Annotated in this window: 55 protein-coding genes (1 of these 55 only partly in view); 20 read left to right on the plus strand and 35 right to left on the minus strand. The window is 73.7% G+C overall.

Going from position 1 to position 55581, the window contains the following annotated elements; translation table 11 throughout:
- A protein-coding gene (locus FHU28_RS00270) for a tetratricopeptide repeat protein (protein WP_184679744.1) crosses the window boundary here: on the minus strand, nt 1-124 show its 5' end (the start). Its footprint begins 1028 nt before the window's first position; only the first 124 of its 1152 coding nucleotides appear in the window; the start codon lies at nt 122-124; its stop codon lies beyond the left edge, outside the window.
- A gap of 50 nt (nt 125-174) precedes the next feature.
- Nucleotides 175-1527, minus strand: a complete 1353-nt coding sequence (locus tag FHU28_RS00275) for a BTAD domain-containing putative transcriptional regulator (RefSeq protein WP_184679752.1) — start codon at nt 1525-1527, stop codon at nt 175-177.
- A gap of 177 nt (nt 1528-1704) precedes the next feature.
- Between FHU28_RS00275 and FHU28_RS00280 the strand changes: the two genes are divergently transcribed.
- Nucleotides 1705-2235 carry a hypothetical protein gene (locus tag FHU28_RS00280; protein ID WP_043327926.1) on the plus strand — a complete coding sequence of 177 codons (531 nt, stop codon included), beginning with the start codon at nt 1705-1707 and terminating at the stop codon, nt 2233-2235.
- Nucleotides 2236-2272: 37 nt separating this feature from the next.
- Here the strand turns inward: FHU28_RS00280 and ispF are convergent, their stop codons facing one another.
- The 3 genes from ispF to FHU28_RS00295 are packed head-to-tail and all read right to left on the minus strand — an operon-like array spanning nt 2273 to nt 4018.
- On the minus strand, nt 2273-2755 hold the full coding sequence (gene ispF, locus FHU28_RS00285; RefSeq protein ID WP_073829195.1) for a 2-C-methyl-D-erythritol 2,4-cyclodiphosphate synthase: 483 nt from the start codon (nt 2753-2755) through the stop codon (nt 2273-2275).
- Between the two features lie 28 nt (nt 2756-2783).
- Nucleotides 2784-3479 (minus strand): 2-C-methyl-D-erythritol 4-phosphate cytidylyltransferase, encoded by a 696-nt coding sequence (gene ispD / locus FHU28_RS00290; RefSeq protein WP_184679754.1) that lies wholly within the window; start codon nt 3477-3479, stop codon nt 2784-2786.
- Between the two features lie 53 nt (nt 3480-3532).
- Nucleotides 3533-4018, minus strand: coding sequence for a CarD family transcriptional regulator (locus FHU28_RS00295; RefSeq protein ID WP_013288937.1), 486 nt, complete (start codon nt 4016-4018; stop codon nt 3533-3535).
- Between the two features lie 327 nt (nt 4019-4345).
- Between FHU28_RS00295 and FHU28_RS00300 the strand changes: the two genes are divergently transcribed.
- Nucleotides 4346-5038: a hypothetical protein gene (locus FHU28_RS00300; protein ID WP_184679756.1), complete on the plus strand. Its 693-nt coding sequence runs from the start codon at nt 4346-4348 to the stop codon at nt 5036-5038.
- 7 nt (nt 5039-5045) lie between these two features.
- On the opposite strand, the gene FHU28_RS00305 is transcribed toward FHU28_RS00300, so the two are convergent.
- Genes FHU28_RS00305 through FHU28_RS00320 form a run of 4 tightly spaced genes read right to left on the minus strand, consistent with a single transcriptional unit; the run spans nt 5046 to nt 8755 of the window.
- The gene (locus tag FHU28_RS00305; protein ID WP_184679758.1) at nt 5046-5651 is read right to left on the minus strand and encodes a hypothetical protein; all 606 of its coding nucleotides are present in this window, start codon (nt 5649-5651) and stop codon (nt 5046-5048) included.
- A 39-nt stretch (nt 5652-5690) separates the two neighbouring features.
- The gene (locus FHU28_RS00310) at nt 5691-6743 is read right to left on the minus strand and encodes a type III polyketide synthase (protein ID WP_184679759.1); all 1053 of its coding nucleotides are present in this window, start codon (nt 6741-6743) and stop codon (nt 5691-5693) included.
- Nucleotides 6744-6788: 45 nt separating this feature from the next.
- Nucleotides 6789-7955: an acyl-CoA dehydrogenase family protein gene (locus FHU28_RS00315; RefSeq protein WP_184679760.1), complete on the minus strand. Its 1167-nt coding sequence runs from the start codon at nt 7953-7955 to the stop codon at nt 6789-6791.
- Between the two features lie 41 nt (nt 7956-7996).
- Nucleotides 7997-8755: a methyltransferase domain-containing protein gene (locus tag FHU28_RS00320; protein WP_184679761.1), complete on the minus strand. Its 759-nt coding sequence runs from the start codon at nt 8753-8755 to the stop codon at nt 7997-7999.
- A 45-nt stretch (nt 8756-8800) separates the two neighbouring features.
- Between FHU28_RS00320 and FHU28_RS00325 the strand changes: the two genes are divergently transcribed.
- The 4 genes from FHU28_RS00325 (at nt 8801) to disA (ending at nt 13398) form a co-directional block, all read left to right on the plus strand.
- Complete coding sequence (locus tag FHU28_RS00325; protein WP_221453074.1) at nt 8801-9631, plus strand: UbiA family prenyltransferase; 831 nt, start codon at nt 8801-8803, stop codon at nt 9629-9631.
- A 142-nt stretch (nt 9632-9773) separates the two neighbouring features.
- Nucleotides 9774-10514, plus strand: coding sequence for a hypothetical protein (locus FHU28_RS00330; RefSeq protein ID WP_184679763.1), 741 nt, complete (start codon nt 9774-9776; stop codon nt 10512-10514).
- A gap of 104 nt (nt 10515-10618) precedes the next feature.
- Nucleotides 10619-12064 (plus strand): DNA repair protein RadA, encoded by a 1446-nt coding sequence (radA, locus tag FHU28_RS00335; protein ID WP_184679764.1) that lies wholly within the window; start codon nt 10619-10621, stop codon nt 12062-12064.
- 143 nt (nt 12065-12207) lie between these two features.
- Nucleotides 12208-13398: a DNA integrity scanning diadenylate cyclase DisA gene (gene disA, locus FHU28_RS00340; protein ID WP_030502855.1), complete on the plus strand. Its 1191-nt coding sequence runs from the start codon at nt 12208-12210 to the stop codon at nt 13396-13398.
- A gap of 9 nt (nt 13399-13407) precedes the next feature.
- On the opposite strand, the gene FHU28_RS00345 is transcribed toward disA, so the two are convergent.
- The 3 genes from FHU28_RS00345 to FHU28_RS00355 form a co-directional block, all read right to left on the minus strand.
- Nucleotides 13408-14175: a hypothetical protein gene (locus tag FHU28_RS00345; protein ID WP_184679765.1), complete on the minus strand. Its 768-nt coding sequence runs from the start codon at nt 14173-14175 to the stop codon at nt 13408-13410.
- Nucleotides 14176-14280: 105 nt separating this feature from the next.
- Nucleotides 14281-14844, minus strand: coding sequence for a peptide deformylase (locus FHU28_RS00350; RefSeq protein ID WP_184679766.1), 564 nt, complete (start codon nt 14842-14844; stop codon nt 14281-14283).
- Nucleotides 14841-15353 (minus strand): glycine cleavage system transcriptional repressor, encoded by a 513-nt coding sequence (locus FHU28_RS00355; protein ID WP_184679767.1) that lies wholly within the window; start codon nt 15351-15353, stop codon nt 14841-14843. The genes FHU28_RS00350 and FHU28_RS00355 overlap by 4 nt, the downstream gene beginning before the upstream one ends.
- Nucleotides 15354-15449: 96 nt before the next feature.
- On the opposite strand from FHU28_RS00355, the gene FHU28_RS00360 reads away from it, so the two are divergent.
- Nucleotides 15450-16349: an HhH-GPD family protein gene (locus FHU28_RS00360; protein WP_184679768.1), complete on the plus strand. Its 900-nt coding sequence runs from the start codon at nt 15450-15452 to the stop codon at nt 16347-16349.
- A 366-nt stretch (nt 16350-16715) separates the two neighbouring features.
- On the opposite strand, the gene FHU28_RS00365 is transcribed toward FHU28_RS00360, so the two are convergent.
- From FHU28_RS00365 to lysS, 3 genes are all read right to left on the minus strand, one after another.
- Complete coding sequence (locus FHU28_RS00365; protein ID WP_184679770.1) at nt 16716-19253, minus strand: ATP-dependent Clp protease ATP-binding subunit; 2538 nt, start codon at nt 19251-19253, stop codon at nt 16716-16718.
- 535 nt (nt 19254-19788) lie between these two features.
- Nucleotides 19789-20139: a histone-like nucleoid-structuring protein Lsr2 gene (locus FHU28_RS00370; protein WP_198937531.1), complete on the minus strand. Its 351-nt coding sequence runs from the start codon at nt 20137-20139 to the stop codon at nt 19789-19791.
- A gap of 121 nt (nt 20140-20260) precedes the next feature.
- Nucleotides 20261-21769 carry a lysine--tRNA ligase gene (gene lysS / locus FHU28_RS00375; RefSeq protein ID WP_116505300.1) on the minus strand — a complete coding sequence of 503 codons (1509 nt, stop codon included), beginning with the start codon at nt 21767-21769 and terminating at the stop codon, nt 20261-20263.
- 93 nt (nt 21770-21862) lie between these two features.
- On the opposite strand from lysS, the gene FHU28_RS00380 reads away from it, so the two are divergent.
- A complete protein-coding gene (locus FHU28_RS00380; RefSeq protein ID WP_184679772.1) occupies nt 21863-22615 on the plus strand; it encodes a class I SAM-dependent methyltransferase in 753 nt (250 codons plus the stop codon).
- A 66-nt stretch (nt 22616-22681) separates the two neighbouring features.
- On the opposite strand, the gene FHU28_RS00385 is transcribed toward FHU28_RS00380, so the two are convergent.
- The 7 genes from FHU28_RS00385 to FHU28_RS00415 all read right to left on the minus strand — a co-directional run bounded on the left by FHU28_RS00385 (nt 22682) and on the right by FHU28_RS00415 (nt 29461).
- Nucleotides 22682-23440 carry a type III pantothenate kinase gene (locus FHU28_RS00385; RefSeq protein WP_184679773.1) on the minus strand — a complete coding sequence of 253 codons (759 nt, stop codon included), beginning with the start codon at nt 23438-23440 and terminating at the stop codon, nt 22682-22684.
- A 9-nt stretch (nt 23441-23449) separates the two neighbouring features.
- Entirely contained in the window at nt 23450-24346 is an 897-nt protein-coding gene (gene nadC, locus FHU28_RS00390; RefSeq protein WP_184679774.1) for a carboxylating nicotinate-nucleotide diphosphorylase, read from the minus strand.
- Nucleotides 24347-24405: 59 nt separating this feature from the next.
- The gene (locus FHU28_RS00395) at nt 24406-26094 is read right to left on the minus strand and encodes an L-aspartate oxidase (RefSeq protein ID WP_184679775.1); all 1689 of its coding nucleotides are present in this window, start codon (nt 26092-26094) and stop codon (nt 24406-24408) included.
- Between the two features lie 61 nt (nt 26095-26155).
- Nucleotides 26156-27049 carry a septum formation family protein gene (locus tag FHU28_RS00400; RefSeq protein WP_184679776.1) on the minus strand — a complete coding sequence of 298 codons (894 nt, stop codon included), beginning with the start codon at nt 27047-27049 and terminating at the stop codon, nt 26156-26158.
- A gap of 186 nt (nt 27050-27235) precedes the next feature.
- Complete coding sequence (panD, locus tag FHU28_RS00405) at nt 27236-27661, minus strand: aspartate 1-decarboxylase (protein ID WP_184689041.1); 426 nt, start codon at nt 27659-27661, stop codon at nt 27236-27238.
- Between the two features lie 28 nt (nt 27662-27689).
- Nucleotides 27690-28532, minus strand: a complete 843-nt coding sequence (gene panC / locus FHU28_RS00410) for a pantoate--beta-alanine ligase (RefSeq protein WP_184679777.1) — start codon at nt 28530-28532, stop codon at nt 27690-27692.
- Complete coding sequence (locus FHU28_RS00415; protein WP_184679778.1) at nt 28532-29461, minus strand: Rossmann-like and DUF2520 domain-containing protein; 930 nt, start codon at nt 29459-29461, stop codon at nt 28532-28534. Before FHU28_RS00415 ends, panC begins: the two co-directional genes overlap by 1 nt.
- A 192-nt stretch (nt 29462-29653) precedes the next feature.
- Here FHU28_RS00415 and FHU28_RS00420 point away from each other — a divergent pair, with 192 nt between their 5' ends.
- Nucleotides 29654-30736 carry an SAM-dependent methyltransferase gene (locus FHU28_RS00420; RefSeq protein WP_184689050.1) on the plus strand — a complete coding sequence of 361 codons (1083 nt, stop codon included), beginning with the start codon at nt 29654-29656 and terminating at the stop codon, nt 30734-30736.
- Nucleotides 30733-31902 (plus strand): NADH-quinone oxidoreductase subunit D, encoded by a 1170-nt coding sequence (locus FHU28_RS00425; RefSeq protein WP_184679779.1) that lies wholly within the window; start codon nt 30733-30735, stop codon nt 31900-31902. The genes FHU28_RS00420 and FHU28_RS00425 overlap by 4 nt, the downstream gene beginning before the upstream one ends.
- A gap of 28 nt (nt 31903-31930) precedes the next feature.
- Here FHU28_RS00425 and FHU28_RS00430 read toward each other — a convergent pair whose 3' ends face one another.
- The 4 genes from FHU28_RS00430 to FHU28_RS00445 form a co-directional block, all read right to left on the minus strand.
- Complete coding sequence (locus FHU28_RS00430) at nt 31931-33676, minus strand: hypothetical protein (RefSeq protein WP_184679780.1); 1746 nt, start codon at nt 33674-33676, stop codon at nt 31931-31933.
- Nucleotides 33677-33809: 133 nt separating this feature from the next.
- Nucleotides 33810-34814 (minus strand): glycine betaine ABC transporter substrate-binding protein, encoded by a 1005-nt coding sequence (locus FHU28_RS00435; RefSeq protein ID WP_073829218.1) that lies wholly within the window; start codon nt 34812-34814, stop codon nt 33810-33812.
- A gap of 153 nt (nt 34815-34967) precedes the next feature.
- Nucleotides 34968-35690: an ABC transporter permease gene (locus FHU28_RS00440; protein WP_184679781.1), complete on the minus strand. Its 723-nt coding sequence runs from the start codon at nt 35688-35690 to the stop codon at nt 34968-34970.
- Nucleotides 35687-36376: an ABC transporter permease gene (locus FHU28_RS00445; RefSeq protein ID WP_073829219.1), complete on the minus strand. Its 690-nt coding sequence runs from the start codon at nt 36374-36376 to the stop codon at nt 35687-35689. Before FHU28_RS00445 ends, FHU28_RS00440 begins: the two co-directional genes overlap by 4 nt.
- Before the next feature lie 2 nt (nt 36377-36378).
- Between FHU28_RS00445 and FHU28_RS00450 the strand changes: the two genes are divergently transcribed.
- On the plus strand, nt 36379-37371 hold the full coding sequence (locus FHU28_RS00450) for an ABC transporter ATP-binding protein (RefSeq protein ID WP_184679788.1): 993 nt from the start codon (nt 36379-36381) through the stop codon (nt 37369-37371).
- Nucleotides 37372-37377: 6 nt separating this feature from the next.
- On the opposite strand, the gene FHU28_RS00455 is transcribed toward FHU28_RS00450, so the two are convergent.
- From FHU28_RS00455 to folP, 7 genes are all read right to left on the minus strand, one after another.
- Nucleotides 37378-37869, minus strand: a complete 492-nt coding sequence (locus tag FHU28_RS00455; RefSeq protein ID WP_184679790.1) for a hypothetical protein — start codon at nt 37867-37869, stop codon at nt 37378-37380.
- 83 nt (nt 37870-37952) lie between these two features.
- Nucleotides 37953-38255: a hypothetical protein gene (locus FHU28_RS00460; protein ID WP_116505324.1), complete on the minus strand. Its 303-nt coding sequence runs from the start codon at nt 38253-38255 to the stop codon at nt 37953-37955.
- 59 nt (nt 38256-38314) lie between these two features.
- Nucleotides 38315-39547, minus strand: a complete 1233-nt coding sequence (locus FHU28_RS00465; protein ID WP_184679793.1) for an ABC transporter permease — start codon at nt 39545-39547, stop codon at nt 38315-38317.
- Nucleotides 39548-39662: 115 nt separating this feature from the next.
- The gene (locus FHU28_RS00470; RefSeq protein WP_184689053.1) at nt 39663-40151 is read right to left on the minus strand and encodes a DUF3180 domain-containing protein; all 489 of its coding nucleotides are present in this window, start codon (nt 40149-40151) and stop codon (nt 39663-39665) included.
- Between the two features lie 85 nt (nt 40152-40236).
- Nucleotides 40237-40764, minus strand: a complete 528-nt coding sequence (folK, locus tag FHU28_RS00475; protein WP_184679795.1) for a 2-amino-4-hydroxy-6-hydroxymethyldihydropteridine diphosphokinase — start codon at nt 40762-40764, stop codon at nt 40237-40239.
- Nucleotides 40761-41120: a dihydroneopterin aldolase gene (folB, locus tag FHU28_RS00480; protein ID WP_184679797.1), complete on the minus strand. Its 360-nt coding sequence runs from the start codon at nt 41118-41120 to the stop codon at nt 40761-40763. The genes folK and folB overlap by 4 nt, the downstream gene beginning before the upstream one ends.
- Nucleotides 41117-42085, minus strand: a complete 969-nt coding sequence (gene folP / locus FHU28_RS00485) for a dihydropteroate synthase (protein WP_311773495.1) — start codon at nt 42083-42085, stop codon at nt 41117-41119. The genes folB and folP overlap by 4 nt, the downstream gene beginning before the upstream one ends.
- Nucleotides 42086-42444: 359 nt before the next feature.
- Here folP and FHU28_RS00490 point away from each other — a divergent pair, with 359 nt between their 5' ends.
- From FHU28_RS00490 to FHU28_RS00520, 7 genes are read left to right on the plus strand one after another with little or no spacing between them, the layout of a single operon-like run.
- Nucleotides 42445-42759 (plus strand): hypothetical protein, encoded by a 315-nt coding sequence (locus FHU28_RS00490; RefSeq protein ID WP_013288976.1) that lies wholly within the window; start codon nt 42445-42447, stop codon nt 42757-42759.
- Nucleotides 42760-42773: 14 nt separating this feature from the next.
- On the plus strand, nt 42774-43136 hold the full coding sequence (locus FHU28_RS00495; protein ID WP_013288977.1) for a hypothetical protein: 363 nt from the start codon (nt 42774-42776) through the stop codon (nt 43134-43136).
- Nucleotides 43137-43185: 49 nt separating this feature from the next.
- Complete coding sequence (locus FHU28_RS00500; RefSeq protein WP_184679799.1) at nt 43186-46563, plus strand: ATP-binding protein; 3378 nt, start codon at nt 43186-43188, stop codon at nt 46561-46563.
- A gap of 1 nt (nt 46564) precedes the next feature.
- Entirely contained in the window at nt 46565-48508 is a 1944-nt protein-coding gene (locus tag FHU28_RS00505) for an MFS transporter (RefSeq protein ID WP_184679801.1), read from the plus strand.
- A complete protein-coding gene (locus FHU28_RS00510) occupies nt 48505-49065 on the plus strand; it encodes a hypothetical protein (RefSeq protein ID WP_184679803.1) in 561 nt (186 codons plus the stop codon). The genes FHU28_RS00505 and FHU28_RS00510 overlap by 4 nt, the downstream gene beginning before the upstream one ends.
- Nucleotides 49062-50237 carry a M23 family metallopeptidase gene (locus FHU28_RS00515; protein ID WP_184679805.1) on the plus strand — a complete coding sequence of 392 codons (1176 nt, stop codon included), beginning with the start codon at nt 49062-49064 and terminating at the stop codon, nt 50235-50237. Before FHU28_RS00510 ends, FHU28_RS00515 begins: the two co-directional genes overlap by 4 nt.
- 10 nt (nt 50238-50247) lie before the next feature.
- A complete protein-coding gene (locus tag FHU28_RS00520) occupies nt 50248-50847 on the plus strand; it encodes a hypothetical protein (RefSeq protein WP_184679806.1) in 600 nt (199 codons plus the stop codon).
- A 7-nt stretch (nt 50848-50854) separates the two neighbouring features.
- Here the strand turns inward: FHU28_RS00520 and FHU28_RS00525 are convergent, their stop codons facing one another.
- Complete coding sequence (locus FHU28_RS00525) at nt 50855-51412, minus strand: hypothetical protein (protein ID WP_184689058.1); 558 nt, start codon at nt 51410-51412, stop codon at nt 50855-50857.
- Nucleotides 51413-51625: 213 nt separating this feature from the next.
- On the opposite strand from FHU28_RS00525, the gene FHU28_RS00530 reads away from it, so the two are divergent.
- On the plus strand, nt 51626-54154 hold the full coding sequence (locus tag FHU28_RS00530; RefSeq protein ID WP_184679807.1) for an FtsK/SpoIIIE domain-containing protein: 2529 nt from the start codon (nt 51626-51628) through the stop codon (nt 54152-54154).
- Nucleotides 54151-54852 carry a hypothetical protein gene (locus tag FHU28_RS00535; protein WP_184679808.1) on the plus strand — a complete coding sequence of 234 codons (702 nt, stop codon included), beginning with the start codon at nt 54151-54153 and terminating at the stop codon, nt 54850-54852. The genes FHU28_RS00530 and FHU28_RS00535 overlap by 4 nt, the downstream gene beginning before the upstream one ends.
- Before the next feature lie 52 nt (nt 54853-54904).
- Here the strand turns inward: FHU28_RS00535 and folE are convergent, their stop codons facing one another.
- The gene (folE, locus tag FHU28_RS00540) at nt 54905-55522 is read right to left on the minus strand and encodes a GTP cyclohydrolase I FolE (RefSeq protein WP_013288986.1); all 618 of its coding nucleotides are present in this window, start codon (nt 55520-55522) and stop codon (nt 54905-54907) included.
- Nucleotides 55523-55581 lie beyond the last annotated feature (59 nt).

Genomic DNA, 55581 nt, shown 5'->3' on the forward strand with positions numbered 1-55581 from the left:
CGTCCGCGAGCAGCGCGGTGAGTTCGCCGATGCCCTCGTCGTAGCGACCCAGCTCGGCGAGGAGGTGGGCGCGTTGCAGGTAGCCGTCGGCGGCGGACTGGTCGGGAACGGCGTCACTCGGCATCCCGGCGAGCGTATCCGCCCCGGCCCACCGGCTGCCGACAGCTCCCGTCGTCAGGCACTCCGGCAGGCGACGCCCGCCCGGCCGCCGCACGTCCCGAGGCTGCACCACCGGCGCAGCCCGCTCCCGTCCAGGAACAACCACCCGCAGCGCTGGTCCGGGCAGACCCGCACGGTGAACCGTGCCGGATCGGCGAGCAGTTGCGCGCCGCTGAACGCGGCGGCGTGCACCGGCACCCGAAGGCCGGCGGCGAGGTCCGGCCACCAGCGACCCCGTCCGTCCGCCGCGCGCCGGAACGCGAGCGTACGGGCGGCGGCCTCGGCGGCCCGGGCGACCGCTTCGAAGGCCGGGCCGTCGTCCGGGTCGACCAGGCTGGCGTAGAGCGCGGCGCGGAGCGTACGGGCCTCGTCGAGCACCGCCTCCGCCGTGCCGGGATCGCGCCGCGCGAGGTGCAGCAGACGGTTCATCGACACCTCGTCCACCAGCCCGACGTGGCCCGCCCAGACGGCAAGGGTGCGATAGCCGCGCAGCCACTCGGCGCCGGGCAACGGGGACTCGCGCCCCCAGCCGGCGAGGGTGTTGCAGAAGTCCAGGGCCGGGTGGCCGCCCACGCTCCACGGCAGGCTCTCGCCGTTCACCCGGATCTCGTGCATCGGCCGGCCGACCCGGTCCAGGCGATCGTCGCCCGCGAGCACCCGCCGCTGCACCTCGCGCAGCCGGGGCCCCGGCTCGACACCGAAGTCGGCCACGAGCAGGTCCCGCGTGGCGCGGTAGAGGCGCAGCGCGTCGGCCCGTCGGGCACCCCGGTACAGGGCGGTCATCAGGACTGCCACGAGGTGTTCCCGCGTCGGGTGCTCGGCGGCCAGCGGCATCAGTTCGGCGATCGCCCGCGTGTGCTGGCCCAGCGCGAGCTGCGCCTCGGCCCGTAGCTCCACGGCCACCAGGCGTAGCTCCTCGACAGTGCCGTGCAGCCGGTGCCGCAGCTCGTCGTCCGCCGCGTCGGCGAGCAACGGCCCGCGCCAGAGGGCCAGCGCCCGGTCGAGCGACCGCACCCGCTCGGCGGGATCGGCGGCTCTCCCGGCCCCCCGGACCAGTTCGGCGAACTCGTCGACGTCGACCCGGTGCCCGTCCTCCTCGACCACGTAGCCCTCGCCCCGGGTGCTGATCCGCACCCCGTACGCGTTGAGCGAGCCACGCAGCCGCCCGACGTACGTCTGCACCACGCCCCGGGCGGTGACCGGCGGCCGGCCGTTCCAGAGCAGGTCGATGAGGCGGTCGGTCGGCACCACGCGCCCCACGTCGAGCAGCAGCACCCCGAGCAGGCATCGCTCCTGGCGTCGGCTGCCGACCTCGACCGGACGGCCGTCGTGGCGGGCCTCGAACGGCCCGAGCAGGCGGAACTCCATACCGAACAGGACCGGTCGGGCCGGGCCGGAGGTTGCCGTGCGGCGGTGATCGCATGGTCAGCCGTCCGGCCCGTCCGGTCCGCCCGCTCGGAACGTCTCCGCACGGTGCGGTCAGCCCGTGGTGAGCCGGCCCGGCGATCCTGGCCGCCCTGACCACCGACGAGATGGAGAGCGGACATGCGTTTCAGGATGAGCGTCGCGGTGGCGGCGGTTGTGGCAGTGGTTGTCGCGGCGTTACCCGGCTCGGCGACCGCCGCGCCGGACCGGCACCACGGCGTCGGCGCCTGGGAGCCGGCCCCGCAGGCGCCGTTCGAGTTGCCCGCCGGCGCGCGATGCGAGTTCGCGGTACGCGTGGAGCCGATCGTGGACGAGGTGCGCAAGTTGACGCTCGCCACCTATCCGGACGGCGCACCGAAGCGGGAACTGTTCACCGGCGCCCTGATCAACCGGGTCACGAACCTGGAGACCGGTGCCACGTCCACCGCCGACGCGAGCGGCACCTCGCTCGTCGACTACCGCACCGACGGCTCGATGACCTGGTACGTGACCGGGCCGGTGCTGCTCGGCTTCCGGGAGAACGCCGGCACGCTGCCGAAGGGGCTGTGGATCGTCGACGGCCAGTTCCGGGTGGAGTTCTCCCCCACGTACGACAAGACCATCACGATGCTCCACGGCACGACCCACAACGTCTGCACCGACGTCGACTGACCGCCGGACGCGGTGACCGGCGTCCGGCGGTCGCGCGTCAGTCGGCCGGGGCGTCGTAGACCAGGGCCACCGCGATGCCGGCAAGTCCCTCGCCACGCCCGGTGAAGCCGAGGCCGTCGGTGGTGGCTGCGGAGACGGTCACCGGGGCGCCGACCGCCTCGGAGAGCACCCGCTGCGCCTCCTCCCGGCGCGGCCCGATCTTGGGGCGGTTGCCGACGACCTGCACCGACACGTTGCCGATCCGGAACCCCGCCGCCCGTACCCGGCGTGCGCTCTCGGTCAGCAGCGCCACCCCGGAGGCGCCCGCCCACTCCGGCTGGTCCACTCCGAAGTTCGCGCCCAGGTCACCCAGGCCGGCGGCGGAGAGCAGGGCGTTGCAGGCGGCATGCGCCGCCACGTCGGCGTCGGAGTGACCGGCCAGGCCGTCCTGGTCCGGCCAGTGCAGGCCCGCCACCCAGCAGGGCCGCCCGGCCGCGAACGCGTGCACGTCGGTGCCGACGGCCACCCGAGGAACGATCATGACCAGAGGGTACGCGGGCACTCCCGGGTCAGGCGCCGGTGGACAGGAGGTGTTCGGCCAGGGACAGGTCGAACGGCCGGGTGATCTTCAGGGCCAGCTCGGAGCCGGGTACGCAGGTCACCGCGATCCCCTGCTTCTCGACCAGGCCGGCGTCGTCGGTGAGCGCGTCACCCGCGCAGCGGTGGGCGGCGACCAGCACGGAGCGGCGGAAGCCCTGCGGTGTCTGCACCGCCCGCAGCGCGGACCGGTCGACGGTGCCGAGCACGCGCTCGGCCGCGTCGACCTCCTTGATCGTGTCGACCACCGGCAGCACCGGGATCACCGCGTCGTGCCCGTCGCGGATCGCCGCCGCCACCGACTCGACCAGGTCCGGCGGGGTGAGCGCGCGGGCCGCGTCGTGCACCAGGACGATCTCCGGGCCGGCGGGTACGGCCGCGAGGGCCGCCGCCACCGACTCCTGACGCTCGGCGCCGCCGGGCACCACTGTCACCGGCGCCACGGGCGCCAGCATCGCCCGTACCGCCTCGACGTCGGTGGCCGGCGCGGCCACCACGATCGTGTGCACCGAGGGCGCGGCGGCGACCCGGCGGACGGCGTGCACGAGCAGTGGTTCACCGGCCAGCGGCCGGAGCGCCTTGGGCGCGCCGGGTCCGAGGCGTACGCCGGCGCCGGCCGCAGGAACGAGGACCGCGACGTCACCGCGCGGATTGAGCTGCGCGGTCACGTCGCGGTCCTCGGATTCGTTCGCTGCGGGGCGGGTAGAGGCAGAGGTGTGGATCAGGCCTCGGTCAGCACCTTGTCGAGCAGCGTCTCGGCCTCGTCCTTGGTGCTCTTCTCGGCCAGCGCGACCTCGCCGACGAGAATGTCACGGGCCTTGGCGAGCATCCGCTTCTCGCCCGCCGACAGGCCCCGCTCCCGCTCCCGGCGCCACAGGTCGCGGACGACCTCGGCCACCTTCAGCGGGTTACCGGAGGCCAGTTTCTCCAGATTCGCCTTGTAACGCCGCGACCAGTTGGTCGGCTCCTCGGTGTGCGGTGCACGGAGCACGTCGAAGACCTTGCCCAGGCCCTCTTCGCCGACCACTTCGCGCACACCCACGATCTCGGCGTTCTCGGCGGGCACCCGGACCGTCAGGTCACCCTGCGCGACCCTCAGGACGAGGTATTCCCTGGGCTCGCCCTTGATGACCCGAGTCTCGATTGCCTCGATGAGTGCGGCCCCGTGGTGGGGGTAAACAACGGTCTCGCCGACACTGAAAACCATAGGTTCGAAACCCCTTTCGCTGTGTCTAGGGTAACACGCTCAGGCACCGATGTCTCACCGCTGTCCTGACCGTTGGCGCAGCTCAGGGGCCCTGTGAGAGGTCTTTCTTCAGCTTGACAGGCGGTCAAACCGATGCTTTCGACACGCTCCGTGAGGAACACGTGACAACCCGGTAACGGGTGACGGGAGCGTCCAGATCTAGGGCAATGCGCTCCTTCCATGGTAACTCCGCAAGTCCATCCGCGCCCAGGTGTGGCGTTACGGCGGCCGGTGCGGGACGCTGAGAACGGACGCGACGTCCGCTCACCGAGGCGTCCTGGGGGTCCGATGGGCGTGCCTGACGCTGACGGCCAGGGGCCGCCGGAAGGGCTGCCCGGCCTGCCCCCGGAGTGGGGCCGGGTGTTCGTCCCGGACGACGCCTCGGCGCTCGCCGAGGAGGCCCGGCAGGTCCGCCGGGAGCTGCGACGCGCACGAGCGGCGGCCCGCCGACGCCCCGGCTCGCTCCGCCTCGGACTCCCGGCGCTGATCCTGCTCGTCTCGGTGCTGATCACGCTCGCCGGCCTGGCCGCTGTCACCTGGCCACGCACCACCCGCTCCGGCGCGCCGACAGTGCTCCCCCACGCCGGCGCCGCGCCGCAGCCGGTCGGCCCACTGCCCGCGCTGGACCTGGTCGGCGCCGACGACACACCGGTACCCCTGCGCAGCCTGCTGCCCGCAATGATCATCCTGACCGACGCCTGCGCCTGCGCCGAGCAGGTCACCACGGCGGCCGGAGCCGCCCCGCCCGGCGTCACGGTGGTCACCGTGACCGCGGGCCGGCGCGCCGGGGCGGCGAGCGTCCCGGGGGTACGCCCACTCGGCGACCCGGCCGGCGGGCTGCGCTCCTACCTGCACCTGTCCGCCCAACCCGGCATCGCCCCGGCGCTGCTGGTCGACCGGCAGGGCGCGCTGGTGCGGTTGGTGCCGGAGCTGGGTCCGCTGTCGGACTACGGGGCCGACCTGGCCCGGCTGGCCGGCTGACCGACGCTCAGTAGAGCGCCTCGAGCCGGGCGTCCAGCTCGGCCCGGCCCCGTATCGCGACGAACCGCATCTGCACCAGCTCGCCCCTGCCGCCCACCACCGGGACGTCCAACTGCTCGCCGCACCGCAGCGCCCGCCGGAAGTCTTCGTCTCCGACGCCGGAGACGAGTACGGCGACCACGCCGTCACCGGCACAGCTCACCGAGAGCCGGTAGTGATCGCCCCGCGTGGGCCGCACCTGCCGGACGACAGGCGGCGCGCCCGGCGTCAGCCGGGACCTCTCCCGCCACACGACGTGCGACATCTGGAGCACACGCGTCGTGCCGTCGTCCTCCACCTGTATCACCACCGAGCGGTCCGGCTCGGCACGCGGCCCGCGGCGCGGGCCGAGCGACGCCCCCGCGTCGCGCCCGGCGCGTGGCACCGGCCGCGCTTCGCCCGTCGACGGGTCGACCCGCCAGTTGCGAGGGGTCAGATCCACGCTCGCGGACACGGCCGACGCGGCCGGACCAGGCTCCGGAGCCGCCGACCGCCACCAGGCCGAGCCGAGCAACAGCGCCAGGACGGTCAGGCCGGCCAGCAACGCCCGCCCGTCCCGCTCCTCGGAGGCCATGCCGGCAGCGTATCGGCGCGGCGCGGCCGGGGCGACCCGTCAGCCCACGCGTTCCAGCAGCGCCGCGTAGAGCGTCAGTCCCGGACCGAAGGCGAGCATCACCACCCAGCGCGGCGGTGACGGCTCCGTACGCCACAGCCGGTCCAGGATCAGCAGCACCGTCGGGGACGAGCAGTTGCCGTGCTCGGCGAGCGTCCCCCGGGAGGCGGCGAGCCCGTGCGGCGGCAGGGCCAGCTCGCGTTCCACCACGTTGAGGATCCGTGGCCCGCCCGGGTGCACCGCCCAGCCGTCCACGTCGGACCGGTCGCAACCGTGCCGTGCCAGCAACTCGTCGATCAGTTCCCGGACGTGCCGGGAGAGGACCTGCGGCACCTTCGGCGACAGCCCCATCCGGAAGCCGGTGTCGGTGACGTCCCACGTCATGTGGTCGGCGGTGGAGGTGTCGGTGACCGAGGTGACCTCGCGCAGCGCGTACCCCCGGCCACCGGGGACGACCACGGCGGCGACCGCGGCGTCCGAGAACAGCGCGTGGGAGACGATCTGCTGGGTGTCCACCCGCGCACCCGGCGGCTGGATGTGCAGGCTGGTCAGCTCCGCGCAGAGCAGCAGCGCGGGACGCCCGCGGGCGGTGACGAAGTCGCTCGCCGCGCCCAGCCCGGGCAGGGCCGCGTAGCAGCCCATGTGCCCGACGAACATGCGCTGGGTGCTCGGCGACATGCCGAGGTCCCGGGCGAGCAGGATGTCCAGGCCCGGGGTGGCGTACCCGGTGCAGGAGCAGACCACGAACATGCCGATGTCGGCGGCGTCGAGGCCGGCGGCGGTGAGCGCCCGGCTGACCGCCTCCTTGCCCAGCGGCAGCGCCTCGACCTGGTAGCGGCGCATCCGGCGCTCGGTCGGCCATTCCGAGACGTCCTCCAGCAGCGGGTTGACCGCCGCCTGCCGCCGGGTGACGCCCGAGTTCGCGAAGATCCGCTCGGCCAGCGCCCTGGTGTTCCCCTGGAAGTGCCGCGCGAAGAAGCCCGTCCACAGTTCGTCCTGCATCGCGGCCGGCGGTTGCGCCGTACCAAGACCCGCGATCACCGGTGTGCCCACGTCCCCCACCCCTCGCCCTCCCTCACCTCTCCCACCGACTCCTGCTCACCAACGAGGGAGCGCGCTGTCCCGGTCCGGGTCCCCGCCGAGCGCGGCGATGCCGAGCCAGTCGGCGCAGACGTCGGACGTGGCCGGGTGCAGCGAGCCGCAGCGGGCGTCCCGGTAGAGCCGCTCCAGCGGATGCCCGCGGCGGGTCGCCGAGGTGCCGGCCGCCTCCAGCATGGAGGCCGCCACCTCGGCGGCGGTGGTGCCGGCCAGCAGCTTGGCGCGCCACACCCAGCGGTTCGTCTCCGCGTCGCCGGGGGCCTCGTCGACCCGGCGGGCCGCCTCGGCGACCACCAGTTCGGCGGCGGCGGTGGCGGCGTCCGCCCGGCCCAGGCGGGCCCGTACCGCCGGCAGGCCGGCGAGGTTGCGGGCGTTGAGGTGCTCGGCGGCCGCGTCGATGGCGGCCCGGGCCACGCCCACGTAGACCGCGGCGTAGCTCGCCACCAGCCAGTGCGGCATGAGCTGGGCGACCACCAGGGCCAGCCCTTCGACGCCGCCGAGCAGCCGGTCGGCCGGAACCGTCACGTCCAGGTGCACGTCGTGCGACGAGGTGGCCCGCATGCCGAGCGAGTCCCAGGTGGGCTCGACGGTGATCCCCTCCCCGGCCGGGACCAGGAACTGCGACACCACCGACTGGTCGACGGCGCTGCGGGCGGCCACCAGGTAGCCGTCCGGGTGGCCGGCGCCGGAGCAGAACGTCTTGCTGCCCTTGATGTGCCAGCCGCCCTCGACCGGCTCGTAGACGGTGCTGAGCTGGGACAGGCGGGCACCGGCGCCGCGTTCGCTCATCGCCACCGCGTACCAGGCGCCGTCGGCCGCCGCGCGCAGCAGCCGGTCCCGCGCGGCAAGCGCCTCCTCCGGTACGCCGAGCGCCTCGGCCAGTTCCTCGGTGACCGCGCCCAGCGCGCCGGTGACCGAGGCGTGCATGTTGAACACCAGCGCGGTCGCGCCGTTGCCCCGGGCCAGTTCGGTGGCGACCGCTGCGTACTCGGCGAAGCTCGCGCCCGTGCCGCCCAGCTCGGGCGGCACCATCAGCCCGAACAGCCCGGCTGCCCGCAGGTCCGCGAAGTCGTCCACGGGGAACGAGCCGTCGCGGTCGTGCTCGGCCGCGCGGGCGGCCAGTCGCGGCGCCAACCGGCGGGCCGCCTCCAGCGCGTGCACACTCATGTCGCCCCCTTCTCGGCGTCCTTTACCCCGGGCGGCCCCGGCTACCCGCTCCGGCGCCCCCAGCCCTGGTACAGCACCGCTGCCGACCGGGTCGGCACCATGCGCGGCTCGGTCCTGCCCGGACGGTCGCCGCCGCCGCGCATGCGGCGCAGCAACCAGGCAAGCGTGCCGCCCACCTCCGGGCGGACCCCGCGTACCTCAAGCGACACGCCGTGCCGGGCGCACTCGGCGACGAGCGCGCTGGCGTCGACGAACAACCGTGGATCGTGGATGCCGCGCGGCACGGTGGGCAGTCTTTCGCCCAGCTCCACCGCGATCAGCCGGGCCAGCAGCGTGTCGTTGAGCGTGTCCAGCACCAGCAGGCCGCCGGGCCGCAGCAGCCGGCACGCCTCGGCGACCGCGCGCCGCCAGTCCGGCACGTGCTCCAGCACCTCTCCGGCGGAGACCACCGCCGCGCAGCCGTCGGTCAGCGGCACCGCCGTCGCGTCGCCCTGGACCACTGTCACCCCGTGGTCTGCGGCCTGGTCCAGCGCGGAGCGGGTCAGGTCCACCCCGACGTGGTGGTAGCCCTTGCCGGCCAGGTGCGGCGCCAGCAGCCCGGCGCCGCAGCCCAGGTCGACGAGCAGATCGTCCGGCGTGGACGCCGGTGGCACCATGGCCGCGCGCGCCCGCGCCAGCCAGTGCAGCATGGCGAACGCGCCGTCCGGCCGCCACCACTCGTCGGCCAGGTCGTCGTACTGCCGGGGGTCGTTCGGCGGCAGCACCCGGTGCGGAGTGGACACCCCGGACACGTCAGGCATGCGTCGAGCGTGGCACGACTGCCCGGTAACGACCAGACTTCCCTTATGTCGACACGGGTGTTAGGGCTGGTCAGGGCGAGCCATCCGGAGCCGGCGGCGGCGGTCACCGTGGTCGCCGCGCTGCTCGCCGCCGGCGCCGGGCACTCCGCGGCCGGCGTCGCGGCGGTGGCGCTGACGGTGCTGGCCAGCCAGCTCGCGGTCGGCTGGAGCAACGATCTGATCGACGCCGAGCGGGACGCCGCGGTGGGGCGTACCGACAAACCGGTGACCACCGGCGCGGTCAGCCGGCCGGCGCTGGCCCGGGCCGTCGCGGTGGCCGCCGTCGCCACCCCGCTGCTGGCGCTGGCCGGCGGCCCGGCCGCGGCGGCCTGCGCCACGCTGGGCCTGGTCTCCGCGCTGCTCTACAACCGGCCGTTGAAGTCGACGGCGGTGTCGGTGCTGCCCTACGCCGTCTCGTTCGGCGCGCTGCCCGCGTTCGTGGTGCTGGCGCTGCCCGGCTCGCCCGCGCCACCGGCCTGGCTGGTGGCCGCCGCCGCGCTGCTGGGCGCCGGCGCGCACTTCGCGAACGTGCTGCCCGACCTGGCCGACGACGCCCGGACCGGGGTGCGCGGCCTGCCGCACCGGCTGGGCCCCGCCGGCAGCCGGCTCGCCGCCGCCGGACTGCTCCTGGCGGCCACCGTCGCGCTGGTCTTCGGCCCGCCGGGGCCGCCGTCGTGGGCCGGGCTGTCGGCCGTCGCCGCCGCCGTCGCCCTGCCGGCCCTCGGCTGGTACGCGGGACGCGCCACCGCCGGACGCTCGGCGAGCGCCTTCCGGGCGGTGCTGGTGGTGGCGCTCATCGATGTGCTGCTGCTGGTGACGAGCGGCCGGGTGGTCTGAAGGTTCCCCTCCGAAGGTGGCATTGCCGGGTCCGCGTGCGGGCCTCGATCAGCTCCAACTACCCTGGAGCGCGGTCTGCGCGGGTATGGCCACCCCGTGCCCGGTGGTCGACCGGGCGGGGATCGTGACGAGGAGGACCGACGTGACGCGCTCGATCAGGGGTTCCCGGGGGCCGGCCCTGCTGCTGGCCGGCACGGCGGCGGCGAGCCTGCTGCTGTCCGGGTGCGGCACCGGGCAGATTTCCGAGACCGCCAACAAGATCCCGTCGGTACAGGGCGTCAACGTCCAGACCTCCGACAACCTCTACAAGGTGCGCGGGCTCTACGTGCAGACCCCCGGGCCGAAGGGCTACGAGGCGGGGTCGAACGCGCCGCTCAACGTGGTGATCTACAACGACAGCGAGAAGCCGGTGACCGTGACTGTCACCACGGACAGCGCCCGGGAGATCGTGCTCAGCGGCGGCAGCGGCAGCGACGTCGGGGCCACCCCGAGCGGCTCGCCGACCGAGCCGGCCACCGCCTCGCCGACCGCCACCGACCCGAGCGCGTCGCCGAGCCAGTCGCTGGAGGTGACCGGGTCGCCGTCGGCCAGCCCGTCGCCGAGCGAGTCGGCGCCCGCCGGGCAGCCGGCCCGGATCGAGATCCCGGCGCTCGGGTACGCCCAGCTCAACGCCGACAACCCGCGGTTCCTCCAGCTCGTCGGCCTGAACCAGAAGCTGCTCGTCGGCCAGCAGGTCAACCTGACCTTCGACTTCGGCGACGGCAAGGTCATCACGACCCCGGCGCCGATCGGCATCCCGCTGACCGCGGAGCCCACCCCGTCCAAGATCGTCAACCCGCGTGAGCACGGGGCCGAGGACGGTGGCGCCGAGGGCGGCCACTGACCTCCGTCCTCCTTCCGTCGGCACCGCCGCCGTGGCCAGCGCCACGCCGGCGGTGTCGTCGTTTCCGGTGGGCTTTCGTCGTACGGGCCGGTTAGCGTCCTGTGGTGACCACGCCCCGATCGACCCCCTCCCGTGCCGGCGCCAGTCGCGGTCGCGCCGCTCGCGAGCCCCGCCCGGCCTACGAGTGCGACGCCTGCGGTCACCAGCCCCCGAAGTGGGTGGGCCGGTGCCCCGAGTGCGGCGAGTGGGGCTCAGTGGTCGAGTCCACGATCACCGGCCCGCTGGTCTCCGGCCGGGTGGTCAGCTCCCGCCTTCCGGCCGAGCCGGCCCGTCCGATCGCCACCATCAGCGCCGCGCCCGCCCGCGCGCGCCCCACCGGCGTCAGCGAGCTCGACCGGGTGCTCGGCGGCGGCCTCGTTCCCGGCGCGGTGGTGCTGCTCGCCGGCGAGCCCGGCGTGGGCAAGTCGACGCTGCTGCTCGACGTCGCCCAGCAGTGGGCCGCCGGGGCCGGCAGCCCGTCGCTGGTGGTCAGCGGCGAGGAGTCGGTCAGCCAGGTGCGACTGCGCGCCGAGCGGATGGGCACCCTGCACGACCAGCTCTACCTGGCCGCCGAGAGCGACCTGTCGGCGGTGCTCGGCCACCTCGACGCGGTCAAGCCCGGCCTGCTGGTGCTCGACTCGGTGCAGACCATCTCCACCACCGGCACCGAGGGCGTGCCCGGCGGCGTCACCCAGGTACGCGCGGTCACCGCCGCCCTGGTCGCGGTCGCCAAGGAGCGCGGCGTCGCCACCGTGCTGGTCGGCCACGTCACCAAGGACGGCCAGGTCGCCGGCCCTCGGGTGCTGGAGCACCTGGTCGACGTGGTGCTGCACTTCGAGGGCGACAAGCACTCGTCGCTGCGCATGGTGCGCGGCGTGAAGAACCGGTTCGGCGCGGCCGACGAGGTGGGCTGCTTCGAGATGCACGAGGGCGGCATCAGCAGCCTGGCCGACCCGTCCGGCCTGTTCCTGACCCGCTACTCCGAGCCGGTGCCGGGCACGTGCGTGACTGTGGCGATGGAGGGACGCCGGGCGCTGGTGACCGAGGTGCAGGCGCTGATCGGGGCGACTGTCGCCGGTTCGCCCCGGCGTACCGTCTCCGGCCTCGACAGCGCCCGGCTCGCCATGGTTCTCGCGGTGCTCCAGCGCCGGACCGAACGGCTCACGCTGCACGACCGGGAGGTCTTCGCCGCCACTGTCGGCGGCATCCGGGTGGTCGAGCCGGCGGCCGACCTGGCGGTGGCGCTCGCGGTCGCCTCCGGCGGGCTCAACCTGGCACTCAACCCGCACCTGGTGGCCATCGGCGAGGTGGGGCTCACCGGCGAGGTACGCCGGGTCGGCGCGGTGCCCCGCAGGCTGTCCGAGGCGGCCCGGCTGGGCTTCCGGCTGGCTCTCGTGCCACCCGGGTGCGGACCGGAGAGCAGCGGCGCCGGGCCGGAGAACATGCGCGTGATCGAGGTCACTGACGTGCGTGCCGCCCTCCAGGCCGCCGCCCGCGCATCGGCGGAGTGACGCCGCGTGAGCGCGCGGCGGGAAACCGCCGGGCGATTCCGGACAGCACACGCATCCGGAAGACGACCGTCGGAGCCGGGCATCGTGACACATCACAGTAACCACGAGAGCACCCACCGCACGGCAGTCCGTAGACTGTGCCCGTGCCGATCGACCGCGATGCCACCAAGCCCGCAACGGCGACGCCGCACGCCCGTACCGGCGCCGTGAGCGGCAACCCCGCTCGTGCCATCAGCGTGAGCGTCAACGGAAGCGTCGGCGGCGGGGCCGGCGGCGATCCGCTGCGCGCCAACCTCGCCCTGATGGCTCCGGGCACCGCCCTGCGGGACGGCCTGGAGCGGATCCTGCGCGGCCGCACGGGCGCGCTGATCGTGCTCGGCTACGACAAGGTGGTCGAGCAGATCTGCACCGGCGGCTTCCCGATGGACGTGGAGTTCTCCGCCACCCGGGTCCGCGAGCTGTGCAAGATGGACGGCGCTGTCGTCCTGTCCAGCGACGGCACCCGGATCGTGCAGGCCGGCGTGCACCTGATGCCCGACCCGTCGATCCCCACCGAGGAGTCCGGCACCCGGCACCGCACCGCCGAGCGGGTGGCCCGGCAGACCGGCTACCCGGTCATCTCGGTCAGCCAGTCGATGCGGATCATCAGCCTCTACGTGAACGGCCAGCGACACGTGCTGGACGACTCGGCGGCGATCCTGTCCCGCGCCAACCAGGCGCTGGCCACGCTGGAGCGCTACAAGCTGCGGCTGGACGAGGTCTCCGGCACGCTCTCCGCGCTGGAGATCGAAGACCTGGTCACCGTCCGCGACGCGGTGGCTGTGGTGCAGCGGCTGGAGATGGTCCGCCGCATCGCCGACGAGATCGCCGGTTACGTGGTCGAGCTGGGCACCGACGGCCGCCTGCTGGCCCTTCAGCTCGACGAGTTGATGGCCGGCGTGGACGCCGACCGCACCCTGGTCATCCGCGACTACCTGCCGGTCGGCCGCAAGTCGCGCACCCTGGACGAGGCGCTTGTCGAACTCGACCTGCTCAGCGCCACCGAGCTGATCGACCTCGTGGCGGTCGCCAAGGCGATCGGCTACCCGTCCGCCTCGGACGCGCTCGACGCGGCGGTCAGCCCGCGCGGGTTCCGCCTGCTCGCCAAGGTGCCCCGGCTGCCGGTCGCCGTGGTCGACCGGCTGGTGGTGCACTTCGGCAGCCTCCAGCGGCTGCTCGGCGCGACGGTGGAGGACCTCCAGGCCGTCGAGGGCGTGGGCGACGCCCGCGCCCGCGGGGTCCGCGAGGGCCTGTCGCGGCTCGCCGAGGCGTCCATCCTCGAACGGTACGTCTGACCCCGCCGCTCAGCCGGTGATCGTCAGCTTCACCGGTTCGCTGATCTTGGTGCCGACGCGGGCGAACACCTGGTACGCGCCGATCGCGGCGAACTCACCGTTCGCGAGCCCGTTGGCGCACCGGTTGTCCACCCGGCCGTTCCAGCCCAGCTCGTAGGAGCGCTCGAAATTCGGCGTGAAGGACTGCACGTCCGAGCCCTTGCCGGTGCCGCACGTGTCCGAGGACCAGATCTTCTCCGCGCCCGCCTTGAGGTACAGCTCCTGAAGGTCGGCGCCGACGTCCCTGCTGCACGTACGGTTCGACACATTCTTGACCTTGAGACGCAGCGTGACCACAGTGCCCCGCTGGGCGGTGGCCGGCGCCGCGACCGGCGTCACCCGCAACTCCGAGTCGGTGCAGGTGCCGTCGTCCGAGACGGGCTGCCCGTTCGCGCCGCCGTTACCGGTGCCGCCATCGGTGTTCCCGCCACCGGTGTTGTTCCCGCCGGTGTTGTTCCCGCCGGTGTTGCCGCCACCGGTGTTCGCGCCGCCGCCGCCCACGTCGCCGGGTGTCGGCGACGGGCTCCCCGACTGCGGCGTCAACACCGAGCCGGACGGGCCCGGCTCGGCCCCGGCGGAACCGGTCGGCGACGGGTCCGTGCCCGGCGCGCCGGTGTTACGGTCCGTGCCGGTGCACGAGTAGAGCAGGACAATCAGGAAGAGCAACCCCGCGCCGAGCACGACGGCACGACGCCGCCAGTACACAGCAGGGGGCAGGGGGCCGACCGTCAGACGCATGATGCGCCTACCGTAGCCGCGCGGCGCACGGCTCGCCGGTCCGACGCGCCGGGAACCCGCCGCCGTACGGCCACCACCGTCCACACCGGATAACCGCCGCCACCGTCAGAGGTAGACCTTGCGCTGGTAGATCGCGTGCGCGCCGGCCACCCGGTCGAGGAAGAGCAGCCCCGCGCAGTGGTCGATCTCGTGCTGGAGCGCACGCGCCTCGAAACCGTCGGTCACCAACCGGACCGGTTCCCCGGTGCCCGGCAGCGCGCCCTCCACCACCAGCCGGCTGGCCCGCTTCACGTCGCCGGTCAGGTCCGGCACCGACATGCAGCCCTCCCGGCCCGCCTTCCACCGGCTCGCCTCCACCACCCGCGCGTTGCAGAGCACGAACGTGCCGTGCACGGTGACCGCCTTCGGGTGCCCGGTGACGTCCACCGCGAACACCTGCGCGCTCACCCCCACCTGCGGCGCCGCCAGGCCCACACAGCCGGGCGAGACCCGCATCGTGGCCACCAGGTCCGCGGCGAGCCGCACCACGTCGGCAGACGTCGGGTCGACCTCCGGGCCGGGTTGGCTCAGCACCGGCTCCGGCGCGGCCACCACCGGGCGTACCGCACCGGCGACACCGAGCTTCTCCGGCGTCCAGCCGCCCAGGCCCGCGTACTCCGGCCCGGTCACAGCAGGTCCGTGTCCGCCGGGCGGAGGCTGACCCCGACACCCAGCTCCGCCGCGACGCGCGTGAGCCGGCCGGCCACCTCGTCGGAGACGCCCGGCGGCAGCTCGACCTCGGCGACCACCACGTAGAGCGAACCGGTCAGCCGCGTGCTCAGGTCGGTCACGTTCCCGCCCGCGTCGGTGAGCACCCGGGTCATCGCCGCCACGATGCCCATCCGGTCGGCGCCGTGCACCGCCAGCACGTACGGCTCACCGGCGGGCGCGCTGCCGGCGTCGGGCGTGACCGTGCGTACGGTGGCCAGCAGGTGCCCGTCGGCGGCGAGCGGGGCCAGCGCGGCCTCGACGTCGGCGGCGGCCGGTCCCACGCAGATCAGGGTCATCGCGAAGTGTCCACGCAGCCGGGTCATCGTCGAGTCGGTGAGGTTCGCGCCGAGCCGGGCGAGGACCTCGGCGACGTCGGCGACGATGCCCGGCCGGTCCCGGCCGATGACGGTGATCGCGAGCTCGTTCATTCGGACATTCTGCCCCGTCGCCCATGATCGATCGCGCCCGGCCACCCGCCCCGCCCAACCTGCGGGAAAGACAGCCGTGACATGATCGGCGACGCGATGTCCGAGCCCACATTCGCCACCCAGGTCAGCAGGTGGTACGAGCGCAACGCCCGTGAACTGCCCTGGCGCGAGCCGGGTACCGGCGCCTGGGCGATCCTGGTTTCCGAGGTCATGCTCCAGCAGACCCCGGTGGTACGGGTGGTGCCCGCCTTCCAGGCGTGGCTGGCCCGCTGGCCCGAGCCGCGCGCGCTCGCCGAGGACACCCCGGCCGAGGCGATCCGCATGTGGGGGCGGCTCGGCTACCCCCGCCGGGCGGTACGCCTGCGCGAGTGCGCGGTGGCCATCGTGGAGCGGCACGGCGGCGTGGTGCCCGACCGGCTCGACCAGCTGCTGGCGCTGCCGGGCGTCGGCACGTACACGGCACGCGCGGTCGCCGCCTTCGCGTACGGGCAGCGACATCCGGTGGTGGACACGAACGTGCGGCGCGTGGTGTGCCGGGCGATCGCCGGTGAACCCGACGCCGGTCCGACGACCCGCCCCGCCGACCTGGTCGCCACCGAGGAACTGCTGCCGATCGAACCGGCCGCCGCCGCCCTGGCCAGCGCCGCGTTCATGGAACTCGGGGCGGTCGTCTGCACCGCCCGCGCCCCGCGCTGCGCGATCTGCCCGGTCGAGTCGAGTTGCGCCTGGCGGGCCTCCGGCCAGGCCGCCCCTACCGGGCCGACGCGCCGTCCGCAGCGCTACGCCGGCACCGACCGGCAGGTACGCGGACTGCTGCTCGCCGTGCTCCGCGACGCCACCGGGCCGGTGCCGCACCAGCGGCTGGACCAGGTCTGGCAGGACGACGTCCAGCGGGCCCGCGCGCTGGCCGGCCTGGTCACTGACGGACTGGTGGAACCGGTGGGCGAGGAGTCGTTCCGCCTGGCCGGTGACGGCCCCGCCGTCCCCCTCCCCTGACCGGCCCACTCCCCTCCCTCCCGCCTCCCCTCCACCCCGCCTCCCCGCCCTCGCGCCTCGCCCCGCTCCCGCACCTCGCCCCACCCTCGCCCGCCCTGTCGATCATGAAGTTAGCGGCGACAAATGGGACGCCAAGTGCGGTCAACTTCATGATCAACCAGGGCAAGGGCGGGCGGGGCGGGCCCTCCGGGGGCGGGAGGGAGGGCGGGCAGGGCGGTGGGTAGGGCTGGGCGCGCGGGCGGCGGCGGCAGGGCTGGCGGCACTCCGGGACGCGGTGGGCGGGCACGCGCGGTGGGCGGGCACGGGAAAGGCGACGGCCCCGGTGGCTTTCGCCTACCGGGGCCGTCGCCCTCGAACTGTGCGGACTTACGCGGCGTCGTCCGCGCCGGTGGCGGCGGTGCCACCGAGGTCCGCCGGGACCGCGTCCGGCACGGCGTCCGGCCGGTCCGCGCCCCGGAAGACGAGCTTGGACTTGTCGATGTTCTCCGGGTCGCCCTCGCAGTCCACGACGACGATCTGACCCGGGGTCAGCTCGTTGAACAGGATCCGTTCGGACAGGTTGTCCTCGATGTCGCGTTGGATGGTGCGGCGCAGGGGCCGTGCGCCGAGGACGGGGTCGAAGCCCTTGAGGGCGAGGTACTTCTTGGCGTTGTCGGTCAGTTCGAGGCCCATGTCCTTGTTGCGCAGCTGGGTTTCGATGCGCTGGATCATGATGTCGACGATCGACAGGATTTCCTGCTGGCGCAGCTGGTGGAAGACGATGGTGTCGTCGATGCGGTTGAGGAACTCGGGCCGGAAGTGCTGCTTGAGTTCGTCGTTGACTTTCTGCTTCATCCGGTCGTAGTTCGACTCGGAGTCCTCCGACGCCTGGAAACCCAGCGACACGGCTTTGGCGACGTCGCGGGTGCCGAGGTTGGTGGTCAGGATGATGACGGTGTTCTTGAAGTCCACGATCCGGCCCTGACCGTCGGTGAGACGGCCGTCTTCCAGGATCTGCAGGAGCGTGTTGAACACGTCCGGGTGAGCTTTTTCGATCTCGTCGAACAACACCACGGAGAACGGCCGGCGACGGACCTTCTCGGTCAGCTGCCCACCCTCGTCATACCCGACATACCCGGGCGGCGCGCCGACCAGGCGGGACACGGTGTACCGGTCGTGGAACTCCGACATGTCGAGCTGGATGAGGGCGTCCTCGCTGCCGAAGAGGAACTCGGCGAGCGCCTTGGACAGCTCGGTCTTACCGACACCGGACGGGCCGGCGAAGATGAACGAGCCGGACGGCCGCTTCGGGTCCTTCAACCCTGCGCGGGTACGGCGGATCGCCTTCGACACGGCCTTGACGGCGTCTTCCTGACCGATGACGCGCTTGTGCAGCTCGTCTTCCATACGCAGCAGCCGGGAGGTTTCCTCCTCGGTCAGCTTGTACACCGGGATGCCGGTCCAGTTACCGAGGACCTCGGCGATCTGCTCGTCATCAACCTCGGACACGACGTCGAGGTCGCCGGCCTTCCACTCCTTCTCCCGCTGCGCCTTCTGACCCAGCAGCTGCTTCTCGGTGTCGCGCAGCTGCGCGGCCCGCTCGAAGTCCTGCGCGTCGATCGCGGACTCCTTGTCCCGACGCACCTGCGCGATGCGCTCGTCGAAGTCCCGCAGGTCCGGCGGCGCGGTCATCCGACGGATCCGCATCCGCGCACCCGCCTCGTCGATCAGGTCGATCGCCTTGTCCGGCAGGAACCGATCCGAGATGTACCGATCCGCCAGCGTCGCGGCGGCGACCAGGGCGGCGTCGGTGATCGACACCCGGTGGTGCGCCTCGTAGCGGTCCCGCAGGCCCTTCAAAATCTCGATGGTGTGCGCCAGGGACGGCTCACCCACCTGGATCGGCTGGAAACGACGCTCCAGAGCGGCGTCCTTCTCCAAATGCTTGCGGTACTCATCCAGCGTGGTGGCGCCGATGGTCTGCAGCTCACCACGAGCCAGCATCGGCTTCAAAATGCTCGCCGCGTCGATCGCACCCTCGGCCGCGCCCGCGCCGACGAGGGTGTGGATCTCGTCGATGAACAAGATGATGTCGCCGCGGGTGCGGATCTCCTTGAGGACCTTCTTCAGACGCTCCTCGAAATCACCCCGATAGCGCGAACCCGCCACCAGAGCACCGAGGTCCAGGGTGTAGAGCTGCTTGTCCTTCAGCGTCTCCGGCACCTCGCCCTTGATGATCTTCTGGGACAGGCCCTCCACCACGGCGGTCTTGCCGACGCCGGGCTCACCGATCAGCACCGGGTTGTTCTTGGTGCGGCGGGACAGCACCTGCATGACCCGCTCGATCTCCTTCTCGCGCCCGATCACCGGGTCGAGCTTGCCCTCCCGGGCGGCCTGGGTCAGGTTCCGGCCGAACTGGTCCAACACCAGGCTGGTCGACGGCGCGGCCTCACCCGGCGCGGCACCCGCCGCGGCCGGCTCCTTGCCCTGATAGCCCGACAGCAGCTGGATGACCTGCTGGCGGACCCGGTTCAGGTCGGCGCCCAGCTTCACCAGGACCTGGGCGGCGACGCCCTCGCCCTCGCGGATCAGGCCCAGCAGGATGTGCTCCGTGCCGATGTAGTTGTGGCCGAGCTGCAACGCCTCGCGCAGCGACAGCTCCAGCACCTTCTTGGCCCGCGGCGTGAACGGGATGTGCCCGCTCGGCGCCTGCTGACCCTGACCGATGATCTCCTCGACCTGCTGACGCACGCCCTCCAGGGAGATGCCGAGGCTCTCCAGGGCCTTCGCCGCGACACCCTCACCCTCATGGATCAGGCCCAACAGGATGTGTTCCGTACCGATGTAGTTGTGGTTGAGCATCCGGGCCTCTTCTTGGGCCAGGACGACAACCCGTCGCGCTCGGTCGGTGAACCGCTCGAACATGCCCTCGTGCTCCTCACGTGCCGTGCGCCTTGATGGTCAGATCTCGGCGGGGCCGGTGCGCGGACGTCCGGGATGGGCGTCCGTGCCTCCTTACTCTATCGCCGCGGGCCGCCTCCGCTGAGGTCGTGTGGCCCCGCGAATGGTCGTTCCGACGTCGTTTCTGACAACCGTCCACGCTCAGGAGGTGTTCCGGGACCCCTGCCTGTACGCGCAGAGCGAAATCCGACCGGCGCCAAACGGCCGGTCAAGTGGACCCGATGCGGCGACAGTGCGCCCGCCGACGTCGTCCACAGCCTGTGGATGGAATCTCCACCGCCTGTGGACAACCGCTCCCGGCGGGGATTTCTTCCCGCCCCGCCGGCCCGGACGAGACGGGTCGAACAGGTGGGCCGGACCGGACATCCGGTACCGCAAGGGACGGCCAGGCGGAACCGTCACACCGGCCCCGGAACCGTCACAACGGCCCGGATAACGGCGACGCCGGCCCGGAGTGGCACTCCGGTCCGGCGTCGTGTCGCCCGTGGCGAGGCTGGGGTCAGTGCCCCGCCTTCGCGTGGTACTCGTCCACGATCTCCTGCGGGATACGACCCCGGTCGGAGATGTCCTTGCCGGCCTTCTTGGCCCACTCGCGGATGGCCCGGTTCTGCTCGCGGTCCGCGGTCGCGCCGCCTCGACCCCGAGCGGCCCGGCCGCCCACGACCACACCCCCGCGACCGACCTTCGTTCCGTTCGCGATGTACGGCGCGAATACGTCACGCAATTTCTCTGCGTTGGGTGCGGAGAGGTCGATCTCGTACTGCACGCCGTCGAGCGCGAACTTGACGGTCTCGTCAGCGTCCCCGCCGTCCAGGTCATCGACCAGCTTGTGAATGATCTGCTTGGCCACGTCCCACATTCCTTTCGAGCAGGGTAGTGCTCCTGCAATACTCCGAGAGCACAATAACCCGTCCGGCGCTTGTTCCGTCAATAGGACGGGGTAACGAGCCGGAGAAGCTTTGCGGGAGCGCCTACTCCGGCCGGACCAACGGGAACAGGATCGTTTCCCGAATTCCCAGCCCGGTCAGCGCCATCAGCAGGCGATCGATTCCCATTCCCATGCCACCGGAGGGCGGCATTCCATACTCCATCGCTCGGAGAAAATCCTCGTCCAGCCGCATCGCCTCGTCGTCGCCGCGCGCCGCGAGCTGCGCCTGGGCCATCAGCCGCTCCCGCTGCACGACCGGGTCGACCAGCTCGGAGTACGCAGTGCCCAGCTCGAATCCGAGCACGTACAGGTCCCACTTCTCGGCAAGGCCCGGCTCGCTGCGGTGGGCCCGGGTCAGCGGGCTGGTCTCCTCCGGGTAGTCGCGGACGAACGTGGGCGCCTGAAGCGACGGCACCACGAGTTCCTCGAACAACTCCTCGGCCAGCTTGCCCGGTCCCCACTTCGGGTCGACGGAGAGACCGACCTTGTCCGCGTACTCGACCAGGCGTGCTCTTTCGGTGCGGACGGTGACCTCCTCACCGAGCGCTTCGGAAAGAACACCGAACAGCGTCACCGAGCGCCACTCGCCACCCAGATCGAACTCGTGCCCGTCCGCGTGGGTCACCACGGTCGATCCGGCGACCGCGACCGCGGCCTGCTGTACGAGATTTCGGGTCAGCTCGGCCATCGTGTCGTAGTCGCCGTACGCCTGGTACGCCTCCAGCATCGCGAACTCCGGCGAGTGCGAAGAGTCGATGCCCTCATTACGGAAGTTGCGGTTGATCTCGAAGACGCGGTCGACGCCGCCGACCACCGCGCGCTTGAGAAATAGTTCCGGCGCGATTCGCAGATACAGATCCGTGTCGAGCGCATTGCTGTGGGTCACGAATGGGCGGGCCGCCGCACCGCCGTGCAGCAGTTGCAGCATCGGGGTCTCGACCTCGATGTAGTCCTGCCCGTGCAGGGTGTCCCGCAGGCTGCGGACGGCGGTGGCCCGGGTGCGGACCATCTGCCGGGCCTGCGGGCGAACCACCAGGTCCACGTAGCGCTGGCGGACCCGGGACTCCTCGCTCAGCGGCTTGTGCGCCACCGGCAGCGGGCGCAGCGCCTTGGCGGTGACCGCCCACTCCTCGGCGAGCACGGACAGCTCGCCGCGCCGGCTGGTGATCACCTCGCCGGTCACGCCGACATGGTCGCCGAGGTCGACCAGGCGCTTCCAGTCCGCCAGCCGCTCCGGCCCGACCCGGTCCAGCGAGAGCATCGCCTGGAGTTCGGTGCCGTCACCGTCGCGAAGCGTTGCGAAGCAGAGCTTGCCGGTGTTGCGAATGAAGATCACCCGGCCGGTGACCGAGGCCCGGTCGCCGGTGGCGGTGTCGGTGGGCAGGTCCGCGTAGCGCTCGCGCAGCCGCGCCAGCGTGGTGGTGCGCGGAAAACCCACCGGGTACGGCTCGGTGCCCTCGGCGAGCATCCGGTCCCGCTTCTCCCGGCGGACCTTCATCTGCTCGGGAAGGTCGTCGGCGGGGTCTGCTGGCAGGGCGTTCTGCTCGGTCACGGCACGCTTCCTCAGGCCTTGGGAACATCGGCGGGGTCAGCACATGAGCGTACTCAAGCGGCCTGGCGGCCGTTACGGGATAACCTGCCCGTCATGACCGACCCCACTGCGGCTCTCTCGTTCGGCGCCGCCGCGGCCGAGTACGACCGGTTCCGTCCCCGTTATCCCCAGGCCGCGCTGCGCTGGGCGCTGGACGGACTGTCCGGGGCCCGGGTGGTGGACCTCGGCGCGGGCACGGGCATCCTCACCCGGGGACTGCTGGAGCTCACCGCCGACGGGGCGGTGGCGCAGGTCGTACCCGTGGAGCCGGATCCCGGGATGCGGGCGCAACTGGCCGACGCCACGCCGGGCACGACGGCGCTCGCCGGCAGCGCCGAGGCCGTGCCGCTGCCGGACGGGCCGGCGGACGCGGTGCTGGTCGGGCAGGCCTACCACTGGTTCGACAGGGAACCGGCACACGCGGAGATCGCGCGCGTGCTGCGCGCGGGCGGCACGTTCGCGCCGGTCTGGAACATCCGGGACGAGCGGGTGGGCTGGGTCGCGGAGCTGACCCGGATCGCACACCTCGGCGACAACGCCGGCGACGTGACGCAGCGGTACGCGGACTTCGGCGCCGCCTTCACCGCGGTCGAGGTGGGCGAGTTCGCGCACGCGACCACGCTCACGCCGGACGAGGTGGTGGGCATGCTGCACACCCGCTCGTTCTGGCTGACCGCCGACGCGGACGAGCGGCGACGGGTGGACGCGGAGCTGGCGGAGCTGTTCGCCACCCACCCCGACCTGGCCGGCCGGGACGCCGTGGAGCTGCCGTACCGCACGATGGTGCTCCGTGCCAGGCGGCGTTGAAGCGCCGGTGTTAAGAAGGGGCCCCTCCTCTACCTGAGGCGTTAAAAGGGGGCCCTTCCTTACACCTCAGGTGTTGCGGTCGTAGACCATCCGCAGGCCGATCAGCGTGATCATCGGTTCGTGGTGGGTGATGGTGTGGCACTCACCGAGCACCAGCGACGCCAGGCCACCGGTGGCGATGACCGCCTTGACCCCGCCCAGTTCCTCGGACATCCGCTCGACGATCCGGTCCACCTGACCGGCAAAGCCGAAGTAGAGCCCGGCCTGAAGACACTCGACGGTGTTCTTGCCGATCACCGAGCGCGGACGGGTCGCCTCCACCTTGCGCAACTGCGCGGCGCGGGCGGCCAGCGCGTCGAAGGAGATCTCGATGCCGGGCGCGAACGCCCCGCCGAGGAACTCCCCCCGGCTGCTGATCACGTCGAAGTTGGTGGTGGTACCGAAGTCCACCACGATCGACGGCCCGCCGTAGAGCGTGTACGCGGCAAGCGTGTTCACCACGCGGTCCGCGCCCACCTCCTTCGGGTTGTCGATGGCGAGCTGGACGCCGGTACGCACGCCCGGCTCGATGATCACGCTGGGCAGGTCGGCGTAGTACCTGTCGAGCATGGTGCGCAGCGAGCGCAGCGCCGCCGGCACCGTCGAGCAGGCGGCCACCCCGGTGATCTCCACGGCGTCACCGGCGAGCAGCCCGCGGAACATCAGGCCCAGTTCGTCCGCGGTGGAGCGGGCGTCGGTCTTGATGCGCCACGAATGCACCAGCTTGTCGCCGTCGAAGGTCGCCAGCACGGTGTTCGTGTTTCCGATGTCGATGCAGAGCAGCACAGCGGCAGCCTAGACGTCGCGCAGGTCGAGGGCGATGTCCAGGATCGGCGACGAGTGGGTGAGCGCGCCGACGGAGAGGAAGTCGACGCCCGTGGCGCCGTACTCGGCGGCCATCGGCAGCGTCAGCCCGCCGGTGGCCTCCAGCTCCGCCCGGTCGCCCACCGACGCCACCACCTCGCGCAGCTGCGCCGGGGTCATGTTGTCCAGCAGCAGGAAGCGGGCGCCCGCCTCGACCGCCTCCACCGCCTCGGCCGGCGTGTCCACCTCCACCTGCACCGCGACGTCGGGGAACGCCTCCCGGACCCGGCGGAACGCGGCACCGATCCCGCCCGCGGCGACCTTGTGGTTGTCCTTGATCATGGCGACGTCGTACAGGCCCATCCGCTTGTTGGTGCCGCCACCGGCCCGGACCGCGTACTTCTCCAGCGCCCGCAGGCCCGGCGTGGTCTTGCGGGTGTCCAGCACCGTCGCCTTCGTGCCGGCCAGCTCGTCGGCCCAGGCCCGGGTGTGCGTCGCCACCCCGGACATGCGGGACAGCAGGTTCAGCGCCGTCCGCTCGCCGGTCAGCAGCAGCCGGGTCGGCCCGGTCACTGTGGCCAGCACGTCGCCGCGCGCCACCCGCTGCCCGTCGTGGGCCACGAGCTCAACCTCGACCGTACGGCCGGCGCCGGTCACGTCGGCCACCAGCTCGAACACGGCGGCGGCCACCGGCAGCCCGGCCACCACGCCGTCGGCGCGCGCCACCAGATCGGCCGTGTCCTGCTGCTCGGCCGGGATGGTGGCCACGCTCGTGACGTCGAGGAAGTCGGGCCCGAGGTCCTCGTGCAGCGCGTCGAGGATGATCCGCCGGACCCGCTCCGGGTCCAGGCCACCGTCGCGCAGCGCCTGCGCCGTCGACTCCCTCATCGGCTGTGCCTCCTTCGTTCGCGACTGCGGGGCTCGCAAGACCGGCTCACTCCTCGCGCTCACTGGATCTCCTCCCAGCGTTCGGCCACAATGCCGTCCGTGCCCACCTCGGCCACCAGGTGGCCCAGCCACCTGTCGTCGGCGGTCGGGAAGTCCTCCCGCCAGTGGCAGCCCCGCGTCTCCCGCCGGGCGTACGCGGCGGCGACCAGCGTCGACGCCACTGTGAGCAGGTTCGTCGCCTCCCAGTCGGCGGTACGCGGCACACCCTGCCCCGCGCCCAGCGCGGTGAGCGTGGCGGCGGTGGCTTCCAGCGTCTGCGCCGACCGGAGCACGCCCGCGCCCCGCGTCATCGCCCGTTGCAGTTCCGCCGTGCCGGTCGCCGGCACCAGCGCGCCGGGACCGCCCACCCAGGCGCCGGTCTCGGCGGGGCGAGCCTGCTCGGGCAGCCCGTCGGCGATGTCCTCGGCGATCCGGCGGGAGAAGACCAGTCCCTCCAGCAGGGAGTTGCTGGCCAGCCGGTTCGCGCCGTGCACGCCGGTGCAGGCGACCTCGCCGCAGGCGTACAGACCGGGAATGGAGGTGCGTCCGCGCAGGTCGGTCCGGACGCCGCCGGAGGCGTAGTGGGCGGCCGGCGCGACCGGGATCAGGTCGGTGGCCGGGTCCACGCCGATGGCCAGGCACGACGCCACGATGGTGGGGAACCGCCGGGCCAGGAAGTCGCCGCCCAGGTGCCGGGCGTCCAGGAACACGTGGTCGGCACCGCTGGCGAGCAGCACCCGGTGGATGCCCTTGGCGACCACGTCCCGGGGCGCCAGCTCGGCCAGTTCGTGCTGGCCGACCATGAACCGCTTGCCGTCGCCGTCGACCAGGTGCGCGCCCTCGCCGCGCAGCGCCTCGGAGACCAGCGGCTGCTGGGCCAGCCCGGCGCCCGGTCCGCCGGGCGGCACGATCAGCGCGGTCGGGTGGAACTGCACGAACTCCACGTCGGTGACCGCCGCGCCGGCGCGCAGCGCCAGCGCCACCCCGTCGCCGGTGGAGACCGCCGGGTTCGTGGTGGCGGCGAAGATCTGGCCCATCCCGCCGGTGGCCAGCACCACCGCGCGGCCGAGGATCGCGCCGACGCCGTCCTCGCTGCCCTCGCCGAGCACGTGCAGCGTGATGCCGCAGGCCCTGCCGAGCCCGCCCGGCCCGTCACCGGGGGCGCGCAGCAGGTCCAGCACCAGGGCGTGCTCGACCAGCCGGATCCAGGGGTCGCGGCGTACCGCGTCGTGCAGCGCCCGCTGCACCTCCGCGCCGGTGGCGTCGCCGCCCGCGTGCACGATCCGGTCGGCGCGGTGGCCGCCCTCCCGGGTCAGCATCAGCGACCCGTCCGGGTTGCGGTCGAACTCCGCCCCGATCCGCATCAGCTCGCGCAGCCGGGTCGGACCCTCGGCCACGAGCGCGCGGACCGCCGCCGGGTCGCAGAGGCCGACCCCGGCCACCTCGGTGTCGTACGCGTGCGCGTCCGGGGTGTCCGCCGGGTCCAGCACGGCGGCGATGCCGCCCTGCGCCCAGCGCGTCGAGCCCTCGTCCATGTCGACCTTGGTGACCACCGTGACGTGCAGGCCCGCCTCGCGCAGGTGCAGCGCTGCGGTCAACCCGGCCACGCCGGAGCCGACCACGATCACGTCTGTCGTCTCCACCCAGCCGGGGGCGGGCGCGGCGAGCAGCCGGGGCAGCGTCGGCAGGTCGACGGTGGGTAGGTCCATGAGCACAGTCAACCCGAAGCGAACTCGGCTCGGGCGCGGGGGGCGTGACCAGTGCGCTCCGCTACCTCGTGCGGCGTGGCAGGGCGGCCGGTCCGGCGCCCTTCAGTGAGGTGGTCACCGTACGGTCGCTGAGCCACAGGTAGCAGCGCACGCCCCGGTCGCCGATCGCCCAGCGACCGGCGGCGGGCGGGCGGACCACCACGTCGCTGCGGTAGCGCAGGAACGCGTCGGCGGGCACCCCGGCGTAGCGGGCGATCACGCCGAAGCAGCCGTCGTAGAGGGGAACCCAGTCCTCCGGCTTCTTCGGGTACGGGCGGTCCGGCGCGGCCCACACGCCGACGAACTCCGCGTCGTGCGCGACGGCGCAGTCGACAGGGGTCAGCCGCTGCACCCGGCCCGCGTCCCGCGTGGTGCGCTGGCAGCCCAGCCGCAGCGGGGAGGGCGTCTTGAGCGCGTCGCGAAGACTGCCGGTACGGGTGACCACGGTGGCCGCCGCCTCGACTGTGTTCAGCTCGGTCAGGTCGCACCGGTACCAGCGGGAGCCGGCCGTCCAGCCGACGCCGGTCGGCACCGCCACCGCCAGCCGGAGGCGTCCGGCGCGCCAGTCGTCACCCACGTATCCGCCGGCCCGCTTGTCGCAGTCGGCGAAGGCGGTACGCATCTCCGGTGAGCCGAGCGCCGGCGGGGTGGCCCGGTCGGCGGTGAACGCCCCGACGTGCACGGTCTCCACGCGGTGCGGCAGGTCGCAGCCGACCGGCGCGTACGCGGCCAGGCCGACGCTCGCTGTGAAGTCGGCGACCTGGCAGACCCCGGCCGCCGGGGTGAACGGCAGTGGGGCAGCCATCGCGGCCCACTCGTCGGTGAGGTCGCCGTCCAGTCCGCCGGCGTCGGCGCAGCCGGTCAGGGCGGCGCTCGCGACCATCGCGGCGACCAGGAAGCTCATCGCACGGCGCATCGCGGCCTCCCCCAGCCGACGACCGTCGATCCCCGACGGTCCGCCCAGGGTAGCCGAAAATGACCTTCCGGTGACAGACCGCGTTCCCTGCCCGCCCGCCCCGTCGATCTTGCACTAACCGCCCCGACAAACCGCCCCGACGGGGTGACGGGAGGGCCGCAACTGCAAGATCAACGGCGAGACGGGTCAGCGGGCGGCGGCCAGGGGGTTGGGGACGGGGGTGCCCGCGGTGCCGGGGGCGGCCGTGGTCGGGTCCGCCGAGAGGTCGACGACCTTGTTGTCGGCGTTTACGTGGACCACTCGGGGGCGGTACGTGCGGGCCTCGGCATCGTCCATCTGCCCGTAGGAGATCAGGATGACCAGGTCACCGGGGTGCACCAGGTGCGCGGCAGCGCCGTTGATGCCGATCACGCCGCTGCCCCGCCGCCCCGGGATCACATACGTCTCCAGCCGCGCGCCGTTCGTGATGTCCACGATCGCCACCTGCTCGCCGGGGAGCAGGTCCGCCGCGTCGAGCAGATCCTCGTCCACGGTCACCGAGCCGACGTAGTGCAGGTCGGCCTGGGTCACGGTGGCGCGGTGGATCTTCGACTTGAGCATGGTCCGGAACATCGGGGTGCCTTTCCGCATTCGTGGTGGGTCAGGGACGCGGCGCGAGATGGACGGCCGTGTTGTCGATCAGGCGGGTGGCGCCGACCCAGGCCGCGATCAGTAGCCGGGCCGGACCGGTGACCGGGCCGGGCTCCAGCTCGGTGTCGGTGAGCACCAGGTAGTCGAGGCGGGCGTCCGGAGTGCCGAAGGCCCGGTGGGCGGCGGCGAGCACCGCGCCCGCGTCCTCGCCCCGCTCCGCCGCCGCCGCGCCGGCACGCAGCGCGACGGACAGGCTCAGCGCGGCCTCCCGCTCCGCCGCCGAGAGGTAACGGTTGCGGCTGGACAGGGCCAGGCCGTCCGGTTCCCGTACGGTCGGCACGCCGACGATCTCGGTCGGCACGTCGAGGTCGCGGACCATCCGGCGGACCAGGGTGAGCTGCTGGTAGTCCTTCTCACCGAAGAAGGCCAGGTCGGGCTGCGTGAGCTGGAGCAGCTTCATGACCACTGTGAGCACGCCGTGGAAGAAGCCGGGACGGCTCAGGCCCTCCAGGTCCTCGCCGAGCGGCCCCGGGTTCAGCCGTACCGCCGGCTGCCCCTCCGGGTACATCTCGGTCACCGACGGCGCGAACACCACGTCCACCCCCACCCGGCGGCAGATCTCCAGGTCCGTGTCGAGCGTGCGCGGGTAACGGTCGAAGTCCTCGTTCGGGCCGAACTGCAGCGGGTTCACGAAGATCGTCACGACGACGTGGTCGGCCCGCTCGCGCGCGGCCCGCAGCAGCATCTCGTGACCGGCGTGCAGCGCGCCCATGGTCATCACCACGCCGACCGTGCCGGCCATCGCCTCACGGGCCGCCGCCAGTTCCTTGCGCGTGTGCAGCACCTCGGCCATCAGGCCGCCACCTCGATTCCGTCCAGCACGTCCCGTAGCGCCGCCGCGTCCGCCGGGCGGAGGCGGCCGACCGCGACGGCGCGGTCGGCCGTCCGTCGTGCCAACGCCAGATACGCGGGTACGGATTCCGGCGCGGTCCGCGCCAGCCGGTCCAGATGCCGGCGTACGGTGCCCGCGTCGCCCCGGGACACCGGCCCGGTCAGCGCGTCGTCGCCCAGCCGCAACGCGTTCTCCAAGGCGGCCCGCAGCAGCGGGGCGAGCACCTTCTCCGGCCGCTCCACCCCGGCGTCACGCAGCCGGTCGGACGCCTCGTTGACGAGCGTCACCAGGTGGTTAGCGCCGTGCGCGAGCGCCGCGTGGTAGAGCGGCCGGTCGTTCTCACCTACCCACTCCGGTACGCCGCCCAGGTCGGCCACCAGCCGGGCCGCGAACGCGCGCAGCTCGGCCGGGGCGGTCACCCCGTACGAGATGCCGGGCAGGCGGGACAGGTCGTCCGGCGTACCGGTGAAGGTCATCGCCGGGTGCAGCGCGAGCGGCCGGGCGCCGGCCTCGGCGGCCGGGGTGAGCACCGCGAGCCCGTGCGCGCCGGAGGTGTGCGCCACCACCTGGCCGGGGCGCAGCGCGCCGCTCGCGGCCAGGTCGGCGACCACGCCCGCCAGCGCGTCGTCCGGAACGGCGACGATCAGCAGGTCGGTGGCGGCACGCGCCACGTCGGACGCGGCGCGGCGCGGGGTCTCGGGCAGCAGCAGCGCGAGCCGGGCCCGGGTCGCGCCCGAGGCGCCGGACGCGGCGACCACGCGGTGACCGGCGGCGGCGAGGGCCGCGCCCAGCGTGGCGCCGACCCGGCCGGCGCCGAGCACGCCGACGGCGAGGGTACGCGGGAAGACGAGCGGGCCGGCGGTGGCCCGGTGGCGCAGCGGTGCGCTCATGGCAGCGATCCAGTCCTCGAAGGGGGTACCGGTCGATGGCAAGTATGCGCCCGGGTGACAGACCGGAAACAAGAAGGTGTGAAAACCTTCACCGGCCGCCCGAAGGGGCCACTGCGGTGGCGGGCAAACCGCCCTTTCGGGTACGTCCCGTAGGGTCGGCGGGTGACCACCCCGCTGCGCTGGCGCGACGCGATGGAGCAGGCGCTGTACGGGCCGGAGGGGTTCTTCGTCTCCGGCGCCGGTCCCGCCGCGCACTTCCGCACCAGCGTGCACGCCTCACCCGTCTTCGCCGCCTGCGTGCTGCGGCAGCTCGAAGCGGTGGACGTGGCGCTGGGGCACCCGGACCGGCTCGACGTGGTGGACGTGGGCGCGGGCCGGGGCGAACTGCTCCAGGTGCTGCTCGTGCAGGCCGCGCCGGACCTGGCCGCCCGGCTCCACCCGGTCGCCGTGGAACGGGCCGCCCGCCCGAGCGGCCTGCCACCGGAGATCGACTGGCGGGCGGACATCCCCGACGGGATCACCGGCCTGCTGCTGGCCACCGAATGGCTGGACAACGTCCCCGTGGACGTGGCAGTCCCCACCCCGGCGGGCTGGCGCCTCCTCCTGGTGGACCCCGCAACCGGCCAGGAGACAGTGGGCCCGGCCCCTTCCCTCACCGACGCCACCTGGCTGACCCACTGGTGGCCCTTGCCCCCGGCCCTGCCGCCCACCCCCGCCCTTGCCCCGGTGATCAAGGAGTTTGCGTCGGCCGAGGGCCCGGATCGGGACACGAACTCCTTGATCACGGAGGCGGAGGACGGGTTCGTGGGCGGCGTGCGGGGGGAGATCGGGTCGGAGCGGGATTCGGCGTGGGCTGAGGCGGTGGGAAGGATCCGGCGAGGGCTGGCGCTCGCCGTGGATTACGGGCATCTGCGTGACTCGCGTCCTCTTGGCGGGACGCTTGCCGGGTACCGGGACGGGCGACAGGTGCCGCCGGTGCCGGACGGGTCGTGCGACGTGACGGCGCACGTCGCCATGGACTCGGTCGCCTCCGCCGGTGAACGGGTCGCGCGGTGCGCGTACTCCCTGGTCTCGCAGCGGGAGGCGCTGCGGGCGCTCGGGGCCGAGGGCGGGCGACCGCCGCTGAGCCTGGCCTCCCGCGACGCGGCCGGCTACCTGCGGGCGCTCGCCGCGGCGTCGGCGGCGGCCGAGCTGACCGATCCGGCCGGGCTCGGCGGGCACCTGTGGCTGCGGCAGCCGGTCGGCGTCGCGCTCGACGCGGTCGTGGCACGATGACGGGCATGACCACGGACGCCGCCGACCTCCGCGAGCTCACAGTCGGCACCGGCGCGGGCGGTGAGCAGCTCGGCACCGACATGGTGCTCAACATCGGGCCGCAGCACCCGTCGACGCACGGCGTGCTGCGGCTGCGCCTGGTGCTCGACGGGGAGCGGGTGGTCGCCGCCGAACCGATCGTCGGCTACATGCACCGGGGGGCGGAGAAGCTCTTCGAGGTACGCGACTACCGGCAGATCATCGTGCTGGCGAACCGGCACGACTGGCTGTCGGCGTTCTCCAACGAGCTGGGCGTGGTGCTCGCCGTCGAGCGGTTGATGGGCATGGAGGTGCCGGAGCGGGCCACCTGGCTGCGGATGGCGCTGGCCGAGCTGAACCGGGTGCTCAACCACCTGATGTTCCTCGGCTCGTACCCGCTGGAGATCGGCGCGATCACGCCGATGTTCTACGCGTTCCGCGAGCGGGAGACCATCCAGGCGGTGATGGAGGAGGTCTCCGGCGGCCGGATCCACTACATGTTCAACCGGGTCGGCGGCCTGAAGGAGGAGGTGCCGTCCGGCTGGACCGGGCGCGCCCGCGCCGCGATCGCCGAGGTGCGCCGCCGGATGCCGGACCTGGACAACCTGATCCGGCGCAACGACATCTTCCTGGCCCGTACCGTCGGGGTCGGTGTGCTGTCCGCCGCCGACGCCGCCGCGTTCGGCGCGTCCGGGCCGGTCGCCCGGGCCTCCGGGCTCGACCTCGACCTGCGCCGCGACGAGCCCTACCTGGCCTACGACCAGCTCGACGTGCCGGTGGTGACGAAGACCGCCGGGGACTGTCACGCCCGCTTCGAGGTGCTGCTCGACCAGGTGTACGTCTCGCTCGACCTCGCCGAGCAGTGCCTGGACCGGGTGGACCGGATCAGTGGCCCGGTGAACACGCGGCTGCCGAAGGTGCTGAAGGCGCCCGAGGGGCACACGTACGCCTGGACCGAGAACCCGCTCGGCATCAACGGCTACTACCTGGTCTCGCGGGGCGAGAAGACGCCGTGGCGGATGAAGCTGCGCACCGCCTCGTACGCGAACGTGCAGGCGCTGTCGTCGCTGCTGCCCGGCTGCCTGGTGCCCGACCTGATCGCCATCCTCGGCTCGATGTTCTTCGTGGTCGGCGACATCGACAAGTGACAGCCGTCCCGGTACGGGCGGCCGGCGCTCAGCGCCAGCGGTCGGCGGTGTCCCGCTGCGGCCGGCCGCGCTCCGGGCCGCGCCACTCCGGCTCCGGCTGACGCCACTCCGGCTCGGCCGGACGCCACTGGGACTCGCCCTGGCGCCACTCCGGCTCGGGTTGACGCCAGTCCGGCTCGGGCTCGCGGCGCTCCGGTTCGGGCTGACGCCACTCCGGGGGCGGCTGGCGCCACTCCGGCTGGCCGCTGCGCTGGGTCGGTGGCCGCCACTCGTCCGGCACCGGCACCCCGCCCGCCGGCAACGCCGGGTGGCTCTCCCCCGGCCGGCGGCCGTCACCCGGCCCGCTCGCGTCCGCCCTGCCGCCGCGCACCGACGCCCACCGGTCCTCGACCCGGTACTCCGTGCCTGCGCTGTCGGCATGCACCGCGGACCGCCGCTCCCCGAGGCGGATCTCCCGGCCCACCCCGTCGTCGCGGACCGCCGCCCAGCGGTTACCCGCACGCAGCTCGGACCAGTGGTCGCCGTCCGCCGGGTCCCGGCCGGCCGGCGCGTCCAGGGCCCCGGGTGCGGCCGGTTCACTGTGCCGCGCGGCCGGTGACCAGGCCGGAGCGTCGGTCGCGCCGCCCGGCGCCCAGCCGGCCCGGTCGTCGCCCGACCACTGTCGCTGCTCCTCCGCCGCAGCCCGGCCCTGGTCGTTCGACAAACGGCCGCCAGCGGACCAGCCCTGCTCCCCGCCGACACCCGCCCACGGATGCTCGGCGCCCGCACGTCCGGCGTCGGTCCACGGGTGCCCGTCGCGCGGCCGCGAGCCGTCGTCCCGCGAATCCCCGTCCCGGCGGCCGTACCCGGAGCGCTCGCCGCCGGCCGGGGCGCCCCAGCCGCTCTCGTCCGTGCCGGTCCACCCGGCGTCGACCCGGTCCTCACGGCCCCGCTCGCGATGCGCCGCGCCCCGGTGATCGGCCGGGTCGCCGCCCCGGGAGCGGTCCTCGTCCGACCAGCCGCCGGGGAATCCGCCGTACCGGGCCCCGGTCGGCTCGGCGCCACCGCCGACGATGGTGTGCCGGGTGGTGACGTGCACGGTCTCGGTGTGGTGGACCACGCCCACCGGGCGGGACTCCGGCCGGGCGGCCGGCTCGGACACGCGCGCTGACCCGTACACGCCGCTCGCCGGCCGGTCCGGCGGGCGTACCGCCGCCCGCGCCGGCTCGGCGTCGTGGCGGCCCGGCCGTCGCGGTTCGCCGTCGTGCTCGCCTCCGTAACGGCCACCGGAGTACGCCGGGCGCGCCGGTTCGTCCTCGTCACGGCCGGCCGGGTGGCCCCGATCCGCCTCGTACGCCCCGGCGGCCGGCACGCGGGCCGCGCCGCTCGGGCGCTCCTGGGCGGGAGCGGAGGCCAGTCCGGCGGCGGCCGCGTCGAGCCGTTGCCGCACCGCCCCGGCGACCTCCTCCGCCCGGCGCGCCTGGTCCAGCGCCTGGTTGCCGCGTTGAGCGGCGGCCACGATCTCGGCCCGCAGCTCCCGCCGGAGCTGCTCCAGCTCCTCGCGCAACTCCTCGGACACCGTGCCACCCGAACCGCCCTCCGGCCGCAGCGCGACGGAGAGACCGATCAGCACGACGGCCATGATCGCCAGGACGGCGCTGAGGCGAAGCGAGCCGTTGCCGTCGGCGACCAGCAGGATGAGCGCCGCCAGCGGCGCGAGCCCCACACCGGCCCAGAACAGGACGGTCAGCGCAGTGGGGTTGCGCTTGTCGGCGGGAGCGACCGAGGCGGGCATGGCTGAGCACAGTACCGAGAGTTCCACCTGAGGGGAACGGGTCGGCGTGACTCGATGTGCGGGCCTGCTGAGCAGGCAACCGCTCGGGGTGCGCCACCGGCCGGCGCGCGTGGCGCCGGCCGGTGGCGGCGCGTCAGCTCGTGGCCAGCGCGGCGTCGGAGGAGAAGACCAGGCCGACGCTCGCGGCGCCGGTCTTCAGCGCGTTCTTGGTCTGCGGGCCGCCCGCGTCCAGCGAGCTGAACGAGCCCGCCTTGAAGTCGTAGACCTCGACCAGACCGGCCTGGCACTTCGGGCGCTGGGGGCACTCCGGCGGCCCGGCGAGCACGGTGGCCTGCCCGGAGCACTTCGCGGCCAGCTCGGAGAGCGTGGACACGCCGTACTTGTCGGCGAACGCCTTGGTCACCGCGAACGCGTTCTGGTCCTGCGCCTGGGACGGCTGGCCGAAGACCAGGCCGGCCTTGTCCCCCTCGGTCTTCAGCGCCGCGACCGTCTTGTCCAGCTCCGGGGAGGAGACGGGCTGCGCGTCCTTGCCGTTGGCCTTGGTGTTGAGGAACTCCGCCATGGTGGCGGCGTACTCCGGCACGACCTGGATCTGGCCCTTTTCCAGGGCCGGCCCGTAGAGCTCGCGGTTGCCGATGGTCTGCACCTTGACCTGGTAGCCGGCCGCCTCCAACGCGATCTTGTAGAGCTCGGCGATGGTCTGGCTCTCGCTGAAGTTGCCGGCGCCGACGGTGATCTGGCCGCCCGGCCCCTTCGCGATCCCGTCGGTCACGCCGTTGGCGGACGCGAACTCCTTCGCCGCCGCCTGCGGCGTCTTGCGGTCGACGTCGACCGCCCGGTTGAGCTGGATCAGCTTGGGGGTGTCGAGCTTCGCGGAGACGTTGTCCAGCGCGGCGACGAGCTGCGGGGTGGCCGCCTTCGCGTTGATCGCCGGGATGACGTTGTCGGTGTTCTGGAGCTTCTTGTCGTCGGTCAGGACGACAAGTTGGTCGCCCGCCACCGGAGCACAGCCGGCCCCCGAGGCGCCCTGCTCGGGCGCGTCGGTGCCGGACGATCCGGCGTCACCGCAGCCGGTGAGGAGAGCGGCCGCGGTGAGTGCGCCGAGCGCCCCGGCGGCCAGTCTTGTACGCGCGCGCATGAGTGCCCGCCTTCCGTGTCCCGGCGCGACCCGATCGGGCCGGCCGCGTGTCCGACGGGCGAACCGGACGGCCACCCGCGACTCCAGCCAATATCTTCCAGAGGCGACCGACAAACCCGGAGCGGTTTTCGTCACCCGATCGTCACCGGCGGCTCAACTCCCGGTCGTGGCCGCCGTCGCGCGACGGTTCGCCAGACGGCGGGCCGGGCGCAGCGGGCGCGGCGTGACCAGCCGCTCCACGACCGCGAGCAGGCCCTCGACCAGGAGCGCCAGCCCGGCCACCAGCACCCCGCCGGCGATGATCTGGCCGCCGCCGGCGGCGATGTCGAGCCCGAAGCCGGCCCGGATGATCTGGCCCAGCCCGCCGCCGTTGACGAACGACGCGAGCGCGGCGGTGGCCACCACCTGCACCGCCGCGGTGCGGAACCCGGCCGCCAGATAGGGCACGGCCAGCGGCAGCTCCACCCGGCGCAGCACCTGCCCGCCGGACAACCCCATCCCGCGCGCGGCGTCCCGCGCCTCCGGGTCGGCCTGCCGCACCCCGGTGTACGCGTTCGCCAGCAGCGGCGGCACCGCGAAGACCGCGAGCGCCACCACCACCGCCGGCCGGCCGAAGCCGAGGAAGGTCAGCGGGAGGATGGTCAGCAGGGCCAGGGTCGGGATCGCCAGCGTGACGTTGGAGACCAGCAGCACCAGTCCGCCGCCCCGGCCGCTGTGCCCGAGCCAGAGACCGATCGGCCAGGCCACCAGGCATCCGAGCAGCACCGCCAGGGCGGACATGCTCAGGTGCTCGCCGAGACGGTCCAGCACGCCGCCGGGATTGGTCCAGTTCAGCGGGTCGTTCAGCCAGAGGACCGCCTGCTCGACGGGGCTCACCGGGCGGACCTCCCACGCAGCCACGGGGTCAGCAGGCGGCCCGCGCCGGCCAGCACCAGGTCCAGCACCAGCGCCAGCAGCACGCACAGCACCGTGCCGGTCATGATCTGCGCCTTGTAGAAGTTGTTCTGGAAGCCGGCGAAGATGAGCTGGCCGAGCCCGCCCCGGCCGACCACCACACCGACCGTGACCAGCGCGACTGTCGACACCGTCGCCAGCCGTACGCCGGTGAGGATGCCGGGTAGCGCCAGCGGCAGCTCGATCCGGAACAGCCGCCCCCACCGGCCGTACCCCATGCCCTCGGCGGCCTCCCGCACCTCCGGCGGCACCTGGTTCAGCCCGGCCAGCGCGTTGCGCACGATGACCAGCAGCGCGTACAGCGCCACCACTGTGAGCACGGTGATCGCGCCGATGCCCAGGTAGGGCGCGAGGAAGGCGAACAGCGCCAGCGACGGGACGGTGTAGAGCACCCCGGTCACCGCCAGGATGGAGGCCGACAGCGACCGGAACCAGTACGCCAGCACGGCGAGCGGCAACGCCACCAGCGCGGCGATCACCACGGCCCGTGCGGTCAGCCAGGTGTGCTCCCGCAGCGCGGCGAGGATCGTGTCAGAGTTGTCCCGCACGTACTGCCAGGAGAACCACGGATTACCCGGGTCGGCCCGGTAGCTCAGGTGGAGGAACACACGTGGACGGTACCCCGGGGAGCACCGCCGGAGGCGGCGCGGCGTCGATCACCCTGGAGCGCATCCGCAAGCGCTACCCGGACGGCACCGAGGCGGTACGCGAGCTGAGCCTGCAGGTCGGCGCCGGTGAGCTGGTGGTCCTGATCGGCCCGTCCGGCTGCGGCAAGTCGACGGTGCTGCGGATGATCAACCGGCTGATCGAGCCCACCGGCGGGCGGATCCTGCTCGGCGACGACGACGTCACACGGGTCGACCCGGTGGCGCTGCGCCGCCGCATCGGGTACGTCATCCAGAACGTCGGCCTCTTCCCGCACCAGACCGTCTCGGCGAACGTGGCGACCGTGCCGGGGCTGCTGGGCTGGCCGAAGCAGCGCACCCGCGCCCGGGTCGGCGAGCTGCTGGAACTGGTCGGCCTCGACCCGGCCCAGTTCGGCCGGCGGTACCCGCACGAACTCTCCGGCGGCCAGCGGCAGCGGGTCGGCGTGGCCCGGGCGCTCGCCGCCGACCCGGTGGTGCTGCTGATGGACGAGCCGTTCTCGGCAGTGGACCCGATCGTCCGTACCCGCCTGCAGGAGGAGTTCCTGCGGTTGCAGGCCGAGGTACGCAAGACCATCGTGCTCGTCACGCACGACCTCGACGAGGCGGTCCGGCTGGGCGACCGGATCGCGGTGCTCTCCGAGGGCGGCCGGCTGGAGCAGTACGACACGCCCGCCGCGCTGCTCGGCTCGCCCGCCTCGGACCTCGTCCGCGAGTTCGTCGGCGCCGACCGGGGCATCCGGCGGCTCGCCGTCACCCCGGTGACCCGCGCGGTGCTCGACCCGCTCCCGGCCGACGAGGGCGCCGGTCTGCCCACTGTGGCGCTCGGCGACTCCGCGTACGACGCGCTCGGCGCGCTGCTCACCTCCGGCGCGGAGCACGCGGTGGTGACCGAGGAGGGACGGGCGGTGGGCCTGCTCGCCCGCACCCGGGTGCTGACCCTGGGCGCGGTGGACTGAGCGGGGTCAGGCGCGGCCGCCCAGGCTGGCCAGCCCGACGATCCAGCCCGCGAAGAAGCCGTACGTGACGCCGGTGCTGGCGGACTGGAACGCGGCGAACAGCGAGCCGTGCGGGCCGAGGAGGGTGGCGAGCAGGGCGCTGAGCCCGGCGGCGAGCACGTACGCGCCCCAGCCGGAGAGGAACTGGCTGCCCGAGGACGCCACCCGGTCGACCTGCGGGCCGGGCAGCAGGTAGAGCAGCGCCACGGCCAGCACGATCAGCAGGATCGCGCGCAGGTTGGTGGCGAACACGCCCTCGTCGGCGTGCCACCGCCAGGACGGCCAGGCGAGCAGCCGCAGGAACCAGCCGCCGGCTCCGGTCGGGTCGGTGGCGCGCTGCGCCCAGTCCACGTACATCGGACTGCCGCCGACGGCGACCAGCAGGAACGCGGCGAGGGCGCCGGTGCCGGCGGCCGTGCCGTACCGGGAGACGGCGCGGGGGCGGTTGCTCAGAGCCATGCGGCGGTCAGTTCCCGGCCGGTCGCGCCGGGCAAACCTGCGCAACCGTCCGGCCGGCGCCGGCCGGCGGGCCGTCATCGACGTCAGTGCTTCATCAGGTAGTCGATGAAGGCGGCGCGCAGCAGCGGCGCGGACTCCTCGTAGCCGTGCCCGGTCAGCTCGCGCCAGAGCGCGTTCGCCTCGTCGATGGTCGGGCCGATCGAGTTCGGCGCGCCGTCCAGCGCGGCGGCCTCGTCCGCGTTGGGCAGGTGCCGCAGGACCGACCAGAAGAAGCCCACGTCGCGACGCTCGCGGGCCAGGTTGAACGCCTGCTCGCGCAACTCCTCGGTGGAGAGCTTGTCGAGCTCGTCGAAGGTGCGGCCGCCGGGGGCAGGAGTCTCGGTCATGCCGCCGAGCCTAACCGGCGAGATCAGCTCCGGCGCGCCGGACGCACGGCCCCGTCGGGTCAGCGCTCGTCCGCGTCCCAGCGCCGGGGCTCGCTCTCCCAGCGCGGAGCCTCCCACGCCTCCACCGGGGTGTCGTTCTGGCGTACCGGCAGCACCGACGGCCAGGTGTCGGCCGGCTCGGGCGCCGGGGTCATCCCCCAGCCACCGCTTGTCGCGCCATCGCGCAGCGGGCGGGCGGGACCCTGCGCCACGGCCGCCGGCGGCGCCGGGCGGGGCCGGCCGAACGTCTCCACCAGCCGGGTGACGAGCAGCCCGGCGCCGAGCGTGGCGCCGCCCAGCGCCCACCGGCCGATCGACCAGCCCTGCGGCACGGTCCAGGCCAGGAACATCACCACCAGGCAGACCGCGAGCATGGTGCCGAAGATGCCGCCGCGGCGCCCGTACGCGCTGGTGCCACCGAGCATCACCGTGCCGACCGCCAGCACGGTCCAGTCCAGGCCGGTGCCGGGCGCGACAGCGCCGTCCCCGTTCGCGGCGATCAGCACCCCGCCGAGCGTCGCCAGCACCGTGGACCCGACGAGCGCCAGCGCGGTCACCGTGGCGGCCACCGCGCCGCGGCGGCGGGCCGGGTCGGCGACCGGCCGGAACCGGCCGATCAGCCGGCGCACCGGCATCATCGCGGCGAACAGCCCACCGAGGACGGCCACCGCGGCGAAGCCGACGAAGAGGTAAAGCGCGTTGCGGCGGGGGTCGTAGTCACTCTGAACCGCGACCGGCACGCTCCGGCGCTCCAGGTAGACGATCACGCCGGCCGCCCCGGCCAGGCTCGCCGCCCAGCCGGGCACGTGCAGCACCACCACGGCCAGGGCGAGCGCCAGCCCGGCCGCCGCCGCGATCGCGAGCGCCGGCAGCAGCGCCTCCCGCATGCCCCGGTCGCCCTGCTCGGCGAAGTGCAACGCGGCGGCCAGCGCGACCGGGCCGACCGCCAGGTTCACCGCGCCGGCCCGCATGCTCAGGCCGGCGGCCAGGGCGAGCAGGCCGAGCGCGGCCACGTCGACGAGCAGCGTCTTCAGGGAGCCGCCGCGCAGCGCGTCCGCGTCCTCCCGCCAGAGCAGCCAGGTCACCGCCACCAGCGCGGCGAGCAGCACGAACTCCCAGAGCACGTGCACCGCGATGCGGTCCCGGCCGGGTTCGCCGTGCGCCGGGTCGTCGAAGACGTGCTCCAGTACGGCGGCGGGCACGCCGGACGATGTCTCCGGCGGCGTTGTCCGACCCGCATCGTCGTACGCCATAGACCCGCGCCTCCCAGGTGGCCGCGTCCGGCCCACGGGCGGGCGGACCGTGGCGGCCGTCGCTCTCCGGTCGCCAGGGACGGTACCGCCGGGCCGGGGTGTGGGGAACCCCGGATCAGAGACGCCCGCGCGGCGTCTCTCGGTCGCCCGGCTCGCGGTCCTCGTCGTCCTCCTGCTCCGGCACCCGGCAGGAGCGTTCCAGCCAGAGCGCGGCGGCGACGAGCGCGAGCGCGGCGATCAGACCGCCGAGCGCGGCGGGGCGATCGCCCTCCGCGGCGTTGGTCCGCTCCACGAAGAGCCAGCCGGTCAGGCCGGCGTAGAAGCCGGCGAAGATGGCCCCGGCCAGCGCGGACGCCTTGGCCAGCACCACGAACCGGGCGACCAGCAGCGGGTTCACCGGCTCCCGGCCGGGCCGCCGCTCGATCCGGCTGCGGGTGTTGACCGCCGCGTAGCCCTCCAGCACGGCCAGGCCGGCCAGGGTGATCACCGGAAGCCAGGGCAGGTCCGGCGCGAAGTCGTAGTAGAAGCCGCTGATCAGCAGCCAGGCCACCGCGGCGGCGGCCAGGCCGGCCACCACGAGCGTGGAGGCCCGGGTCGGACCCATCCGGAAGCGGTCGGGCCCCTGCGGGGAGCGGTCGGTGCTCACCGCACCTCCTCAGCTCGCCACTGCCGGGCCACGCTCCACCGGGTCATGTGTCCGACTCTAGCGTCAGATCGGGTCGCGGGCTCAGTTCCAGGGCGTCACCGGCCAGCGGCTCGGCGTTGAGCAGATCGGTCAGCCAGCCGTGCCCGGGAAGCCGGCCGTGCGGTTCGATGTCGATCCACGGGCGTAGCACGAACGCGCGCAGGTGGGCCCGGGGATGCGGAACTGTCAGCTCGGGGTCGTCGCGGAGCACCGGCTGCCCGGCGTCGTCCCAGACCGCGATCACGTCCACGTCGAGCGTGCGCGGCCCGTACCGCCGTCCCGGGTCGCGGGCGCGCCCGGCCGCCGCCTCCGCGGCCCGGGCGCGGGCCAGCCAGTCCTCCGGCGCCGCCGCCGGGTCCGCGACCATCACCACCGCGTTCAGGTACGCGGGCTGGTCCGCGTCCCCCCACGGTGGAGTCTCGTAGACGCCGGAGACCAGCAGCACCCGGTCGCCGAGCGCGGCCACCGCGCCGCGCAGGTGGCCGAGGCGGTCGCCCAGGTTGCTGCCGATCGACAGCACGGCCCGGGTCATCGGGTACGCCGCATGGTGACCGCCACGTCCCGGAAGGCGTGCGGGATCGGGGCCTCCGGCTTGTGCACCGTCACGGTCGCGGCGGCCACCAGCGGTTCGGCCAGGCACACCGCGAGCAGCCGGTCGGCGAGCGTCTCGATGAGGTTCACCGGCTCGCCGGTGATCACCGCGACCAGCCGTTCGGCCAGCTCACCGTAGTGCACGGTGTCGGTCACCTCGTCGGAGCGGCCGGCCGGTCCCAGGTCCAGTTCGAGCACCGCGTCGACCACGAACTCCTGCCCCTGGGCGCGCTCGAAGTCGTAGACGCCGTGCCGGCCGTGCGCCCGCAGGCCGGTCAGTTCGATCCGGTCGGTCATCGGTCGCCTCCGCTCGTGCCGGTGGCCGCTTCCGCCGCCCGGGTGCCGCCGGTCGCCGCTTCCGTCTGCTGCCTGCCGGCGGCCGCTGCCGTCGGAGACGCGGTCGCACGCCGAGGGCCGGTCGCGGTGGCGAGCCGCGGGCTGCCGGTGGCCCGCCAGACGGCGAGCGCGTCGGCGGTGCCGCGGACGTCGTGCACGCGTACCCCCCAGACGCCGGCCGCGACGGCGAGCACGCTCGTCGCGACCGTGGCGGCCTCCCGCCCGGCGGTGGGCCGGGGCTCGCCCGCTGCGTCGGCGAGCAGCCGGCCCAGGTAGGACTTGCGGCTGGCCCCGAAGAGCACCGGAAAGCCCAGGTCGACCAGCTCGGGCAGGCGGGCGCTGAGCGCCCAGTTGTGCGCGGCGGTCTTCGCGAAGCCCAGGCCCGGGTCGACGATGATCCGGTCGGCGGCCACCCCGGCGGCGAGCGCGGCGTCGACCCGCCGGCTCAGCTCGTCGCGGACCTCGGCCACCACGTCGGTGTACGTGGCCAGGTCGCGCATCTCCCGGGAGTGCCCCCGCCAGTGCATGAGCACCCAGGGACAGCCGGCGTCCCGGACCACCCGGGCCATGTCCGGGTCGGCGAGGCCGCCGGAGACGTCGTTCACCACGTACGCGCCGGCGGCGAGGACCGCCTCGGCGACCCGGGCCCGGCTGGTGTCGATGCTGACCCGGATGCCGGCGGCGCTCAGCTCACGGACCACCGGCAGCACCCGGGCGGTCTCGGTGGCCGCGTCGATCCGGTCGGCGCCGGGCCGGGTGGACTCGCCGCCCACGTCGATCAGGTCGGCGCCGTCGGCGCGCAGTCGCACCCCGTGTGCGACGGCCGCCTCCAGATCGGCGTATCTGCCGCCGTCGGAGAAGGAGTCGGGCGTGACGTTGAGGACGCCCATCACCACCGGGGTCTCCGCCCGTACCAGATCGGTCACGGAGCCGACAGTACCGTTCGCCGGCAGGGCTTCCGGCGACCGGGCGAGCCGCCGACACAGCAGCCCTGACATGCGAATTGGAACAGGTGTACGATCGGTCTTCCGGGCGATTCGGGGCCGACTCTTCACGGCTTGTCGCAAAGGTGGCCGGGCCGTACGCTTTGGAATTGCCCAGCATCGAGATGACGAAGCCTGGAGGGAGGGCCGAAGCGGGAAGAATCCGCCCATAACTCACCACCCAGCGTGGTGGGTCACGGACACAGCGTTGACGGCTGCCGTGTCCGCCGAGCACCATCCCGCCAGGCTTGCCTACTTGCACCAACGCGGCACCGCCGGCCGCGACCTTGGGGAGGTTTCCAGTGATCGCCATCGAGCTCATGGCAACGGCGTCGAGCGCCGTGGACCACGCGCTCCACACCCTGGCGTCGACTCCACTCGCCGAGCCGGCTCCGAAGGGCATCGACACCGACAACGTCGTCACCTTCTTCGCGAGCAAGATCGCGCCGATCCTGCTCGCCGTCCTCGGGGTGATCTTCATCGGCCGGGCCAGCCGGGGTGAGATCTCCAAGGTGCTGACCAGCTCGGCCATCGCCATCATCGGCCTGGCCTTCATCGCCGGCGCCGCCACGCTCTTCTTCGTCGGCGACTACCTGATCAACCTGATCTTCGAGTAGGACGCTGGGCGACGATGCGGCTGCGCACCGACGACGACATCTACCGGGCACGCCTCGTCTACCTGGGGCCGCCCGGGTACACCCTTCCCGTTCACCTGCCGTACGCCCAGTACGGCCTGTTCATGCTGCTCGTACCCCTCTACATGTTCATCCACTGGCTGTTCACGCTCCAGGTCGAGCTCTTCCCTGCCTGGGAGATCTCGCTGGCGATCGTGACCACCTCGTTCATCTTCCGGTACGTCGACCCGGACCGGCCCGCGCGCATGGTCATCCGGACCGCGCTGACCGACTGGCGACGCACCCGGGAACCGGCCACCGAGCAGCGGGACCCGCGGCTCGTCGCGAGCCGGATCAGGATCCGGGAGGAACTGGCATGACCGGGCGTACGACAACCGTGCAGACGAACGACGCGGGTGAGGCGGTCGCATGAGTCGCTCTTCCACGCCGGGTCCCCCGGCCGGGCGTCCGGCCGGGCCGAACGGTAACCGTCAGCGATCGTTCGACTACCCACCGGACGAGGATCTGGACGAGGTCGTCCTGGACGGCGCGCTCGTCACCAGCCCGGGCCACGGCCGGGTTGGTGTCTTCCAACCGCCGCGACCGATCACCCCCCGCGAGCCGGTACGCCCCGACGGCGACATCGACTCGCCTTTCCTCGACCTGTTCGGCGGCGCGCAGCCCCGGGTCCGGCGACCCGCCGCCCCCACGCCGTCCCCGCCGGTCGAGCCGGTGGTCGCACCGCCCCGCCGCGGCGTCGGCCGTGAGCCCCTGCCGATCCCGCACCAGCACGCCGCGCCGGTCGAGCCCGCGCCGCGGGCCGAGCCGGATCCGCCCACCCGTGAGCAGGCTCCCGGCGTACGCGCGATCGGGCGTCCCCGGCCCGAGCCGGCGCGCGCCGTACCCCTGCCCGTCGAGCCGGCCCTGCCCGACCCGCCTGCCGCACTCACCCCGCCGCCGTCCCGGAGCCGGGTGCCGCAGCAGGCCGGTGACCGGCTGCCCGCACTCCGGCCCCCGGCCGAGCCGGAGCCGGCGCTCCCGCCGCCCCCGCAGATCGCCGCGCCCGGACCCGCACCCGGCGAGTACCGGGAAGCGGACCTCGCTCCGGCGGAACCGCTCGCGACCGGCGCAGCGCCGTCGCGGGAGGTCGGCCGTCCGGCGCACCGCGAGATCGCGCCGCCCCGGCAGCGCACGCCGGAACGTCGGAACCGGCCCACGAAGCCGGTCCGGGTCCGCGCTCCGAAGATCAAATTCGGTGATCGGGACCCGTCGGTCGAGCTGGCCATCACCGAGATCGCCGGCCACCTCACCTTCACCCCCAACACCGTCACCGCCTGGTACTGGCTGCCCGAGGTGCGGTGGGCGTTCCGGCCCGACGCCGAACGCGAGGCGCTGCTCTCGGCGATCTCCGAGCAGTACGCCGGACTCGCCGGCTTCCGGCTGCACCTGCGCCGCACCACCCGGCCGTTCCCGGCCGACGAGTGGGCCCGCACCATCGACGCGCACACCGCCGCCCCGCTGCCCGACGTACCAGGCACCACCGGCTGGGCCGACCACCTGGTCGCCGCCCAGCGGCACCTGATGGCGGTCAACCACGCCGAGGGCCAGACCTACCTCGGCGTCACGTTCGCCCGCCGGTCGCTCGGCGACTCGCTCACCGAACGCCTGCTCCGCACGTTCGGCCGGGGCACCGCCGACGGCGAGCGGCGCCGGCTGAGCCGTACCGTCGAGCAGTTCGACGAGGTCCTCGGCGCGTTCGGCATGCGCGGGCGGCGGGTCACCGCGCCCGAACTGGAATGGCTGCTCTACCGCTCGGTGGCGCTGTGCATGGCGCCGCCCGGCGTCCTGTCCCCGATCACCAACGGCAGGTGGGAACGCGGCGACCTACTGGGCCTCACCGAGCAGGTCGAGCGCTACCGCACCCCGTACGGCTCGACCGTGAAGCTGGTCAACCGGATGACCGGCGAGGAGCGGCACGTCGCCGTGCTCGCGGTCGGCCGGATGGAGCCGCTGGAGATCCCCGAGCGGCACGAGCCCTGGCTGCACTTCCACGAACGGCTGCCGTGGCCGATGGAGCTGTCCACCCGGGTCGACATCCTCGGCCCCAACGACTCCTTCCGGAACCTCGAACACCGGCTGCGGATGATCCGCTCCCAGCAGCTCGACTACGCCGAGCACGGCATCGACGCCCCGCCTGAGCTGGAACGCCTGGCCAAGCGCGCGCTGGTGATCGGCGACGAGATGACCACCGGCCTGCCCGTCGACTCGGCCCGGGCACACGGCTGGCACCGCATCGCGGTCGGCGGCCGAACCCGGGAGGAGTGCCTGGAGCGGGCCCGGCGGCTCATCCAGCTCTACTCCCGTGAGCTGCGCATCTCGCTCCAGCATCCGAAGAACCAGGACTGGCTGGCCCGCGAGTTCATCCCCGGCGAGCCGATCGCCAACACCGGCTACGTCCGGCGGATGCCTGTCAACCTGCTCGCCGCCGCGCTGCCGCAAGCAGCGTCCACTGTGGGCGACCGGCGGGGCGACCTGATCGGCCGGACCGCCGGCACCTGCCGCCGGCCGGTCTTCCTCGACCTGCACTTCCCGATGGAGGTACGCGAACGCTCCGGCCTCGCCGTCTTCGTCGCCGAGCCCGGTGGTGGCAAGTCGACGCTGCTCGGCGCGCTCGGCTACCTGTCCGCGCGGCGCGGCGTGCAGGTGACGCTGCTCGACCCGTCCGGCCCACTGGCCCGGCTCTGCGCCATGCCCGAACTCGCCCCGTACTCCCGGGTGCTCAACCTGACCGGCTCGGAGCAGGGCACGCTGGCGCCGTACTCGCTGATCCCGACGCCGCTGCGTACCGAGTTCGGCGCCGGGGCGGCCGGCGACCGCGAGTTCGAGATCGCCGTGTCGAACGCCCGCGCCGAGCGCCGGATGCTGGTGCAGGACATCTGCATGATGCTGGTGCCGCCGCAGGTGGCCCGCGAGGCGTCCACCGCCACGCTGTTCCGGCACGCGGTACGCCAGGTCCCGGCCGAGGAGACCTCCACGCTCGACGACGTGGTCACCTGCCTCCAGGGGCTCGACGACGACGCCGGCCGCGAGCTGGCCCACCTGCTGCTCGACACCGCCGAGATGCCGCTGGCCATGCTCTTCTTCGGCCGGCCGCCGGAAGGGCTGCTCGGCGCCGACGCCGCGCTCACCGTCATCACCATGGCCGGCCTGCGGCTCCCCGACCTCAAGATCGAGCGGGAGTACTGGTCGGCCGAGGAGGCGCTCGCGCTGCCGATGCTGCACACCGCGCACCGGCTGGCCGTACGCCGCTGCTACGGCGGGTCGATGTCCTCGCGGAAGCTGGTCGGCCTAGACGAGGCGCACTTCATGGAGGGCTGGCGCTCCGGCCGGTCCTTCCTGGTCCGGCTCGCCCGCGACTCCCGCAAGTGGAACCTCGCCGCGCTCGTCGCCTCGCAGAACCCGAAGGACATCCTCGGCCTCGACGTGCAGAACCTCGTCTCCACCGTCTTCGTCGGCCGGATCGCCGAGGACAGCGAGATCGCCTCCGAGGCGCTGCGGCTCCTGCGGGTGCCGGTGGACGACGGGTACGAAGCAACACTCGCCTCGCTCTCCCAGGCCGACAGCGGATCGGCCAACCGGCTCGGCTTCCGCGAGTTCGTCATGCGCGACGTCGACGGGCGCGTGCAGAAGGTCCGGGTCGACGTGTCGTACGTCGACGGGCTGCTGGAGCACCTGGACACCACCCCCGCCGCGGTCGCCCAGGCCGCCGGGATACTGCCGACCGTCCTGGCTGATCTGGAGGCGTGACATGGCGAGGGCCCGGGCACGGATCGCGGCGCTCCTCCTCGCGCTCGGCGTACTCGCCGGGGCCACGATCTCCTGGCCGGTGATCGGGGCGGCCACACCCGCGTACGCCGCCGCGCCGGTCACCCAGGCGCGGGCCGAACTGTGCAGCACCAAGGAGTGGCAGGCCGACTTCCGCGCCTGCGTCGGCCGCCTCAAGGCGGTGAGCGAGGACCAGGTCGAGTGCCGCAACGCGCCGGTGCCCGCCGCGCCGGACTCGGGCCTGGCCGGCTGGTTCGCGTCCCGGCCCGACTCGGCGAAGGAGCTCGGGCCGAGTGGCCTCTACAGCCACTACGGCTACGCCGGCTACAGCTACAACACGTACGACGTGGACGGCGGCTGCGCCTCCTCGGTGCTCCATCCGGACTACCGCTTCACCACGATGGTCGCCAACGGCGAGTTCATGTTCGCCAATGCGGTGATCGGCGCGTCGAACGCGCTGCGGGAGCGCGCCTGGGATCCGCGAACGATGTGGAGCTGGGCGGACCCGCTGGTGGAGCAGGCCACAAAGGCCGTCTACCAGAAGGTGTTCAGCGTCTTCGGCATCATCACCGTCTGCGTGGTGGGTCTCTACCTGCTCTGGCGGTCCCGCCAGTCGGACATGAGCAACGCGATGACCACGGCGGGCTGGGCCCTGCTGGTGATGGTGGCGGTGACCGCGCTGGCCGCCTGGCCGGTCAAGTCCGCGAACATCGCCGACAACACGCTGATCACCACGCTGGGCGTGGTGCACGACGCGGTCGGCCCCACCTCCAAGACCGTTCCGCCGGACAAGTGCGCACTGCCGAACCCGAGCGCCTGTGTCGACAAGCGGCCACCCGCCGTGCGCGCCAGCGACACGGCTACCGAGACAATGCTGTACCGGAACTGGCTGCGCGGTGTGCTCGGCTCGGCGGACAGCGAGACCGCGAAGAAGTACGGCGAAGCGCTCTACGACGCGAAGTCCCTGACCTGGGAGGAGTCGGAAAAGCTCCGCCAGAATCCGGCAACCCGCGAGGGCACGATCAAGGCCAAGCAGCAGCGGTGGGCCCGTGTTGCCGAGCAGATCAAGACCGAGGACCCGGAGGCGTACGAGTACCTCCAGGGCACCCGGGACATGGACCGGATCGGAGCCGGGTTCATCGCGGTGCTGGCCTCGGTGCTGTTCGCGATGTTCGACCTCACCGCGTCGCTGCTGGTGCTGCTCGGCTTCCTGATCTTCCGCTGGGCGGTGATCGCCGCGCCGATCCTCGGCACGGTCGGCCTGATGCGCCCGGCCAGCGCCGGCCTCCGGCGGCTGGCGAACGCTGTGGTCGCCGCCGTCTTCAACATCGCCATCTTCGGCACCGGCGCGGCCATCTACCTCTTCGCCGTCGACCTGATCATGAACACCGCCACGCTGCCCGGCTGGCTCCAGGTGGTGCTGGTCTGGCTCTGCGGCGTGGTCGGCTGGCTGCTGCTGCGGCCGTACCGCCGGATCACCCAGCTCGGCGGCAAGGACAGCAGCGAGGCGGTCAGCTCGGCCGGCTCCTGGCACCGGCGGTTCTTCCGGGACATGCGGATCGCCGCCCGGCTGGACGTGGCCGAGCCCGGCGGCACCAACGAGCCGACGATCGGCAAGCGCCGCACCGTCACGGCCGACCAGCGCAGCCTCCGGCCGGAGGCCCGGCACGAGGATCCGGCACACAGCGCCACACCCGCCGGACGGGAGCGACCGGACGGGCGGGAACGCCCGGAGGAGGCGCCCGCGACCGGACGCCCGGGCGGAAGTCCCGCCGCCACACCCCGGCCCCGGCGGGCGCCGTCGACCTGGACCGAGCCGGACGTGCCGGAGGAGGCGCCCTCCTACGCCGTCTACCGGCCCGATTCGGCCAGCCGCGGCACATCCCCGGCCCGGCCGGCGCCGCGCATCCGCTCCGAGGCCCGGTGAGTCCGGTGCGGCGCGCGCTGGAGTTCCTCTTCACCCGGGTCCTCCGGTCCCGGATCGGGATCGCTTTGGTGATCGCCGTGCTGGTCTTCGGTGTGATCGGCGCGGCCCGCCTGGTCGGCGGCCCCGTCGACCCGGGTCTCGGCCTGACCAGCCGCCCCAGCCAGCCGATCAGCACCGCTGATCCGGAGGCCGGTGACGACGGCGTGCTCGCCAGCCCGCCGGCGGCGGTCGCCCCGAAGACCCGGCCGGGCGGGGACACGCCGGAGCAGGTCGCCGGACGGTTCACCACAGCGTGGCTGAGCGGCCCGGGCAGCACCGGCGACGCCTGGCAGGCCCGGCTCCGACCGCTCTCCACGCCCGCGCTGGCGGAGAAGCTGACAGACGCCGACCCGGAGACAGTGCCCGCACGGAAGACGACAGGCGCACCCACCCTCCGGCCCCGCACCGAGTCGTTCGTGGAGGCGCTCGTCCCGCTGGACAACGGCACGCTCCGGCTCGAACTTGTCGCACCGGACGGGCCCTGGCTGGTGGACGCGATCGACTGGGAGCGGTCGTGACCGCCGGCCCGGCCGTCGCCGGACAGGTCCGCCGGAAGCTACGCCTGGGCGTGATCGCCACCGCCGTCACGAGCGTGCTCGCCCTGCTCTGCTGCGTCGGCGGCGCCGGCGCCTTCCTCCTCACCGAACTGGGCGGCGACGAGGACGACCCGAAGCTCGCGGCCCTGACCTGTGATCCGGCCTACCAGGTGAACCTGACCGGGGACATGCCGCGCTTCGCCGAGTACGGCGAGCGTCAGCTGCGCAACGCCGCCGTCATCATCAAGGTCGGCCAGGACATGAAGGTCCCCGCTCGCGGCTGGGTGATCGCGCTGGCCACCGCCATGCAGGAATCAGCGCTGCGCAACCTGGCGAACAGCACGGTCCCGGCGTCGCTCGCGCTGCCGCACGAGGGGGTCGGCGCCGACCACGACTCGCTCGGCCTGTTCCAGCAGCGGCCCGGGTGGGGCACCGTCGAGCAGCGGATGACGCCCTCGTACACGGCCCGGAAGTTCTACCAGAAGATGGTGCAGGTGCCGAACTGGCAGCAGCGGCCGCTCACCGTCGTGGCCCAGCGGGTCCAGGTGAGCGCCTACCCCGATGCCTACGCCAAGCACGAGGAACTGGCCGGACGCATCGTCGACGCGCTCGCCGGCGGCGCCGCCCGGACCGTGGAGATCGCCGGGAAGGCCGTGTGCGACGCGGCGGCCGGAGACCGGATCGCCGCCTCCGGCTGGACCGCACCGCTGCCCGGCGGCGTGGTCTCCGGCTTCCGCACCACCGCCCGTCCCAGCCACCACGGCGTGGACCTGGCCGCCTCGAAGGGCACGCCGATCCACGCCGCCTCGGCGGGCCGGGTGCTGGTGGCCCGCTGCGACCCCGACCGCTCCGGGCGGAAGGACTGCGACCGGGACGGCTGGCCGAACAAGGGCGGCTGCGGATGGTTCGTGGACATCCTGCACGCCGGCGGGTTCATCACCCGCTACTGCCACATGGTCGAGCGACCCCGCGTGGTGCCGGGTCAGTCGGTCGCGGCGGGCGAGGTCATCGGACTCTCCGGCAGCAGCGGCAACTCGTCCGGTCCCCACCTGCACTTCGAGGTGCACAAGAACGGCGACCGCTCCAGCAACGGTGCGGACAACCCGGTGCCCTTCATGCGCAAGCGGGGCGCGCCCCTCGGCGAAACCGGGTGAGGCCGGGCGGATGAGCAATCCCCTGCCCGACCCGTTCGCCGACCGGCCGGACTGGGCGCCGCTGCCACCCCGGCCGGTGGAGACCGTGCCCGCCACCGGCGGGGCCGAGCTACGTGGCCGCCGGGTGCTGGTCGGCCTGCCCGGTCTCGGCTGGCGCGGCGACCTGCGGGCCGACGAGCGCGTGGTGCAGGGCAGCCGCACCTACGTGCCGGTCATCCCCGAGCACGAGTGGTACCGGGCCGAATCCGAGCAGGTGGAGGTGTTCGCCCCGCTGGTCCCTGTGGAACGGGTCTGGGTGGAGACAATCGGCGAGCGGCCCTCGCCGACCGCGCCGACCGCCTCGGGAATCCGGCTGGTCTCGCTGGACGCCCCGAACCGCCGGCCGCCCACCCCGGTGTTCGAGGCCGACGCGGTGACCGGCCGACGCGTGGTGCACGTGGACAGCGGCGTGGAACGGCGCGACCTGCGCGCGGTCACCGAGACCTACTCCGGGGCGGACGGCGACATCTGCGTGCGGGTTACGCCCGAACTGGAGTGGTACCGGTGGGCCTGGCGGGGCCAGGCACCGACCACGCTTGAGATCCCGGTGCACCTGCTCTGGCTGGAATAGCCGGAAGTCAATCGGCACGCTGCGCGGAGCAGACGCCCCAGCCGTCGTCGCGCCTCGTCTCGAACCGCCACCTCTGTCGATCTCTCTGTGAGATGCCCTCGACGGAGGCGGAGATGATGAGTTCAACCTCGACCACTGCGGACTCCCCGGACTGCTGGACGGCCAGCGGGCCCCAGCTCACCGAGATCGTCGTGTTGAAGCGCTGCTCTCGGGCTACGAGGTCTTCGCGAAGCGCACGCAATGCGTCAGCGTCCGCTCTCCCAGCGCAGTCGAATTCCTCAGCTCTCGTGTCGTTGTGGTCCACGAGGAAAGCTCGCAGATAGTTGTCGACCACGACGTCGGGGGCGCTTCGGTCCGGGGCCGTCGCGCGGTCGTACAACACGAATCCGACCACCCCGCCACCCGTGCACAGCAGCGCCAGCACCCCCGCGACGACGGCGATAACGGTACGCAGCGAACGCTTGGGGCGTACCGGTGCGGGAGCGGGCGCGAAGGGCGCCAACTGCTCCGGCGGGGTCCGCTGCGCCGGTACTCGGGACACCTGGGAACCGGCGGGGGGCTGCACTGATTCCACCTCCTGAGGCTATCGGCTGCGCGTCGCGTACCCAATGCCCAGAACCGGCGGATCGTGGCGAACCGCCGGGCGGACGCCGCCCGGCGGCGGGGTGAGGCTGCTCACCGCCGGCCAGCTCACCGCGCCGACCGACATCCCGGTGGACGGCCCTCGGCTGGGTTACCGTCACACCTCGGGGAGGAGATGTCGGCCTCGGGAAGAGAGGTGGACGCGGTGGCGACTCCGAAGGCGCGCGCCGGCCGGGCCGCCGCGCTGCACCGCCGGGCCGAGGCCGCCGCGACGGCGGCGGCGGGCATCCTCGACGAGATCCGGCCCGCGCCGGCGGACCATCACCGGCAGTACGAGCTGGCCGAGCGCCTGCGCGCGGCGGCCGAGCTGGCGGCGTCGGGTTGGGCCGGCGGTCCGCTGGAGACGTTGACCGCGGCGACGCCACCCGGTGACGGCCCGCCGCCACTGGTCCGGGTGGGCTCCGCCGCGCCGCTCGACGACGCCCGGTTCCCTGCGCTCGCGCCCCTGTTCGGCAGCGGCCACGTGAGCCTCGACGCCGACGCCTCGGACCCTCGGGTGGCCGGGCTGCTCCGGGCGCTGCTGCTGCGCGTGTTCGCGGCGACGCCGACGGGCGCGCTGCTGGCCCGCGCGGTGGACGGCGGTTCCGGTGCGGCCTTCGCCGGGTACGCGACGCTCGCCGACGCGGGTCTGCTCCCTCCGCCCGCCACCGACCTCGCGGGGATGCGCGCGGTGCTGGCCGAGGCGGAGCAGTGGGTGGCCGCCGGCACGGCCCGGCAGCGGGCGCACGACCGGACGCTGCTGCTCGTGGTGGCCGCGCTGCCGGAGGGCACGACAACTGCTGACCTGGACCGGCTCGCCGGCCTGGCCGAGGGCGGGCCCCGGGCCGGGCTGCATCTGGTGGTGGCCGGCTGGCCGGACGGCGGTGCGCTGCCGCGCGCCACGGCGATCACGGTCCGTACCGCGTACGCGCTCGTCGGCGATCCGCCCGGCGCGGGGTTCAGCAGTCCCGGCGCCGAGCCGCCGGGCGGGCTGAACTCGCCGGTGTTCCTGGACGAGGATCCGCCCGCCGAGCTGGTCGCCGCTGTGTGCGCGCGGCTGGTCCGGCAGATCGAGGACGGCTCCCGCCTCTCGCTGGGTGACCTGCTTCCGGCGGACGGTTTCTGGACGGGCGGCTCGGCGGACGGGCTGAGCACCACTGTGGGTGACGCCGCGGGGCGCCCGGTCAGTCTCGGCTTCGCCGAGCTGACCCCGCACTGGCTGGTCAGTGGCCGGGGCCAGGCCGGCCGGTCGGCGTTCCTGACCGACGCGCTGTTCGGGCTCGCCGCCCGGTACGGCCCGGACGAGCTGGCGCTCTACCTGGCCGACCTGGCCGACGGTGAGTCCTTCGTGGAGTTCCTCCAGACTGAGCGGGACCGTTCCTGGGTGCCGCAGGTACGCGCCGCCGGGATGGCGGCCGACCGGGAGTACGTGGCCGACCTGTTCGGCGAGTTGGAGGCGGAGCTGCGCCGCCGCGAGGAGGCGTCCCGGCGGGCCGGCGGGCAGCGCTACGCCGAGCTGCGGCAGCACCAGCCGCTGCCCCGGATCGTCTGCGTGATCGACAACTTTCCGCTGGTGCTGCGCGAGCGGGACCGGCTCGCCACCGACCTGCTGACCCGGCTGGACGCGCTGGCCCGCGCCGGCCGGTCGTACGGCATCCACCTGGTGCTCGCGGGCGAGGGTGACCTGGGCATCGGCGGTCCGCGTGACCCGCTGCTCGGCCAGTTCCCGGTCCGGGTGGCGCTCCCCGGCGGCTCGGCCGTGCTGGAGCCGGCGAACGACTCGGCGGCCGGGCTGCCGGTTGGTAGCGCGGTGGTGAACACGGCGGGTGGTCTGGGCGGCCCACGCGGCGCGACCCGGGGGCATGAGCGGATGATCCGCTTCCCGGACCCGTACGAGGACCCGGACGTCCTGGCCGGCCTGCGGCGACGTCTCTGGGAGGCGCGGGGCGAGTCGGCGGCCCCGCCGGTGGTGTTCGCCGGGTACGCCCGCCCGCTGCTCGCCAACGACCCCCGGCACCGGGCCGCGCTGGCCGGGCGGGCCCACGCGCCCGCCGCGTTGCTGGGCCGGGCGGTGGACGTGCGGCGGTCCACGGTGGCGGTGCCGCTGGGGCCGGGCGCGGGGCGCAACCTGGCCGTCCTGGGCCGGGACGAGGAGGCTGAACGGCTGCTGGTGACGGCGGTGCGCAGCGCGGCCGTGGCGCATCCGGGCGCGGCCCGGTTCGTGCTGGCGCCGCTGGCGAACGGGTCGGCCGAGCCGGCCGGGGTGCTCGCCGCGGAGTTGGCCGGGCGGCACCGGGTGGAGACCGTCGACGCGGCCGGGCTGCGGACCGCGATGGCGTCGGACGAGCCCGGTTACCTGGTCGTGTTCGGGCTGGACGTGCCGGACGCCGAGGAGCTGCCGCCGGAGCTGCTGCGGTCGCTGCTGCTGGAGGGGCCGCCGGCCGGGCGGCACCTGCTCGGCTGGTGGCGTACGCCGGCGCCGCTGGCCGGGCTGCTCGGCCCGGAGGGCGAGGTGGACAAGCTCACCGCCGTGGCGGTCACCGACGTGCCGGGCGGGCGGCTGGAGCAGCTCTTCGACCGTCCGGTCTGGTGGCGGCCCCGGCCGGGGCGCGCGATGCTCTGGGACGGCCCGGACGAGCAGGGCACCATCTTCGTGCCCTTCGGCGCCGGGGAGGGGTCGGCATGAGTGAGACCGGCACGACTGTGCCCGGGCCCCGCAACGGTGGACCGGCAACTGTGGCGGACCCCGCCGAGTCGGCCTGGGCGGAGTACGTCGCGGCCGCGCGGGCGCTCGACGGCGTACGCCGGGCGGCGGCCACTGCCGCCGGGGAGCAGGCGCGGTCGGTGGCGGCGGCCCGCGAGGAGCTGACCGCGGTACGTGAACGGCTGGCGCCGCAGCAGTCCCGGCTGCGTGAGCTGGGCGTACCGGCGTTGTCGCTGGTTCCGACGCCGCCGGAGGTGACCGAGGCGGCCCGGTCGATGGCGGGTGGGCCGTCGGCGGTGCTGGCGGCGTTGCGCGCGGCCGGGGACTGGGCGGATGCGGCGGACGACACGCTCGCCGCGCGGGGCCTGCCCCGGCTGGCGCGCTGGCCGTCCCGGCCGCGCAACCTGCTGGTGTACGGGCCGCTGGCGCTCGTGGTGCCGCTGCTCCAGCTGGCGCTGTACGCGGTCGCCGGGCCGGGGGCGGTGACGGTGCTGGCGCTGCTGGTGGGGCTGCCGCTGCCGGCTGTCGCGTTCATGCTGGGCTGGCTGGCGGTGGGGCGGATCTTCCGCCCGCGTCCGACCGACCGGGTGGACCGCACGCCCCGGTTCGGCGCCCTGGTCTGCCTGATCCCGGCGGTGCTCACCGCCGCCGGCCTGCTGCTGGCCATGCTGCCGAACTGACGACGGCCGCGCCTCCCGGGCGGGAGTACGCGGCCGTCGGTGGATTGCCGGGTCAGCGGGCCATGATCAGTGCCATTGCCTCGGCCCGGGACTTGGCGTCGTTCTGGAGGCCGCCGCGCACCGCCGACGTGATCGTCTTCGCGCCGGACTTCTGGATGCCGCGCATCGCCATGCACATGTGCTCGCACTCCAGCACCACGATGACGCCGCGCGGGGCGAGGCTGGACATCAGCAGGTCGGCGATCTGCGAGGTGAGCCGCTCCTGCACCTGCGGCCGGCGGGCGAACACCTCGACCAGCCGGGCCAGCTTGGACAGGCCGGTGATGCGGCCGTCCGGGCCGGGGATGTAGCCGATGTGCGCGCTGCCCCGGAACGGCAGCAGGTGGTGCTCGCAGAGGCTCATCACGTCGATGTCCCGGACGAGCACCAGTTCCTCGTGGTTGGCCTCGAAGGTGGTACGCAGCACCTGCGCCGGGTCGACCCGCAGGCCGGCGAAGAGCTCGGCGTACGCGCGGGCGACCCGGGCGGGCGTCTGCTGGAGGCCGTCGCGGTCCGGGTCCTCGCCGACCGCGATGAGGATCTCGCGGACCGCCTTCTCGATCCGGGCGAGGTCGACGCTGTCCTCCACCGGACCACCTGTCAGCTTGCCGCTGATCAGGCGCGCGGCCACGTAGTCGAGCGCGTCGTCGCCGTCGGGCTCGGTCGCGGAGACGGCCGACTCCCTGTGCG

The sequence above is a fragment of the Micromonospora echinospora genome, assembly GCF_014203425.1.
Taxonomy (GTDB): domain Bacteria; phylum Actinomycetota; class Actinomycetes; order Mycobacteriales; family Micromonosporaceae; genus Micromonospora; species Micromonospora echinospora_A.

Coding starts and splice junctions, on each gene's coding strand:
- FHU28_RS00365 (WP_184679770.1), bottom strand. CDS start 19,253: ATGTTCGAGCGGTTCACCGACCGAGCGCGACGGGTTGTCGTCCTGGCC.
- FHU28_RS00465 (WP_184679793.1), bottom strand. CDS start 39,547: ATGGCGTACGACGATGCGGGTCGGACAACGCCGCCGGAGACATCGTCC.
- folK (WP_184679795.1), bottom strand. CDS start 40,764: ATGACCCGGGCCGTGCTGTCGATCGGCAGCAACCTGGGCGACCGCCTC.
- FHU28_RS00275 (WP_184679752.1), bottom strand. CDS start 1,527: ATGGAGTTCCGCCTGCTCGGGCCGTTCGAGGCCCGCCACGACGGCCGT.
- FHU28_RS00415 (WP_184679778.1), bottom strand. CDS start 29,461: ATGAGCGCACCGCTGCGCCACCGGGCCACCGCCGGCCCGCTCGTCTTC.
- FHU28_RS00400 (WP_184679776.1), bottom strand. CDS start 27,049: ATGCGCCGTGCGATGAGCTTCCTGGTCGCCGCGATGGTCGCGAGCGCC.
- FHU28_RS00455 (WP_184679790.1), bottom strand. CDS start 37,869: ATGGCTCTGAGCAACCGCCCCCGCGCCGTCTCCCGGTACGGCACGGCC.
- FHU28_RS00420 (WP_184689050.1), top strand. CDS start 29,654: ATGGAGCAGGCGCTGTACGGGCCGGAGGGGTTCTTCGTCTCCGGCGCC.
- FHU28_RS00300 (WP_184679756.1), top strand. CDS start 4,346: ATGGGCGTGCCTGACGCTGACGGCCAGGGGCCGCCGGAAGGGCTGCCC.
- FHU28_RS00395 (WP_184679775.1), bottom strand. CDS start 26,094: ATGGACCTACCCACCGTCGACCTGCCGACGCTGCCCCGGCTGCTCGCC.
- FHU28_RS00460 (WP_116505324.1), bottom strand. CDS start 38,255: ATGACCGAGACTCCTGCCCCCGGCGGCCGCACCTTCGACGAGCTCGAC.
- FHU28_RS00345 (WP_184679765.1), bottom strand. CDS start 14,175: ATGCGTCTGACGGTCGGCCCCCTGCCCCCTGCTGTGTACTGGCGGCGT.
- FHU28_RS00360 (WP_184679768.1), top strand. CDS start 15,450: ATGTCCGAGCCCACATTCGCCACCCAGGTCAGCAGGTGGTACGAGCGC.
- FHU28_RS00520 (WP_184679806.1), top strand. CDS start 50,248: ATGAGCAATCCCCTGCCCGACCCGTTCGCCGACCGGCCGGACTGGGCG.
- FHU28_RS00320 (WP_184679761.1), bottom strand. CDS start 8,755: ATGCCTGACGTGTCCGGGGTGTCCACTCCGCACCGGGTGCTGCCGCCG.
- panC (WP_184679777.1), bottom strand. CDS start 28,532: ATGGCCGAGGTGCTGCACACGCGCAAGGAACTGGCGGCGGCCCGTGAG.
- nadC (WP_184679774.1), bottom strand. CDS start 24,346: ATGAGGGAGTCGACGGCGCAGGCGCTGCGCGACGGTGGCCTGGACCCG.
- FHU28_RS00355 (WP_184679767.1), bottom strand. CDS start 15,353: ATGAACGAGCTCGCGATCACCGTCATCGGCCGGGACCGGCCGGGCATC.
- FHU28_RS00430 (WP_184679780.1), bottom strand. CDS start 33,676: ATGCCCGCCTCGGTCGCTCCCGCCGACAAGCGCAACCCCACTGCGCTG.
- FHU28_RS00325 (WP_221453074.1), top strand. CDS start 8,801: ATGTCGACACGGGTGTTAGGGCTGGTCAGGGCGAGCCATCCGGAGCCG.
- FHU28_RS00470 (WP_184689053.1), bottom strand. CDS start 40,151: ATGGGTCCGACCCGGGCCTCCACGCTCGTGGTGGCCGGCCTGGCCGCC.
- ispF (WP_073829195.1), bottom strand. CDS start 2,755: ATGATCGTTCCTCGGGTGGCCGTCGGCACCGACGTGCACGCGTTCGCG.
- panD (WP_184689041.1), bottom strand. CDS start 27,661: ATGTTCCGGACCATGCTCAAGTCGAAGATCCACCGCGCCACCGTGACC.
- FHU28_RS00295 (WP_013288937.1), bottom strand. CDS start 4,018: ATGGTTTTCAGTGTCGGCGAGACCGTTGTTTACCCCCACCACGGGGCC.
- FHU28_RS00380 (WP_184679772.1), top strand. CDS start 21,863: ATGACCGACCCCACTGCGGCTCTCTCGTTCGGCGCCGCCGCGGCCGAG.
- FHU28_RS00315 (WP_184679760.1), bottom strand. CDS start 7,955: ATGAGTGTGCACGCGCTGGAGGCGGCCCGCCGGTTGGCGCCGCGACTG.
- FHU28_RS00280 (WP_043327926.1), top strand. CDS start 1,705: ATGCGTTTCAGGATGAGCGTCGCGGTGGCGGCGGTTGTGGCAGTGGTT.
- FHU28_RS00505 (WP_184679801.1), top strand. CDS start 46,565: ATGGCGAGGGCCCGGGCACGGATCGCGGCGCTCCTCCTCGCGCTCGGC.
- FHU28_RS00425 (WP_184679779.1), top strand. CDS start 30,733: ATGACGGGCATGACCACGGACGCCGCCGACCTCCGCGAGCTCACAGTC.
- FHU28_RS00435 (WP_073829218.1), bottom strand. CDS start 34,814: ATGCGCGCGCGTACAAGACTGGCCGCCGGGGCGCTCGGCGCACTCACC.
- FHU28_RS00535 (WP_184679808.1), top strand. CDS start 54,151: ATGAGTGAGACCGGCACGACTGTGCCCGGGCCCCGCAACGGTGGACCG.
- FHU28_RS00305 (WP_184679758.1), bottom strand. CDS start 5,651: ATGGCCTCCGAGGAGCGGGACGGGCGGGCGTTGCTGGCCGGCCTGACC.
- FHU28_RS00495 (WP_013288977.1), top strand. CDS start 42,774: ATGCGGCTGCGCACCGACGACGACATCTACCGGGCACGCCTCGTCTAC.
- FHU28_RS00500 (WP_184679799.1), top strand. CDS start 43,186: ATGAGTCGCTCTTCCACGCCGGGTCCCCCGGCCGGGCGTCCGGCCGGG.
- folB (WP_184679797.1), bottom strand. CDS start 41,120: ATGACCGACCGGATCGAACTGACCGGCCTGCGGGCGCACGGCCGGCAC.